At 65.0% G+C, this 53,690-nt stretch carries 60 protein-coding genes and 1 pseudogene (2 of these 61 cut by a window edge); 36 read left to right on the top strand and 25 right to left on the bottom strand.

The genetic code is table 11. The annotated features are described in order from the left end of the window. On the top strand, positions 1-491 hold the end of the coding sequence (locus DCM80_RS24780) for an RsmB/NOP family class I SAM-dependent RNA methyltransferase (protein WP_257194137.1). 808 nt of this gene lie to the left of the window's left edge; 491 of the gene's 1,299 nt are visible here — the last part of the coding sequence; its start codon lies beyond the left edge, outside the window; its stop codon occupies positions 489-491. 210 nt (positions 492-701) lie between these two features. Here the strand turns inward: DCM80_RS24780 and DCM80_RS24785 are convergent, their stop codons facing one another. The 4 genes from DCM80_RS24785 to DCM80_RS24800 all read right to left on the bottom strand — a co-directional run bounded on the left by DCM80_RS24785 (position 702) and on the right by DCM80_RS24800 (position 3,251). Further along, positions 702-911, bottom strand: coding sequence for a cold-shock protein (locus DCM80_RS24785; RefSeq protein ID WP_008141931.1), 210 nt, complete (start codon positions 909-911; stop codon positions 702-704). 265 nt (positions 912-1,176) lie between these two features. Then, positions 1,177-1,509 (bottom strand): DHCW motif cupin fold protein, encoded by a 333-nt coding sequence (locus tag DCM80_RS24790; RefSeq protein WP_028135824.1) that lies wholly within the window; start codon positions 1,507-1,509, stop codon positions 1,177-1,179. A gap of 107 nt (positions 1,510-1,616) precedes the next feature. Next, positions 1,617-2,726 (bottom strand): endonuclease/exonuclease/phosphatase family protein, encoded by a 1,110-nt coding sequence (locus DCM80_RS24795; RefSeq protein WP_257194138.1) that lies wholly within the window; start codon positions 2,724-2,726, stop codon positions 1,617-1,619. 153 nt (positions 2,727-2,879) lie between these two features. Then, positions 2,880-3,251: a nuclear transport factor 2 family protein gene (locus tag DCM80_RS24800; protein WP_257198038.1), complete on the bottom strand. Its 372-nt coding sequence runs from the start codon at positions 3,249-3,251 to the stop codon at positions 2,880-2,882. Positions 3,252-3,413: 162 nt separating this feature from the next. On the opposite strand from DCM80_RS24800, the gene guaA reads away from it, so the two are divergent. The 3 genes from guaA to DCM80_RS24815 all read left to right on the top strand — a co-directional run bounded on the left by guaA (position 3,414) and on the right by DCM80_RS24815 (position 6,891). Next, positions 3,414-5,012, top strand: coding sequence for a glutamine-hydrolyzing GMP synthase (guaA, locus tag DCM80_RS24805; RefSeq protein ID WP_257194139.1), 1,599 nt, complete (start codon positions 3,414-3,416; stop codon positions 5,010-5,012). A 21-nt stretch (positions 5,013-5,033) separates the two neighbouring features. Next, a complete protein-coding gene (locus DCM80_RS24810; RefSeq protein ID WP_257194140.1) occupies positions 5,034-5,402 on the top strand; it encodes a DUF2200 domain-containing protein in 369 nt (122 codons plus the stop codon). Between the two features lie 181 nt (positions 5,403-5,583). Continuing rightward, a complete protein-coding gene (locus tag DCM80_RS24815; protein WP_257194141.1) occupies positions 5,584-6,891 on the top strand; it encodes a sodium:proton antiporter in 1,308 nt (435 codons plus the stop codon). A 161-nt stretch (positions 6,892-7,052) separates the two neighbouring features. Here DCM80_RS24815 and DCM80_RS24820 read toward each other — a convergent pair whose 3' ends face one another. Beyond that, complete coding sequence (locus tag DCM80_RS24820) at positions 7,053-7,772, bottom strand: SDR family oxidoreductase (RefSeq protein WP_257194142.1); 720 nt, start codon at positions 7,770-7,772, stop codon at positions 7,053-7,055. Between the two features lie 113 nt (positions 7,773-7,885). Between DCM80_RS24820 and DCM80_RS24825 the strand changes: the two genes are divergently transcribed. From DCM80_RS24825 to DCM80_RS24840, 4 genes are all read left to right on the top strand, one after another. After that, a complete protein-coding gene (locus tag DCM80_RS24825) occupies positions 7,886-8,776 on the top strand; it encodes a LysR family transcriptional regulator (RefSeq protein WP_257194144.1) in 891 nt (296 codons plus the stop codon). Positions 8,777-9,085: 309 nt separating this feature from the next. Beyond that, positions 9,086-10,528, top strand: a complete 1,443-nt coding sequence (locus DCM80_RS24830; protein WP_257194145.1) for a cytochrome ubiquinol oxidase subunit I — start codon at positions 9,086-9,088, stop codon at positions 10,526-10,528. Next, positions 10,525-11,535, top strand: coding sequence for a cytochrome d ubiquinol oxidase subunit II (gene cydB / locus DCM80_RS24835; protein ID WP_257194146.1), 1,011 nt, complete (start codon positions 10,525-10,527; stop codon positions 11,533-11,535). The genes DCM80_RS24830 and cydB overlap by 4 nt, the downstream gene beginning before the upstream one ends. 317 nt (positions 11,536-11,852) lie before the next feature. Then, a complete protein-coding gene (locus DCM80_RS24840) occupies positions 11,853-13,109 on the top strand; it encodes a serine hydrolase (protein ID WP_257194147.1) in 1,257 nt (418 codons plus the stop codon). A gap of 19 nt (positions 13,110-13,128) precedes the next feature. Here DCM80_RS24840 and DCM80_RS24845 read toward each other — a convergent pair whose 3' ends face one another. Further along, positions 13,129-13,479 (bottom strand): AraC family ligand binding domain-containing protein, encoded by a 351-nt coding sequence (locus DCM80_RS24845; RefSeq protein WP_257194148.1) that lies wholly within the window; start codon positions 13,477-13,479, stop codon positions 13,129-13,131. Between the two features lie 182 nt (positions 13,480-13,661). On the opposite strand from DCM80_RS24845, the gene DCM80_RS24850 reads away from it, so the two are divergent. Both DCM80_RS24850 and DCM80_RS24855 read left to right on the top strand, forming a co-directional pair. Beyond that, positions 13,662-14,324, top strand: a complete 663-nt coding sequence (locus DCM80_RS24850) for an SRPBCC family protein (RefSeq protein WP_257194149.1) — start codon at positions 13,662-13,664, stop codon at positions 14,322-14,324. Next, positions 14,324-14,686 (top strand): helix-turn-helix transcriptional regulator, encoded by a 363-nt coding sequence (locus DCM80_RS24855; RefSeq protein ID WP_257194151.1) that lies wholly within the window; start codon positions 14,324-14,326, stop codon positions 14,684-14,686. The genes DCM80_RS24850 and DCM80_RS24855 overlap by 1 nt, the downstream gene beginning before the upstream one ends. Positions 14,687-14,801: 115 nt before the next feature. Here the strand turns inward: DCM80_RS24855 and DCM80_RS24860 are convergent, their stop codons facing one another. Next, entirely contained in the window at positions 14,802-15,299 is a 498-nt protein-coding gene (locus DCM80_RS24860; protein ID WP_257194152.1) for a peptide deformylase, read from the bottom strand. 11 nt (positions 15,300-15,310) lie between these two features. Next, positions 15,311-15,772 carry a cupin domain-containing protein gene (locus DCM80_RS24865; RefSeq protein ID WP_257194153.1) on the bottom strand — a complete coding sequence of 154 codons (462 nt, stop codon included), beginning with the start codon at positions 15,770-15,772 and terminating at the stop codon, positions 15,311-15,313. A gap of 107 nt (positions 15,773-15,879) precedes the next feature. Here DCM80_RS24865 and DCM80_RS24870 point away from each other — a divergent pair, with 107 nt between their 5' ends. Next, the gene (locus DCM80_RS24870) at positions 15,880-19,170 is read left to right on the top strand and encodes a DEAD/DEAH box helicase (protein ID WP_257194154.1); all 3,291 of its coding nucleotides are present in this window, start codon (positions 15,880-15,882) and stop codon (positions 19,168-19,170) included. A gap of 305 nt (positions 19,171-19,475) precedes the next feature. Next, positions 19,476-20,696 carry an MFS transporter gene (locus DCM80_RS24875; protein WP_257194155.1) on the top strand — a complete coding sequence of 407 codons (1,221 nt, stop codon included), beginning with the start codon at positions 19,476-19,478 and terminating at the stop codon, positions 20,694-20,696. Between the two features lie 22 nt (positions 20,697-20,718). On the opposite strand, the gene DCM80_RS24880 is transcribed toward DCM80_RS24875, so the two are convergent. Together DCM80_RS24880 and DCM80_RS24885 are read right to left on the bottom strand one after the other, a co-directional pair. After that, complete coding sequence (locus tag DCM80_RS24880) at positions 20,719-21,105, bottom strand: ester cyclase (protein ID WP_257194156.1); 387 nt, start codon at positions 21,103-21,105, stop codon at positions 20,719-20,721. Between the two features lie 55 nt (positions 21,106-21,160). Further along, a complete protein-coding gene (locus DCM80_RS24885) occupies positions 21,161-22,033 on the bottom strand; it encodes a bifunctional helix-turn-helix transcriptional regulator/GNAT family N-acetyltransferase (RefSeq protein ID WP_257194157.1) in 873 nt (290 codons plus the stop codon). Positions 22,034-22,240: 207 nt separating this feature from the next. Here DCM80_RS24885 and DCM80_RS24890 point away from each other — a divergent pair, with 207 nt between their 5' ends. From DCM80_RS24890 to DCM80_RS24905, 4 genes are all read left to right on the top strand, one after another. After that, on the top strand, positions 22,241-23,905 hold the full coding sequence (locus tag DCM80_RS24890) for an acetolactate synthase large subunit (protein WP_257194158.1): 1,665 nt from the start codon (positions 22,241-22,243) through the stop codon (positions 23,903-23,905). A gap of 258 nt (positions 23,906-24,163) precedes the next feature. Next, the gene (locus DCM80_RS24895) at positions 24,164-24,511 is read left to right on the top strand and encodes a Lin0512 family protein (RefSeq protein WP_028178016.1); all 348 of its coding nucleotides are present in this window, start codon (positions 24,164-24,166) and stop codon (positions 24,509-24,511) included. Between the two features lie 4 nt (positions 24,512-24,515). After that, entirely contained in the window at positions 24,516-25,208 is a 693-nt protein-coding gene (locus DCM80_RS24900; protein WP_257194159.1) for a GNAT family N-acetyltransferase, read from the top strand. Positions 25,209-25,270: 62 nt separating this feature from the next. Then, complete coding sequence (locus DCM80_RS24905; protein WP_257194160.1) at positions 25,271-26,455, top strand: serine hydrolase; 1,185 nt, start codon at positions 25,271-25,273, stop codon at positions 26,453-26,455. A gap of 74 nt (positions 26,456-26,529) precedes the next feature. On the opposite strand, the gene DCM80_RS24910 is transcribed toward DCM80_RS24905, so the two are convergent. Beyond that, positions 26,530-27,870, bottom strand: coding sequence for an RtcB family protein (locus DCM80_RS24910; protein ID WP_257194161.1), 1,341 nt, complete (start codon positions 27,868-27,870; stop codon positions 26,530-26,532). Positions 27,871-27,981: 111 nt separating this feature from the next. Then, entirely contained in the window at positions 27,982-29,307 is a 1,326-nt protein-coding gene (locus DCM80_RS24915) for a TROVE domain-containing protein (RefSeq protein ID WP_257194162.1), read from the bottom strand. 1,006 nt (positions 29,308-30,313) lie between these two features. Here DCM80_RS24915 and DCM80_RS24920 point away from each other — a divergent pair. Further along, positions 30,314-30,979, top strand: a complete 666-nt coding sequence (locus DCM80_RS24920; RefSeq protein WP_257198040.1) for a DUF429 domain-containing protein — start codon at positions 30,314-30,316, stop codon at positions 30,977-30,979. A 5-nt stretch (positions 30,980-30,984) separates the two neighbouring features. On the opposite strand, the gene DCM80_RS24925 is transcribed toward DCM80_RS24920, so the two are convergent. Continuing rightward, positions 30,985-31,197: a hypothetical protein gene (locus DCM80_RS24925; protein ID WP_257194163.1), complete on the bottom strand. Its 213-nt coding sequence runs from the start codon at positions 31,195-31,197 to the stop codon at positions 30,985-30,987. A 152-nt stretch (positions 31,198-31,349) separates the two neighbouring features. On the opposite strand from DCM80_RS24925, the gene DCM80_RS24930 reads away from it, so the two are divergent. From DCM80_RS24930 to DCM80_RS24940, 3 genes are all read left to right on the top strand, one after another. Then, positions 31,350-31,496: a hypothetical protein gene (locus DCM80_RS24930; protein ID WP_257194164.1), complete on the top strand. Its 147-nt coding sequence runs from the start codon at positions 31,350-31,352 to the stop codon at positions 31,494-31,496. A 114-nt stretch (positions 31,497-31,610) separates the two neighbouring features. Then, a complete protein-coding gene (locus DCM80_RS24935; protein WP_257194165.1) occupies positions 31,611-32,300 on the top strand; it encodes a glutathione S-transferase family protein in 690 nt (229 codons plus the stop codon). A 156-nt stretch (positions 32,301-32,456) separates the two neighbouring features. Beyond that, positions 32,457-33,065: a cysteine hydrolase family protein gene (locus DCM80_RS24940; protein WP_257194166.1), complete on the top strand. Its 609-nt coding sequence runs from the start codon at positions 32,457-32,459 to the stop codon at positions 33,063-33,065. Positions 33,066-33,076: 11 nt separating this feature from the next. Here DCM80_RS24940 and DCM80_RS24945 read toward each other — a convergent pair whose 3' ends face one another. From DCM80_RS24945 to DCM80_RS24965, 5 genes and pseudogenes are all read right to left on the bottom strand, one after another. Beyond that, complete coding sequence (locus DCM80_RS24945) at positions 33,077-34,249, bottom strand: DUF305 domain-containing protein (protein WP_257194167.1); 1,173 nt, start codon at positions 34,247-34,249, stop codon at positions 33,077-33,079. Then, a complete protein-coding gene (locus DCM80_RS24950) occupies positions 34,246-34,425 on the bottom strand; it encodes a CsbD family protein (protein WP_257194168.1) in 180 nt (59 codons plus the stop codon). The genes DCM80_RS24945 and DCM80_RS24950 overlap by 4 nt, the downstream gene beginning before the upstream one ends. Positions 34,426-34,605: 180 nt before the next feature. Next, on the bottom strand, positions 34,606-36,210 hold the full coding sequence (locus DCM80_RS24955) for an alpha-amylase family glycosyl hydrolase (protein ID WP_257194169.1): 1,605 nt from the start codon (positions 36,208-36,210) through the stop codon (positions 34,606-34,608). Further along, positions 36,191-36,759 (bottom strand): annotated as a pseudogene (locus tag DCM80_RS24960) (hypothetical protein). The gene DCM80_RS24955 and the pseudogene DCM80_RS24960 overlap by 20 nt, the downstream one beginning before the upstream one ends. A gap of 12 nt (positions 36,760-36,771) precedes the next feature. Next, entirely contained in the window at positions 36,772-37,947 is a 1,176-nt protein-coding gene (locus DCM80_RS24965; protein WP_257194170.1) for a zinc-dependent alcohol dehydrogenase, read from the bottom strand. Positions 37,948-38,099: 152 nt separating this feature from the next. Between DCM80_RS24965 and DCM80_RS24970 the strand changes: the two genes are divergently transcribed. Both DCM80_RS24970 and DCM80_RS24975 read left to right on the top strand, forming a co-directional pair. Then, the gene (locus DCM80_RS24970) at positions 38,100-38,882 is read left to right on the top strand and encodes an SDR family oxidoreductase (RefSeq protein ID WP_257194171.1); all 783 of its coding nucleotides are present in this window, start codon (positions 38,100-38,102) and stop codon (positions 38,880-38,882) included. A 39-nt stretch (positions 38,883-38,921) separates the two neighbouring features. Further along, positions 38,922-39,266, top strand: coding sequence for a hypothetical protein (locus DCM80_RS24975; RefSeq protein ID WP_257194172.1), 345 nt, complete (start codon positions 38,922-38,924; stop codon positions 39,264-39,266). A 91-nt stretch (positions 39,267-39,357) separates the two neighbouring features. On the opposite strand, the gene DCM80_RS24980 is transcribed toward DCM80_RS24975, so the two are convergent. Continuing rightward, a complete protein-coding gene (locus DCM80_RS24980; protein ID WP_257194173.1) occupies positions 39,358-39,765 on the bottom strand; it encodes a response regulator in 408 nt (135 codons plus the stop codon). An 85-nt stretch (positions 39,766-39,850) separates the two neighbouring features. On the opposite strand from DCM80_RS24980, the gene DCM80_RS24985 reads away from it, so the two are divergent. Then, entirely contained in the window at positions 39,851-40,858 is a 1,008-nt protein-coding gene (locus DCM80_RS24985) for a chemotaxis protein CheB (protein WP_257198041.1), read from the top strand. Positions 40,859-40,868: 10 nt separating this feature from the next. Continuing rightward, positions 40,869-41,135, top strand: coding sequence for a hypothetical protein (locus tag DCM80_RS24990; RefSeq protein WP_257194174.1), 267 nt, complete (start codon positions 40,869-40,871; stop codon positions 41,133-41,135). 61 nt (positions 41,136-41,196) lie between these two features. Here the strand turns inward: DCM80_RS24990 and DCM80_RS24995 are convergent, their stop codons facing one another. Further along, positions 41,197-41,430 carry a hypothetical protein gene (locus DCM80_RS24995; RefSeq protein WP_257194175.1) on the bottom strand — a complete coding sequence of 78 codons (234 nt, stop codon included), beginning with the start codon at positions 41,428-41,430 and terminating at the stop codon, positions 41,197-41,199. A 68-nt stretch (positions 41,431-41,498) separates the two neighbouring features. Here DCM80_RS24995 and DCM80_RS25000 point away from each other — a divergent pair, with 68 nt between their 5' ends. Both DCM80_RS25000 and DCM80_RS25005 read left to right on the top strand, forming a co-directional pair. Further along, entirely contained in the window at positions 41,499-44,669 is a 3,171-nt protein-coding gene (locus DCM80_RS25000) for a CheR family methyltransferase (protein WP_257194176.1), read from the top strand. Continuing rightward, positions 44,669-45,415 carry a Crp/Fnr family transcriptional regulator gene (locus DCM80_RS25005; RefSeq protein ID WP_257194177.1) on the top strand — a complete coding sequence of 249 codons (747 nt, stop codon included), beginning with the start codon at positions 44,669-44,671 and terminating at the stop codon, positions 45,413-45,415. The genes DCM80_RS25000 and DCM80_RS25005 overlap by 1 nt, the downstream gene beginning before the upstream one ends. A gap of 12 nt (positions 45,416-45,427) precedes the next feature. On the opposite strand, the gene DCM80_RS25010 is transcribed toward DCM80_RS25005, so the two are convergent. Then, positions 45,428-45,604: a hypothetical protein gene (locus DCM80_RS25010; protein ID WP_257194178.1), complete on the bottom strand. Its 177-nt coding sequence runs from the start codon at positions 45,602-45,604 to the stop codon at positions 45,428-45,430. Between the two features lie 273 nt (positions 45,605-45,877). Here DCM80_RS25010 and DCM80_RS25015 point away from each other — a divergent pair, with 273 nt between their 5' ends. Together DCM80_RS25015 and DCM80_RS25020 are read left to right on the top strand one after the other, a co-directional pair. Continuing rightward, positions 45,878-46,060 carry a hypothetical protein gene (locus tag DCM80_RS25015; RefSeq protein WP_257194179.1) on the top strand — a complete coding sequence of 61 codons (183 nt, stop codon included), beginning with the start codon at positions 45,878-45,880 and terminating at the stop codon, positions 46,058-46,060. A gap of 133 nt (positions 46,061-46,193) precedes the next feature. Continuing rightward, on the top strand, positions 46,194-46,394 hold the full coding sequence (locus DCM80_RS25020) for a hypothetical protein (protein WP_257194180.1): 201 nt from the start codon (positions 46,194-46,196) through the stop codon (positions 46,392-46,394). A 156-nt stretch (positions 46,395-46,550) separates the two neighbouring features. Here DCM80_RS25020 and DCM80_RS25025 read toward each other — a convergent pair whose 3' ends face one another. After that, on the bottom strand, positions 46,551-46,835 hold the full coding sequence (locus DCM80_RS25025; protein ID WP_257194181.1) for a hypothetical protein: 285 nt from the start codon (positions 46,833-46,835) through the stop codon (positions 46,551-46,553). Positions 46,836-47,096: 261 nt separating this feature from the next. On the opposite strand from DCM80_RS25025, the gene DCM80_RS25030 reads away from it, so the two are divergent. The 6 genes from DCM80_RS25030 to DCM80_RS25055 all read left to right on the top strand — a co-directional run bounded on the left by DCM80_RS25030 (position 47,097) and on the right by DCM80_RS25055 (position 50,155). Then, entirely contained in the window at positions 47,097-47,306 is a 210-nt protein-coding gene (locus tag DCM80_RS25030) for a hypothetical protein (RefSeq protein WP_028135861.1), read from the top strand. Then, a complete protein-coding gene (locus DCM80_RS25035; RefSeq protein ID WP_257194182.1) occupies positions 47,303-47,506 on the top strand; it encodes a hypothetical protein in 204 nt (67 codons plus the stop codon). The genes DCM80_RS25030 and DCM80_RS25035 overlap by 4 nt, the downstream gene beginning before the upstream one ends. 61 nt (positions 47,507-47,567) lie before the next feature. Beyond that, positions 47,568-48,644 carry a flavodoxin family protein gene (locus DCM80_RS25040; protein WP_257194183.1) on the top strand — a complete coding sequence of 359 codons (1,077 nt, stop codon included), beginning with the start codon at positions 47,568-47,570 and terminating at the stop codon, positions 48,642-48,644. Next, positions 48,641-49,540 carry an NAD(P)/FAD-dependent oxidoreductase gene (locus tag DCM80_RS25045; protein WP_257194184.1) on the top strand — a complete coding sequence of 300 codons (900 nt, stop codon included), beginning with the start codon at positions 48,641-48,643 and terminating at the stop codon, positions 49,538-49,540. Before DCM80_RS25040 ends, DCM80_RS25045 begins: the two co-directional genes overlap by 4 nt. 84 nt (positions 49,541-49,624) lie before the next feature. Continuing rightward, a complete protein-coding gene (locus tag DCM80_RS25050) occupies positions 49,625-49,954 on the top strand; it encodes a four-helix bundle copper-binding protein (RefSeq protein WP_257194185.1) in 330 nt (109 codons plus the stop codon). 12 nt (positions 49,955-49,966) lie between these two features. Further along, positions 49,967-50,155 carry a hypothetical protein gene (locus DCM80_RS25055; protein WP_028135865.1) on the top strand — a complete coding sequence of 63 codons (189 nt, stop codon included), beginning with the start codon at positions 49,967-49,969 and terminating at the stop codon, positions 50,153-50,155. Between the two features lie 9 nt (positions 50,156-50,164). Here DCM80_RS25055 and DCM80_RS25060 read toward each other — a convergent pair whose 3' ends face one another. Then, the gene (locus DCM80_RS25060; RefSeq protein WP_049820053.1) at positions 50,165-50,422 is read right to left on the bottom strand and encodes a hypothetical protein; all 258 of its coding nucleotides are present in this window, start codon (positions 50,420-50,422) and stop codon (positions 50,165-50,167) included. 289 nt (positions 50,423-50,711) lie between these two features. On the opposite strand from DCM80_RS25060, the gene DCM80_RS25065 reads away from it, so the two are divergent. Continuing rightward, on the top strand, positions 50,712-51,086 hold the full coding sequence (locus DCM80_RS25065) for a hypothetical protein (protein WP_028135867.1): 375 nt from the start codon (positions 50,712-50,714) through the stop codon (positions 51,084-51,086). A 3-nt stretch (positions 51,087-51,089) separates the two neighbouring features. Here DCM80_RS25065 and DCM80_RS25070 read toward each other — a convergent pair whose 3' ends face one another. Together DCM80_RS25070 and DCM80_RS25075 are read right to left on the bottom strand one after the other, a co-directional pair. Then, complete coding sequence (locus DCM80_RS25070) at positions 51,090-52,391, bottom strand: polysaccharide deacetylase family protein (RefSeq protein ID WP_257194186.1); 1,302 nt, start codon at positions 52,389-52,391, stop codon at positions 51,090-51,092. A 179-nt stretch (positions 52,392-52,570) separates the two neighbouring features. Continuing rightward, complete coding sequence (locus tag DCM80_RS25075) at positions 52,571-53,377, bottom strand: polysaccharide deacetylase family protein (protein WP_373569370.1); 807 nt, start codon at positions 53,375-53,377, stop codon at positions 52,571-52,573. Between the two features lie 83 nt (positions 53,378-53,460). Between DCM80_RS25075 and mgtE the strand changes: the two genes are divergently transcribed. Then, positions 53,461-53,690, top strand: partial view of a magnesium transporter gene (gene mgtE, locus DCM80_RS25080; protein WP_028135870.1) — the 5' end (the start) only. The gene runs 1,192 nt beyond the window's last position; 230 of the gene's 1,422 nt are visible here — the first part of the coding sequence; it begins with the start codon at positions 53,461-53,463; its stop codon lies off the right edge, out of view.

Below are 53,690 nucleotides of genomic sequence, written 5' to 3' on the forward strand. Positions count from 1 at the left end.
CGATCCACGAGCGGCTGTCGCGCGCCGGCGTGCACAATGCCGATGTGCGCACGCCCAAGGGCGAGGTCGATCCGTTGGCCGACATCCGTGCCTCGGCTGATCTGGTCGTGATCGATGCGCCCTGCACGGGAACTGGAACCTGGCGCCGTAACCCCGATGCGAAATGGCGCATGCGCCCCGGCGCGCTGGAGATTCGCCTGCGCGACCAGGCCGAGGTGCTGGCGCGGGCGGTTCCGCTGGTAAAGCCGGGCGGCCGTATCGCCTACATCACCTGCTCGGTGCTGGCGGAAGAGAACGGCGAGCAGGTGAGGGCGTTCGTCGCGCGCCATGGCGAGTTTGCGGTTCAACCGCCCGAGCAGACAGCAAGCGTGCTCTGGGACAAGGCCGACGCTTTTGCGCAAGCCGCGCTGCGGTCGGAGGAAGGCTGGCTGATGACGCCGCGACGTACCGGCACGGACGGGTTTTTCGTGGCGGTGCTGAAAAAGACGTAGCTCCTGTCGGGTGGGCAAAGCGAAGCGTGCCCACGCTCTTGCCCATCGTTGAAAGGTGGTGGGCACGGCGCGAAGTGCGCGCCTTTGCCCACCCTACGACACCGCCCTTGACGCTCCCAAACAAAAGCCCCGCGAACCGGATCCCGGTCGCGGGGCCTTTTAACTCTGGCGTTCTGCCGGTACGTCCGCGGTCAGAACGTTGCGCGGGCGTTAGCCGACGCGGAGATTGTCAGCCGACGACTTGCCGCTGCGGCGGTCGGCGACGATGTCGAACGAGACCTTCTGACCCTCGTTGAGGGAGGAAAGGCCAGCGCGCTCGACGGCGCTGATGTGCACGAACACGTCCTTCTGGCCGTCGTCCGGCTGAATGAAACCATAACCCTTTTGGGTGTTGAACCACTTCACGGTGCCCATAGCCATGGGAATTTCCTTTAGTTAGTTAGAGAGAGTACGCACGTGGACCGGAACGCAGCATTGCGCCCATAGCCCTGTTCAGTCGATGTTTGGAGAAGTCATCTGAAGCGTGCGCGCCCGTTAGCAACGAGGCGAAGCGGCCCAGTCGTTCGGCCAAGTATCGATGATCACAATATAGCGAGAATTTGGGGCCAGTTCAAGGCACCACCCGTGGCTCGGAACGTCGCAGGACTTTGCTATTTTGCGGTGCAAATTAACCGCTCGCCGCAACTCAGTCCACGATGAAGAGCGTCGCTCCGGTTGCAGTCGAGGACCGGTGCGCGGCGTCGCCGAAATCCGAGACCTGGTAGCTCATCCCCGCCGTCAGCTTGAAGGTGCGCCCGTCGCGCAGCTCGGAATCGAGCTCGCCCTTCAACACGTAGAGGACGTGGCCGCGGTCGCACCAATGGTCGGCCAGGTAGCCCGGCGAATATTCCACCATCCGCACCCGGAGATCGCCGATATTGAGCGTACGCCACTTGGCCTCTCCCGTCTCACCAGGATGCGTGGTTGCCTCGACCTTGCTCCAGTCGGTGACGGTGAAGGGGGAGGTGGGGAGTTTCATGGGGAGAATCCGGTCAATGCGTTTGTGCGCTCTCCCTCATAGCTGCAAACGCGACCGTCGCAAGTCGTCGGCGGCACCGGAGAGGGCCGGCGACGACGGGCGGGCTGCTAAATATCGAGCTCGGCCCAGATCGCGGCATGGTCGGAGGCGGCCTCGACTTCCCTGGTGATCGTCGGAAAATGAGGGAAGAGGTCGCCGTTCTTGCCGCCCCAGACGCCCAGGCGGAAGATGCCGCCGGCGGTCGCCTTGTCGAACAGGGCCGGTGACAGCAGGACGTAGTCGATCTTGTTCGACGCGGTGCCGTTCTTGAAGGTGCCCGGTCGGCCGCCATCATCGAACCCGTCGAGCTCGCTGATGTCCTTCAGCCCGGTTTGATGAAACAGCGGGCTGAGCGGATCGCTGTCCGGCGTGTCGTTGAAGTCGCCGATCACCGCGATGAAGTCGTGCTTTTGGCGGAGCTGGCGATAGATGGTCGCGGTGCGTGCGGCCTGACGCTTGCGCTTGGCGTTGGACGTCGCCTGGGAGCCGAATCCCTTGCTCTTGAAGTGATTGGCGAGAACGACGAGCGAATTTCCCTCCGCCGTCTGAACCTCGAACTGCGCGCAATCCCGGCTGAAGATGACGCCATCCTCGTCTTCGTCATCGACGTGGCTCGCGATCGAGACGATCTCGAACTTCTTCTTGGTCATGAGCCCGACATCGATGCCGCGATCGTCATTGCCGTCGATCAGCATGATGTGGTCGTAGGGCGTTGCCTCGACGGAGGGCATCACGTCCTTGCAGAACCGGACGAGGGCGGGCCGGCTTTCCGCTTCCACCACGCCGAGCACGTCCGCATCGATCTCCTTCATGACCCGCGCGGTGTTCCGTGTCGCCTCTTCGTTGACCTGCTCCACCGTCAGATCGACCCATCCGATCCAGTCGCCCCGTCCGTCCGCAACGACCTGGATGGGTCCGCTTTGCGGCCGCTTGACGAGATGGCCGCGATTCTGGCGCAGGATCGCGTATTTGTTCTCGTCGGACTTCTTGAGGCCGAGCACATCCAGCAGCTCGACGATCTTCTTCTTGTCGTTCGCTGTGTATTTGTCCTTGCCGAGGATGGCGTTGATGTCGGCCTGCGCCTTCAGGATGGTCTTGCCTTCCTCCGAGAAGCCGGGGCCGCTGAGCGCCCGCGCACGCATGAAAAGATTTTCCACGTTGAAGGATGCGAGCTTCATGAAAATCTCCCAGGGATGAAAAATACAATTCAATCAATGGTAGAGATTATCAAAAAACTCGCATCAAGTCGAGGCGCTCGGATGCTCGCACGGCCGCGTGCGGCGAGCGGCGCCGGCCTTCGTCATATCGTCACAATCAGATGCGGAGAACCGTCACCCCACCAGATGGTTCGCCGAGCCCTGCACGATCAGGCCCGCATCGTTCACCCGCAGATATTCGCAGATCTTCATGCCGCGCTCGTTCGCGTAGAACACCACCACGCTGTCGGGACTGACGAACAGATCGATCAGCGAAAAATGCAGCTGCGGCACCAGGGAGAGCGCCTTGCCCCAATAGGCGCGCAAGGCATCCTTGCCCCGCACCGTGCCGCTGGCGTCGAATCCGAGCATCGGGATGCGGTCCGAGGTCATGACGGCGGCCTCGTCGTAGAGCGCGAGCACGCGCTCGAGATCGCGCGCGTTCCAGGCCTCGACCCAGCTTCGGCCGAGCGTGGCCAACGTTGATGGCTGATGCTGCGAAGACATCTGCTGCAAAGACATGGCGTTCTCCCTGATCGCCCCAGTTTGAGAGTGGGGCATAATAGGTCAATATTACGTACCTATATCAGTTTGTCCATGCCCAAAGAAGCATGTGGGCGCGCGGCCACCGCGGTTGCGGCGCGGGCGGCGCCAGCGTATCTGCTGGCCATGACAGCAGCACAGAACGACCGCTCCGCGTCGACGCCCTCCGTGGCCTCGGCGCATGACAAGATTCTCATCGTCGACTTCGGCAGTCAGGTGACGCAGCTGATCGCGCGCCGCGTGCGCGAGGACGGCGTCTATTGCGAGATCGTCCCGTTCAACAAGGCGGAAGCCGCCTTCGACGAGATGAAGCCGAAAGCGGTGATCCTCTCCGGCGGCCCTGAATCGGTGCACGAGGCCGGCTCGCCCCGCGCCCCGCAACGGATCTTCGAGTCCGGCGTGCCCGTGATGGGCATCTGCTACGGCCAGATGACCATGGCGGCGCAGTTAGGGGGCGAGGTCGAGGGCGGCCATCACCGCGAATTCGGCCGCGCCGATGTCGAGGTCAAAGCGCCGAGCAAGCTGTTCGAGGACGTCTGGTCACCCGGCGGCAAGAACCAGGTCTGGATGAGCCACGGCGACCGCATCACAAAGATGCCGCCGGGCTTCTCCGTCGCCGGCACCTCGCCGAACGCGCCGTTCGCGATCATCCAGGACGAGACGCGCAAATATTACGGCCTGATGTTCCACCCCGAAGTGGTGCACACGCCGGACGGCGCCAAGCTGATCCGCAACTTCGTCCGCAAGATCGCCGGCCTCACCGGCGACTGGACCATGCGCGCCTTCCGCGAGGAGGAGATCGCAAAGATCCGCCAGCAGGTCGGCAAGGGCAAGGTGATCTGCGGCCTTTCCGGCGGCGTCGATTCCGCGGTCGCGGCCGTCCTGATCCACGAGGCGATCGGCGACCAGCTCACTTGCGTCTTCGTCGATCACGGCCTGCTGCGTCTCGACGAAGCCAAGACCGTGGTCGACCTGTTCCGCCACCATTACAACATCCCGCTCGTGCACGTGGACGCCTCCAAGCAGTTCCTGGGCGAGCTCGAAGGCGTCACCGACCCCGAAACCAAGCGCAAGACCATCGGCCGCCTCTTCATCGAGGTGTTCGAGCAGGAGGCCAAGAAGATCGGCGGCGCCGACTTCCTGGCGCAAGGCACGCTCTATCCCGACGTGATCGAGAGCGTCTCCTTCACCGGCGGCCCCTCCGTCACCATCAAGTCGCACCACAATGTCGGCGGCCTGCCTGAACGCATGAACATGAAGCTCGTCGAGCCCCTGCGCGAGCTGTTCAAGGACGAGGTGCGCAAGCTCGGGCGCGAGCTCGGCCTCCCCGAAATCTTCGTCGGCCGCCACCCGTTCCCGGGCCCGGGCCTTGCCATCCGCTGCCCCGGCGAGATCACCAAGGACAAGCTCGACATCCTGCGCAAGGCCGATGCCGTCTACATCGATCAGATCCGCAAGCACGGCCTCTACGACGAGATCTGGCAGGCCTTCGCGGTGCTGCTCCCGGTCAAGACGGTCGGCGTCATGGGCGACGGCCGCACCTATGATTATGTGGTTGGCCTGCGCGCCGTGACCTCCACCGACGGCATGACCGCGGACTTCTACCAGTTCGACATGAAGTTTCTGGGCGAGACCGCGACGCGCATCATCAACGAGGTGAAGGGCGTGAACCGGGTGGTGTATGACGTCACCAGCAAGCCGCCGGGCACGATCGAATGGGAGTAGGGGCAAACACTTCGAGGACGGATGGCGCACAAGATCTACACGATGAGTTTTGCGAGCGCCTATCCGCACTACGTTGCGAAGGCGGAGAGGAAGGGCCGCACGAAGGCGGAGGTCGACGAGATCATCTGCTGGCTGACCGGACACACGCAGAGAACACTGGACAAGGAACTCGCGAAGAAAACCTCCTTTGAAGATTTCTTCGCTCACGCCCCCCGTATGAATACCTCGCGTTCGCTCATCACGGGCACGATCTGCGGCGTCCGCGTCGAGAACATCGAAGAACCGATCATGCGGGAAATCCGCTATCTCGATAAGCTGATCGATGAACTCGCCAAGGGCAGGGCGATGAAAACCATCCTGCGTGGGGAAGTGCCTGGCGGGTCGAACTGAGTGGTTGATCAAACATCGTCCGCACGCTGGAGCCGTCCGTATGGGGGCGATTTTTGGGCCGCTGCCAAGCCGGCCAGCCGGATGAGGGTCGAGATCGTCGTGTCGATCCGGAAGGTCTCGACAGCCCACAGAATCGTCGTCCGCGTGTGAACCGTTCTCAGCTTTGCGGCGTTGAAGCACAGTGCAGGACGCCTCCTTTGCCCCAGAACCATACATCCTGATCCTGACGGGAGCGGGTCTGCTGATCGCGCTCGTCGCGTGGCTGCCGCTCGCCCTGAAGCGGCTGCCGCTGTCTTTGCCGATCGTCTGCATCGGGATCGGTGCTGCGATCTTTTCGCTGCCGGCCGTCACGCTGCGGCCATTGCCGCTCGACTATCCCGAAATCACCGAGCGTTTCACCGAGTTCGTCGTGATCATCGCGCTGATGGGGGCCGGCCTGAAGCTCGATCGCCCGTTCAGTTGGCGAAAGTGGAGCGTTACCTGGCGGCTGCTGGCGATCACGATGCCGATCGGAATCCTGGCAATCACGGCATTGGGCGGGTGGACGCTGGGCCTGTCCTGGATCGCGGCGCTGCTGTTGGCGGCAAGCCTGGCGCCGACCGATCCGGTGCTGGCGTCCGACGTTCAGGTCGGGCCGCCAAAGACCGGGGAGGAGGATGAGGTTCGCTTCGGCCTCACATCCGAGGCCGGCTTGAACGACGGCTTCGCCTTTCCATTCGTGCATCTTGCGATCGCCCTCGGCTTGGCGGCGACGACGGGGGAGCCATGGGCGGGGAAGTGGCTGCTCCACAACGTGCTGTGGGAGATTGGCGCCGGCCTGATCGGTGGCTGGCTCATTGGCCGGCTGTTCGGCTGGCTCACGTTCCACGTCCCCGCCGACACGAAGCTGGCGAAGACGGGAGACGGTCTCATCGCGATCGCCGCCACATTCGTTTCTTACGGTGTCACCGAGCTGATCCACTGCTACGGTTTCCTCGCCGTCTTCGTCACCGCGCTGACGCTACGGCGATCGCACCGCGATCACGAATTCAACCGGCAAATGCACGACATCACCGAGCAGGTGGAGCGGCTGGCCATGATGGTCCTGCTGCTGTTGTTCGGCGGAGCGCTGGTCAGCGGTTTGCTCCGCCCGCTTCAGTTGGTGGACGTGGCGGCCGCGTTGGCGATCCTGCTCATCATCCGGCCGATCGGCGGGCTCGTCGCGCTGACTGGATTCAAGGCGCGCTTCTCGGAGAAGATGACGCTGGCCTTCTTCGGAATCCGAGGTGTGGGCTCGTTCTACTATCTGGCCTATGGGCTCAACCATATGGAGCTGACGGTCGGCGAGCGGCTGTGGGCGATCGTTGGCCTCGTCGCGCTGTTCTCGATTCTGCTTCACGGGCTGACGGTCACGCCTGTCATGCGACTGCTCGACAGGAGCCAGGGGCGCGATCCAGACGCCGACGAGGAAGCTCCGCCGCCAAGCCAGAAGAGACCGGCGTCGGCGTAGGAGGAGGGGAGCAGCATTCGGGCCGACATTGTTGTTCTTGCAAGAAGTCGGGATGCATCGGCGTCACCGCTCGATGCCCCTGATCATGCAGGCGGCGAGTGCGGCGAGGAACGACTCGGCCGGGATGACAGCAGCGAAGCCGGGTTCCCATCGCTCCCTTCTCAGACGCTTGCTGTCGGTCGGACGACGATCTCGCTGACGTCGACATCGTCTGGCTGCTCGATCGCGTAGTGCACGGCGCGGGCGATCGCGTCCGGCTTCAGGGCGATGGCGCGGTAGGTCACCATCGCTTCGGCGGCCACCGGGTCGGTGATCGTGTCGGCCAGCTCGCTTTCGACCACGCCTGGATGGATGCAGGTCACCCGGATCTTGTCGTTCTCCTGCCGCAGGCCATCCGAGATCGCCCGCACCGCATATTTGGTCGCGCAATAGACGGCGGCGGTGGGCGAGACGCTCAGCGCGCCGATCGAGGCGATGTTGATGATGTGGCCGGAGCCGCGCGCCGTCATCTCCGGGAGCACCGCGGCGATGCCGTAGAGCACGCCCTTGATGTTGACGTCGACCATCCGGTCCCATTCGTCGACCTTCAGCGAGGCCATGAGTGACAGCGGCATGACGCCGGCATTGTTGACGATGACGTCGACACGGCCGAACTCTCCGCGCGCGGTCTCGGCAAATGCCGCGACATCGGCGCGATCGGTCACGTCGAGGCGCCGGATGCGCACCGCGCCGTCCGCCAACCTTATTTCTTCGGCAAGCGCTTCAAGCCGGTCGGTGCGGCGGGCGCCGAGCATCAGCTTCGCGCCGGCGGCGCCGAGTTCGCGGGCAATGCCCGCACCGATACCGCTCGAGGCGCCGGTGACGAGGACCACCTTATCCATGCTGTGTCTCCTTTCCGTCGCAACACTCCGCTGCGATTGCGAGCAATATGAACTCGCCCTATTGTCGCGATAAGTCCTCCATTCATTGACAGCTTGGAAAGTCAATCTAACCAATGCAGCCCGATCTCAACGCTCTCGCTGTGTTCGCGCTGGTGGCCGAGGAGCGCAGCTTTCGCGCTGCCGCGGACCGGATGGGGGTGACGCGTTCCGCGGTCAGCCAAGCCATTCAGCGGCTCGAGGAGACGCTGGGCACTGCGCTCGTGCGGCGGACGACGCGCAGCGTCAGCCTGACCGAGGCGGGCGAGCACCTCTATGCGCAAACGGCGCCCGCGATCGCCGACATGCGCGCTGCCGTTGAGGCGGCAGGCAGCCTGGGCGGTCGCCCGCGCGGGCAGTTGCGGCTGGCCGTCTCGTCGATCGCCGAACGCTTCCTGGCGGGACCGTTCCTGGCGAGCTTCGCCGAAGCCAATCCTGAGATTCAGATCGACGTCACCGTGACCGGCGAGGACTTCGATATCTTTGCCCAGGGTTATGACGCGGGCGTGCGGCTGGGCGAAGCGATCGAGCAGGACATGATCGCGGTTTCGGTGGCGGGGGACGAGCGGCAGCTCGCGGTCTGCTCGCCGGGTTATCGCGACCGGTTCGGCACGCCCGTGCATCCGCGCGAACTGGCCGCGCACCGTTGCATCGGTTGGCGGCCCGCGCCGAAGGTGGCGCCCTATCGCTGGGAATTTTCGGAGCGGGGGCGTGAGTTCAGCGTCGATGTGGCACCGGAGATCACGACCAACGACATGGCGCTGATGATCAAGCTCGCCGTCGCGGGCGCCGGCATCACGTTCGGCATGGAGGAAAGCTTCCGCCCCTGGTTCGCCCGGGGCGAACTCGTACCGATCCTGGAAGACTATTGTCCCTACTTTGCCGGCTTTTATCTCTACTATCCGAGCCGGCGCAATCTTGCGCCCAAGCTGCGCGCGCTGGTCGAGCATCTGCGGCGTTCACGATGATATGCGTCGCATGGCACAGCTATCTGGCGCTACGCGCAGCGGGACCGAAGTTCGGTGCTGCCGTTTTGACCGCCTCCGCAGCATCCGCTGCGCCCCGAATGTCGAAGCGAGCTTCAATTGCTGCCCGCTGCAGACCGTGCGAGGGTAGGACATTCAGGCCTATTGAGACCGTAATGTGCCGACGATATCGTCCAGGAACAGTGCCTGCAGAATGCCTGAAGACCTCGACATCTGATGATCGAGGCAGCTGGAACCCGCGCAGGTTGAAAGCGTTGCCTGCAGGCCGCAATTGATGTCGGGGGCGGAGCTATGTCCGATTTACTGCCCAGCGCGTTGGATCTTGCGCGCTTCCAGTTCGCCTTCACGGTTGTCTGGCACTTCCTGTTTCCGGCCTTCACCATCGGATTGGCGAGCTATCTCGCCGTGCTCGAAGGCCTGTGGCTGTGGACGGACCGCGGCGCCTATCTCGATACCTATCGCTATTGGCTAAAGATCTTTGCTGTCGCCTTCGCCATGGGCGTCGTGTCGGGGATCGTCATGTCGTACCAGTTCGGCACCAACTGGTCGGTGTTTGCCGACAAGACATCGCCGGTGCTCGGACCGCTCCTTGGCTACGAAGTGCTGACGGCATTCTTTCTCGAGGCCGGCTTCCTCGGGGTGATGCTGTTTGGCCTTGGCCGCGTCGGCCCACGCCTGCATTTCGTTGCGACCTGCTTCGTCGCGGGCGGCACCTTGCTCTCGGCCTTCTGGATTCTGGCGGCGAATTCCTGGATGCAGACGCCGACGGGACATGGGACAGGACCGGACGGCCAGTTCATTCCCGAGAGCTGGCTCGCGATCATCTTCAATCCGTCGTTCCCCTACCGTTTCGCTCATACGGTGATGGCGGCTTACCTGACGACCGCGATGATCGTGGGCGCGGTGGGCGCCTGGCATCTCCTGCGGGACAGGATGAACGAGCGCGCCCGCATCATGTTTTCGATGGCAATGTGGATGGCTGCGATCGTGGCGCCGATGCAACTCCTGATCGGGGATTTGCACGGCGTGAATTCCTATCACCACCAGCCTACCAAGGTCGCCGCTATGGAGGGTCATTTCGAGACCGAGCGCCGCGCGCCGTCCATCCTGTTCGGCATGCCGGATGCCGATGCCGGCGTGACCCGCGGCCAGATCGCCATTCCCGGCTTCGCGAGTCTTTACCTCACGCACAGCCTCGATGGAGAGGTCAAGGGGCTGAAGGCGTTTCCGAAGGACACTTGGCCGACCAATATTCCGCTCGTGTTCTGGGCGTTCCGCATCATGGTCGGTCTGGGCATGCTGATGATCGCGCTGGGCGTGGCCTCGCTCATCCTGCGTTGGCGCGACAATCTCTATGACTCGCCGTGGCTGCACCGCTTTGCCGTGGCGATGGGACCGTCCGGGCTCGTCGCGGTGACCGCCGGATGGACCGTGACAGAGGCTGGCCGACAGCCTTTCACGGTTTATGGATTGCTGCGGACGGCCGATAGTGTCGCGCCGATCGCCGCGCCGGCGGTGGCCGCATCGCTCGCCGCATTCGTCGTGGTGTACTTCGTCGTGTTCGGCGCCGGCATTGCGTATCTGTTTCACCTCTTCCGCCAGACGCCTGAAGCCGGCGAGCACGGACCGCCGCAAGGCCAGCCGGTGCGCACGGCCGGCATCACGCCGGCGCCAGGGCTGGTCAATCGCGAGACGCACGGAGCAGAACCAAGGCAGGCGGGGATCAGGCCATGAGCATCGACCTCACACTGATTTGGGCGCTGTTGATCGCCACCGCGGTGTTGCTCTACGTGGTGATGGACGGCTTCGACCTTGGCGTCGGCATCCTGTTTCCGGCCGAGGCGGCAAGAGCCGAGCGCGACGTCATGGTCAATTCCGTGGCGCCGGTCTGGGACGGCAACGAAACCTGGCTCGTCCTTGGCGGCGGCGGATTGTTCGCGGTGTTTCCGCTGGCCTACGCCACGATCTTTCCCGCGCTTTACATGCCGCTCATTCTGATGCTGCTCGCCTTGGTGTTTCGCGGCGTCGCCTTCGAGATGCGGTTTCGGGCGCGGACATCCGCCGGTGAGATCTGGTGGGACCGCGCATTTTCGTGGGGCAGCTTTGCCGCGGCCTTCCTGCAGGGCGTCTGCCTCGGCGCCATCGTGCAGGGCATTCGCGTGGAGGGGCGGGCCTACGCCGGCGGCTGGTGGGATTGGCTGACTCCCTTCTCGGTGCTGACCGGAATTGCCCTGGTTGTCGGCTACGGCCTGCTCGGCGCGTGCTGGCTGATCTGGAAGACGGACGGCGCCCTTCAGGCACGCTGCCGGAACTATGCACGGGTTCTCGGCTTTGCGACGCTCGGCTTCATCGCGGTCATATCCTTGATGATGGTCATCCAAAGCGCGGCCTTTCGCGAGCGATGGCTGACGCTGCCGAACATGCTTTACGCAGCGCCTGTGCCGGTCCTCCTGGCTCTGCTGGCATGGCGCTTTCACCGCGCGCTCGCAAAGGGTGAGGACGGGATGCCGTTCCTGTGCGCGCTCGGCTTTTTCCTGCTGTCCTATGCCGGGCTGGGGATCAGCATGTGGCCGATGATCGTGCCGCCTTCCGTCACGATCTGGCAGGCGGCCACGCATCCCAGCAGCCAGTTGTTCCTGCTCGTCGGCGCAGCGGTGCTGGTGCCGGTGATCCTTGTCTACACCGGCTACGTCTACTGGATCTTCCGCGGCAAGGTCCGGCACGGCGAGGGATATCACTGATGCAGCGTGCATCCCGGACCTGGAGGCAACTGCTATGGTTAGTGACGCTGTGGGCCGCAGGTGTCACGACGCTCTTCGTGATCGCAATGCCGATCCGGTGGTTGCTTAGGACGGGATGAGGAGTCCGGAGTGCGCAGGATCGGCAGGACTGTCGCTCCTCTCGGCATAGCGCGGCGCCGCGAGGCCCTCGCGTGCGCGCTTGGCCAGTGATTGGCCACGTCATCCCGACTGTGCGTAGCTACCCGGCATAAACGTCGGATGCCCCGACCTGTGCTCCCGTGATACGACATCCGCATCGTCTTCAAGGAGCCCGCTTCATGTCCGTCGCGACTGCCGCCAGCCAGCAGCCCGCTGCCGCTGAAACCGATCCCGAAGCCCTCGGCTGGATGCGGGGCTTCCCGCCGTTGCCCGACCGCACCATCACCTTCCAGGACGGCTCATTCCGCAGCTTCCCCGAATTGCGCTGGGCCTGGAGCAACATCCGCCAGCTCGTGCCCACCGTGAATGTCTGGCGCGGGGCAGGACCTGCATCCGCGTTGCCACGCGAAGATCACGATATCGGCGCGGTGCCTTCCATCACGATGGACGGGCGGCCCATGACGTTCGCAAAAATGCTGGAGGAGACGTACACCGACGGCATCGCGGTGCTGCACAGGGGCAGGCTGATCTATGAGCGCTATTTCGGCGCCTTGAAGCCGCACAAGCCGCATATCGGAATGTCCGTGACGAAGTCGTTCACCGGCGTGCTCGCCGGCATTCTGGCCGCCGAGGGCAGGATCGATCCGCAGGCGCTCGTGACGGACTATGTGCCGGAGCTGAAGACAAGCGGGTTTGGGGATGCACGCGTGCACGAGGTCATGGATATGACCACCGGGCTCGCCTACACGGAAGTCTACACCGACAAGAGCTCGGACGTGTGGGGCCTTCGGCGCGCCAACGGCATGGCGCCGATCCCGCCGGGCTATGAAGGCCCGACCACCATTTTCGATTTCCTGATCGCGCAGAAGAAGCAGGGCGAGCACGGCAAGGCCTTCGCCTACAAGACCGTCAACACCGACGTGCTGGCGTGGATCATCAGGCGCGTCAGCGGCCTGACGCTGTCCGAGCTCTTGTCCGAGCGGATCTGGCAGCCGATGGGCGCGGAGGAGGACGCGCATTATCACGTCGACCGCATCGGCACCGAGAGCGGCGGCGGCGGTCTCTCCACGACCTTGCGCGACCTCGCCCGCTTCGGCGAGACCATGCGCAATCACGGCCGCTTCAACAGCCGCCAGATTGTGCCGTCGCAAGTGGTCGAGGACATCGCGCGCGGCGGCGATCCTGACAAATTCAAGCCGGCCGGCTACTCCACATTGCCGGGCGCGTCCTACCGCAACCAATGGTGGGTCACGCACAACGCGCACGGCGCTTACATGGCGCGCGGCGTCTACGGCCAGGGCATCTACATCGATCCCAAGGCCGAGATGGTGATCGCGCGCTACGCCTCGCATCCCATGGCCGGCAACGCCGCCAACGATCCGGTGACGCTGCCGGCCTACATGGCGCTGGCGAAGGCGCTGATGGCGCGCGGGTAGGGCGCCGCGCGCTCGCGCCTCACTCACGCGCCTCCTGCCAATGCGGGTAGGTGACGTAGGCGGTGAGGGCGCCTTGCTCGTGCGAGCGGATAGTGACCTTCTCGCCCTTCGGCATGTAGACGATCTCGCCGGGACCGGCGGTGACGGTGCTGCCATTGCTCGCAACCGAGAGCTTTCCTTCCAGGACGAGCATGACATCGTCGACCGCGAGCGTCTCGTCGAGGCTCTGGTTCGGGGCGTAGCGGCCGTAGCCGATCGTGATCGGTCCGCCGTGACGCTGGTCGATCACATTGCCGGCGAAGATTTCGCCGTCCTGTCCCGGCGAGCGTTCGAGCGGGGCATCGGTGATGGCAAATTTGCGAACTTTCATGAGTTCCGTCCGTTGCAGAGGGTTTGGTGGAGAGGGCATCGATAGACGCCCGGGCAGGTTGTTTGGTTTCGCGCCGGCTCGCGAGGCGGTTTGACGCAGCGGGTCGCGAAATATAAGAATTGACTTATATTAGTTCTGATTGATATTCCCTGCCTCGCAGGAAGCGAGACGGAGAAGCGCAGATGGAGATCGACGTCGCCAGAGTTCTGGGCCTTGTCACCCGTTCGGTGACGAATTTTGAGAAAGACGGGAGACCCGCGAGCGTCGTGACCCTGACGCGGCTTTACGACACCAGCGTCGACGATCTCTGGGACGCCGTGACCAGCAGGGAGCGGATCCCGCGCTGGTTCGCGCCGGTCGAGGGCGACCTCCGGCTCGGCGGACGCTATCAGGTCAAGGGCAATGCTGGCGGCACCATCACGTCCTGCACGCCGCCGACCCATTTCGCCGCGTCATGGGAGTTCGGCGGCGCGACGAGCTGGATCGACGTCAGGCTGGCGGCGGAGCGGCAGCAGGCGCGTTTGACGCTTGAGCACACCGCGATCATCGAGGATCATTGGAATCAGTTCGGCCCGGGTGCGGTCGGGGTCGGCTGGGATCTCGCGCTCGCGGGGCTCGAGCGATATCTTGCGACCGGGGCATCGGTCGATCATGAGACGGCAGAGGCGTGGATGGGCTCGCCGGAGGGCAAGGACTTCATGACGACCAGCGGCGAGGCCTGGCGTGCGGCGCATGTCGCAAGCGGCGTCGATCCGGACGAGGCGAAGCAGCGCTCGGACCGCACCATCGCGTTCTATCGCGGCGAGATGCCGCCGGACATCGCCCATCCCGGCACGGGAAGCTGATGCACGTCTTCGAGGTCCTCGCCGATCCCGTGCGCCGCCGCATCCTCGAGCTGCTCGGCCAAAACGAGATGGCGTCCGGCGAGGTCGTCGCAGTGATCGGCGCCGAGTTCGGCATCACCCAGGCGGCCGTCTCGCAGCACCTCAAGGTGCTGCGCGAAAGCGGCTTTGCAACCGTTCGCGCCGAGGCGCAACGGCGGCTCTACTCGGTCGACATTGCCGGGCTTCGCGCCGTGGATGCTTGGATCGGTCAGTTCCGGAATTTCTGGGAGCCGAAGCTCGACGCGCTGGCGACCGAGATCGCGCGCGGCAAACGCGAGCGCCGCAACGCGCCGGTGACCAAGCGGGGCGGGAAGAGGGCGTGAATGAATGCGTAGGGTGGATTAGCGGGCGGCTGCGCGAAGCGCAGTCGCCGGCGTAATCCACCATTCTCCCGCCAAGCCCTGCTAAAAGCGGCGAATTACGCTGCGCTAATCCGCCCTACGATCGCATGAGCTTCTCATACTTCTTCACCAGCCGCTCCCGCTTCAGCCGCGACAGCCGCTGGATCCAGAACATGCCGTCGAGCTGGTCGATCTCGTGCTGATGGCACACGGCGCGCAAGCCCTCGGAGTCCTCGGTTCGAGAGTTGCCGTCGACATCCTGATAGCTGATCCGCACCCGCGCGTGGCGCTGCACCTCGTCGTTGACGCCGGGCATCGAGACGCTGCCCTCGCGGTGCAGGATCATCTCGGGCGAGGCCCATTCGATGACCGGATTGACGTAGGCCTGCTGGTCCTCGCTGTCGCCGAGCTCGAGCACGACGAGCCGCAAGGGGACGCCGATATGGGGCGCGGTGATGCCGATGCCGGGCGCGGCGCGCATGGTTTCGAGCAGGTCCTGCGCGAGCGCGCGCAGCTCGTCGTCGAAAGTGGTGACGGGGCGGGCAGGCAGCGCGAGCCGGCGGTCGGGATAGCGGAGGATGGGGCGGATCGTCATGATGCGCCGCCTTACTGCCCGGGATACGGCGTGCCGTCCTTGCGCAGGAAGCGGCCGTCGGATGCCGGGCTCATCATATCGATGTCGGAGCAGGTGATGAGATCTTCCTGCGAGCGCGAGCCGATTTCGAGATAGACCGCCGTCGCATTCGACCTGTTGATCATGTGATGGCCGTTGCCGCTCGCCTTGGGGAAGGCCGCGCAATCGCCGGCGCGCAGCGGGGTTTCGCCCCCGTCCTCGATCAGCGTCACCTCGCCTTCGAGGATGTAGACGAACTCGTCCTCGTGCGAATGCCAGTGACGCTGGCTCGACCAGCCGCCGGGCGGCAGGCGCATCAGGTTGACCCCGAAATCCCTGAGGCCGCCGGCATCGCCGAGACGCTTGCGGATGCGTTCGGCGCAAGGTGCATCGAAGGGGGCGGGGTAGCCGGATCCCTTGCGGGCCGGCACCGTGGCGATGTCGATCTTTGGCATGGATGGTTCCTGCAATGGGAGGTGTTGTGGAGAACAATGCGGCCGCTACAATGATCCAGGGCCGAGCAGCTATGCTGAAGCCTGAAGCCAGACTGGAATCGTTGCAAGTGCTCTCGGACGTTCTCAAGCGAAAGTCGATCTACACCTACTTCAGCCGATCGGCGATGGACAAAGCAGTCGCCTATCAGGCGCAGGGCCGCGTTTCCAAGCTGAAGGTGAGCGGCGACCTGAAGCATGTCACCGCGGAGGTGCGGGGCAGCGGGTCCAACAGATATCAGGTCGACATCGCTCTGACATTCAACGGTGACGAGCTCACCAGCCTCGATGGCGATTGCGATTGTCCGATGGACTTCAATTGCAAGCACGTCGCCGCAACGCTTCTGGAGGCCTTGAGCGGGAAGGAGGTCGCGGCGCCGGCCTTGGCAGCCGCGCGCGAAGCACCCACGCCACCTCCTGCTCTCTCGTTAGAGCTCACCAACTGGATCGACAGCGTCGGCCGGGCAGCGCGGGGCGGCGTCGGGGAAGAGGGCCAGTGCTTGCTGTACTGTCTCGAGCCGTCAGAACACGCCATGCCGCAGCTGGAATTGTCCTTGCGGTCCGTTCGCGTGCTCAAGGCCGGCGGCTTCGCCGGCAATTATACCAGCCCCAGCCTGTACGAGTTCAAGCCCGAGCGGACCCCGAAATACTTTCGCGACGTCGACATCGAGATCGTGACGCAAGCGTCGGCCGCCACCCGCAGCTATTACGAGCAGGGACCCTATCCGGAGGAGTTGCTGAAACGGATCGTCGCGACCGGCCGGGCGTTCTGGCTCGATCACCAGGGCGCGCCGCTGAAGTGGGGGGACGCACGCGAGGGAAGGATCGAGTGGCAATCGGCGGGAAAGCGCGGGCTCACACCTCGTCTCCTGGTAGCCGGCGCAATTGCGCTCAATGCCGAGCCGCCGGTCTATGTCGATGAAGCCGCCGGGCTGATTGGACCGGCGCAACTGGGCCTGCCGCCACGTTTGGCTTTTCAACTCCTGTCCGCTCCGGCCATCCCGCGCGCGCAGGTGGAGGAAGTCTCGCGCCGCCTCGCTCAGAAGCTGCCCGAGCTTCATCATGGCATTTTGCCCGCGCCGCCGACCGTCGCGGTGACCATCGAAGAGGATCCTCGCCCGGTGCTGCGGCTCCGGCTCGGGCACCTCGTGAGCTTCTATTACTACCGCGACAAGAACGAAGAGCGCGGGCCGATGGCGGTCGCCAGCCTCGGATTCCGCTATGGCGGATTCGACATCGATCCGCACCAGCGGGCCAGCCGGGTGGAGTTGTTTCAGGCGGGACAGTTGTTCATCATCACGCGGCGCCAGGGCATGGAGAGGCAGGCGCGCAAACGTTTGGTCGACCTCGGTCTCGTCGACGCACGAACCGCTTTGCCGGCGCTGGACTTCCGCCATGCCATGGATCTTACGCTCCGCGATCAGGGCGACTGGTTCCAATTTCTCGCGCAGCAAGCCGAGCAGCTGCGATCGGAAGGCTTCGAGATTCTGGTCGACGACGATTTTCCGTTTCGGCTCGCAGACTCCTCGGGCGAGTTTGATGCCGCGCTGGAATCCAGCGGCATCGACTGGTTCGAGCTGGCGCTCGGCATCGACATCGACGGCGAGCGCCAGGACCTCGCCCCGCACGTCGCCGCGCTGGTCTCGGCGCCCGGCTTCACGCCGGACCGGCTGCGACAACTCGCAGAAAAGGGCGAGCGGTTCTATCTGCCGCTGACCGACGGCCGCAAGCTGGCACTGGCCGCCGATCGCTTCCTTCCCTTGGTGCTGGCGCTGCACAGCCTGCACCTGAACGGCGCTCTTGCCGATGGCTCGAAGAAGGTCAGGCTGTCGCAAGCCGACGTCCTTCCGCTGCTCGGACTGGAGAGCGAGAGTTTTGTCTTTCGCGGAGCCGATAACCTGCGTCGTCTCGCCAACCTGCTTCAGCTGCGGGGATTGGCGGTGCCCGAACTTCCGTCCGGCTTTCGCGCGACGCTGCGGCCCTATCAAGCCCTGGGCGTGGCCTGGCTCGACCTCCTCCGCGAGAGCGGCCTCGGCGGCGTGCTGGCCGACGACATGGGGCTTGGCAAGACGATCCAGATCCTGGCATTGATCGCTTTGGAAAAGCAACGGGGACGGCTCACCGACCCCGTGCTCGTGGTTGCGCCGACGAGCCTGATGACCAACTGGTCGGCCGAAGCGCAGAAATTCGTGCCGGAGCTGAAGGTGCTCGTCCTCCAGGGGCCGGACCGCAAGGAGAGGTTCGCGGCGATTGCCGAGCATGATCTCGTGCTGACGACCTATCCGTTGATCGCAAGGGACCGGGACGTGCTTCTGGCGCGGGATTGGCACATCGCCGTGCTGGACGAAGCGCAGACGATCAAGAATCCCGATGCCGCCACCACCCGCTGGCTGCGGGACATCAGGGCCGCGCATCGCTTCTGTCTCACCGGCACGCCGATGGAGAACCATCTCGGCGAGCTCTGGTCGATCATGAGCTTCGCAAATCCAGGTTATCTCGGCGACAAGGCGGCGTTCTCGCGCCAATGGCGCACGCCGATCGAGAAGCGCGGCGACAATATCCGCAGCGCAGCCCTGGCGCAGCGGATCAAGCCCTTCATGCTGCGCCGGACCAAGGCTGAAGTCGCCACCGAGCTGCCGGCCAAGAGCGAGATCCTGGAGACGATCGTGCTCGAAGGTGCGCAGCGCGATCTCTACGATTCGATCCGGCTGTCGATGTCGCGCAAGGTCCGCGAGGCCATTGCGGCTCGTGGTCTTGCCAAGAGCCACATCGTGGTCCTGGAAGCCCTGCTGAGAATGCGGCAGGCCTGTTGCGATCCTGCGCTGCTGAAGCTAGGGGACGGCGTCAACCGACCGTCGGGCAAGCTCGAACGCCTGATGGACATGGTATCGGAGCTGTTGAGCGAAGGGCGGAAGATCATCCTCTTCTCGCAGTTCACCTCCATGCTCGACCTGATCCGGCGGCGCTTCGACGCCAATGGGCTGCGCTACAGCCTGCTGACCGGCGACACCAAGGACCGCAAGTCGGCCATCGAAGCCTTTCAGAGCGGAGCGGCGGAGGTGTTCCTCGTCAGCCTGAAGGCGGGCGGGGTGGGCCTCAATCTCACCGCCGCCGACACCGTGATCATCTTCGATCCCTGGTGGAATCCCGCCGTCGAGGAACAGGCCATCGATCGCGCCTACCGGATCGGACAGGACAAGGCGGTGTTCGTTTACAGATTGGTCGCCGCCGGCACGATCGAGGAGAAGATGGACGAGCTCAAGGCCCGGAAGCGGGCTCTGGCCGACAGCCTGTTCGAGCGGGATGGACGGATCGCTTCGGCCCTCACCGAGGACGACGTCAAGGCTCTGTTCGAGGCTTGACCGAGCCCGATGGCCGTCGTGCCCACGAGGCCGTGAACCCTGGCCTCTTGCGCGCCGGCGGGACGATGCCGCGCCACCGCTGTTTTGCCCGACCAGTCAAATCGCGGACCGCCTCGCAAGGCCGCGGCGGCTCATCTCGGCGGCTCGCTAAGTGCTTGATCCCGCAGAGGCCGGCTACTGTGCATGGGGTTGTTTTTCAACTTTCTATTGGCAGGTGACAAAGGCCTCGGCAAAAATGTCGTTCCGTTGTCGGCCGACGTGGTTCCCATTCGTCTTCTCCCAGACAGATCCCACGGGAGACCCAAATGACCCAATCCCCCTATCGCTGGGTGATCGTCGCCGCGGGCGGCCTGCTCGGCTGCGTCGCGATCGGCGGCATGTTTTCGCTGCCGGTGTTCCTGCAGCCGATCGCCAAGGACACCGGCTGGTCGGTGACCGGCATCTCCAGCGCGATGACGATCGGCTTTCTGGCAATGGCGTTCACCAGCATGGCCTGGGGCACGCTGTCGGACCGGTTCGGTCCGCTGCCGGTGGTGCTGACGGGATCGACCGTGCTGACGCTGAGCCTGTTCGCCGCGAGCCAGGCGACCTCGCTTCTGGTGTTCCAGATCGTGTTCGGCCTTCTGACCGGCGCGTCCTGCGCGGCGATCTTCGCGCCGATGATGGCGGCTGTCACCGGCTGGTTCGACACAAATCGCAGCCTCGCGGTGTCGCTGGTCTCGGCCGGCATGGGCATGGCGCCGATGACGATGTCGCCGTTCGCGGCCTGGCTCATCTCCGGCCACGATTGGCGGACCTCGATGCAGATCGTGGCGCTGGTGGTCGGCGCCATCATGATCCCGGTCTCGTTTCTGGTGCGCCGTCCGCCGGCGCTCGCGCAAGGCCCGGCCGCGCCCGCCGGCGAAGCCGCCGGACAAAACGAGATGTCGGTGGGCGAGGCGCTGCGCTCGCCGCAATTCATGGTCCTGCTCGCGACCAATTTCTTCTGTTGCGCCACCCATTCCGGCCCGATCATCCACACCGTCAGCTACGCCGTGAGCTGCGGCATCCCGCTGATCGCCGCGGTGACGATCTACAGCATCGAGGGGTTCGCCGGCCTCGGCGGCCGCATCGCCTTCGGCCTGATGGGCGACCGCTTCGGCGCCAAGCGCGTGCTGGTGTCGGGCCTGCTGCTGCAGGCGTTCGGCGCGCTCGCCTATGTGTTCGCGAACCAGCTCACGACGTTCTATGCCGTCGGCGCCATCTTCGGCTTCATCTATGCCGGCACCATGCCGCTCTATGCCGTGCTCATCCGCGAGAACTTTCCGCTTCGGATGATGGGCACGGTGATCGGCGGCACGGCGATGGCCGGCAGCCTCGGCATGGCGACCGGCCCGCTCGCCGGCGGCCTGATCTATGACGCGTTCTCCAGCTACGCCTGGCTCTACATCGCCTCCTGGGCGATGGGACTCGGTGCCTTCCTGATGGCGATGACGTTCAGGCCGTTCCCCAAGCCGCAAGGGCAGGCGGCGCCGGCGGCGGCGTGAGGTTAGGTGTCGAGGCGCAGCGTCAGAGCTGCGCCTCGATCGCGGCCTTGTCGATCACCGACCAGACCTGCTGGATCCTGTCATTGCCGAATTCGTAGAACACATTCTCGCAGAACGAGACGCGCCGGCCATTGACGGCAAGTCCCAGGAACGTCCCGACCGGTGTGCAGTCGAACTGCAGCCGCGCTGCGATCCCCGGCGGGTCCGACATCAGCAGCGCGATGTTAAAACGCAAATCCGGAATCTCGCGAAAGTCCCGCTCCAGCATCGCGCGATAACCGGGCAGGCCGAGCGGCCGGCCGTTGTGAACGACATCGTCATGCACGAACCGGCCGAGCGAGGGCCAGTCCTGCCGATTCAGGCAGGCGATATAAGCGCGGTAGGTCTCGGCGAGGTCGTCTCGTGTCATATCGAAGCTCCGTGCGGCTTCGACCTTAACGCGCAGACGTCGCGACCGGTCCAGCTCAGAGCCGCTTTTCGAAGAACAGGTCCGGATAGGGATCGTCGTTGAAGCGGGGGATCTCGCGCCAGCCCGTGCTGCGGTAGAGCTGGCCGGCCTCGGGCAGCGCGCTGTTGGTGTCTAGCCGCAGCAACGTGATGCCGAGTTCGCGCGCAGTGCTCTCGATCGCCTCCATCAGCCGCTTGCCGAGCCGCAAGCCGCGCGCGGCGGGCGCGACCCACAGCCGCTTGATCTCGGCGTAACCGTGATCGGTTCCCTTCAGGCCGACGCAGCCGATCGGCAGCGTGTCCGACATCGCGACGATGAAGGTGCCGCGCGGTCGGCGCATGTCCTTGGCGTCGGGGTCGCGCGACTGTGAGACGTCAAAGCCGTGTTTGAAGCGGCGGCCGAGCTCGGCGTAATACTCGCCGAGGCAGTGGCGTGCTTGCTCGGATCGCGGATCCATCTCGTCCAGTGCGATCCGCTCGCGCGTCAGGGTGGAGGCGATCAGGTCCATCGCCGCCAGCAGCGCCTCGCGCTGCGAATGCTGCGCCAGGAAACCTTCGGCCTGCGCGTTCGACAGCGCCTCATAGGCCGCGAACTCGCGCCGGCCCGACCGCGTCAAGGTCGCGACGCGCCGCCGCGCATCGTCCTGATGCGCTTCGGTCTCGACCAGCCCTTCGTCCTCGAGGCTGCGCAGCAGGCGGCTCATCAATCCGGAATCGAGACCGAGATAGTCGCGGATCTCGGCCACGTCCGTACGCCCATGCCCGATCGCGTTGAGCACGCGCGCCGCACCGAGCGGCCGGCCGCGGCCCAGGAAGGAGGTGTCGAGCGCGCCGACCGCCGAGGTGACGGCGCGGTTGAAGCGGCGAACGCGCGAGATCGGGTCCAGCATGATGTCTGACTATAGTCAGACATCATGCTCTGTCAATCGCGACGATCGCGATGGAACATGGAGGAAGCCGCTGCTCCGTACCGTCGCCTTGCGGTCGCAATGATGAGGTTGATGTGCCGCGCCTTTCTTTGTGAGTTGTGCCGAAGCCGCGAGCCGCTACCATGTACCGGACTGCCGTGGAACGCGGGAGTGAGCACGGGAGGCGGCATGAGCGGGCAGGAACGCAAGGCGAAGGGATCGGACCTGTTTGTCGCGGCGCTGGAGAATGAGGGCGTCGATCGCATCTTCGGCGTCCCCGGCGAAGAGAATCTCGATCTGGTGGAATCGCTCCGCACCTCCAGAATCGAGTTGGTCCTGACCCGCCACGAGCAGGCCGCCGCCTTCATGGCCGCCACCTATGGCCGGTTGACCGGCAAGCCCGGCGTCTGTCTGTCGACGCTCGGCCCGGGTGCGCTCAACCTGTCCACCGGTGCGGCCTATGCGCATCTCGGCGCGATGCCGATGATCCTGATCACCGGCCAGAAGCCGATCATGAGCAGCCGGCAGGCGCGCTTCCAGATCGTGGACGTGGTCGCGACCATGAAGCCCCTGACCAAGCTGTCGCGGCAGATCGTCAGCGCCTCCAGCATTCCGACCGTGGTGCGGGACGCTTTTCGCGTCGCGATGGAGGAGCGGCCCGGACCGGTGCATCTCGAGCTGCCCGAGGACATCGCCGGCGACGAGGTGCCTGCCGTGCCCGTGATTCCCGTGCACCCGATCGAGATCCCCGTCGCCCATCGCGCCGCGCTCGATCGTGCGGCCGGGATGATCCTGGCCGCGAAGCGCCCGCTGGTGATGATGGGCGCGGCAACCAGCCGGCCGCGCTCGACCCACGGCATCGCGAGCTTCGTGCGGCGCACCGGCATTCCGTTCTTCACGACGCAGATGGGCAAGGGCACCGTGCCCGGCGGCACCAATCTCTACATGGGCACCGCCGCGCTGTCGGAGCGCGACTATGTGCATGATGCCATCGACGCCGCCGATTTGATCGTCGCGATCGGTCACGACCCCATCGAGAAGCCGCCCTTCATCATGGGCCCGTCGGGGCCGAAGGTCATTCACGTCAGCTACACCTCGGCCAGTGTCGAGCAGGTCTATTTTCCGGACGCCGAGGTCGTCGGCGATGTCGGCCCGAGCCTGGAGCTGCTCGCCGATCGGCTCGAAGGCAAGCTGCCGCAGGCTGCTGCGCTGCTGCCGTTGCGTGAAGAAATCCTGGGGCACATCACCGATCGTGCCACCGAGGCGCGCTGGCCGTTGACGCCGCAGCGCATCGTGCACGATATCCGCCAGGTGATGCCCGAGAACGGCATCGTCGCGCTCGACAACGGCATGTACAAGATCTGGTTCGCGCGGAACTACCGCACCCGTGTCGCGAATACGCTGCTGCTCGACAATGCCCTGGCGACCATGGGGGCCGGCCTGCCGTCGGCGATGATGGCCGCGATGCTCTATCCCGACCGCCGCGTGCTCGCGGTCGCCGGCGACGGCGGCTTCATGATGAACAGCCAGGAGATGGAGACCGCCGTCCGCCTCAAGCTCAATCTGGTCGTGCTGGTGCTGGAGGACAACGCCTACGGCATGATCCGCTGGAAACAGGCGGTCGATCATTTCGCCGATTACGGCATGACATTTGGCAACCCGGACTTTGCGCTTTACGCGAGAGCTTATGGGGCGAGGGGCCATCGCATCGAGAGCATCGACGGCTTTGGCCCGACTCTGGAGGCCGCATTCGAGGAGGGTGGCGTGCATCTGGTCGTGGTCCCGATCGACTATTCGGAGAACGTGCGGGTGTTGGTCGACGAGCTGCGCGCACATGAGAAATCGAAGGCGTGACGACAGCGGCCTCGTGCCCCGGACGCAGCGCAGCGCTCCTTCAGCGCTGCGCTGCAGAGCCGGGGCCCATGCATCAGCGAGCACCGTGGCCTCCTGGGTCCCGGCTCTGCGCAGCAACGCCATAGCGCGTCGAAGACGCGCGTGAACGCGCTTTTGAGCGTTGCAGCGCGTCCGGGACACGGGAGAAGCGGCAACACTTGTCTCGCGCGCCCCGATAACCGACACTCGCAATCACCACACCAACCACAGGAATATCAAATGACCCGCGTTCGTTGTGTCACCGAGATGGGCATGGGCGTCGACGTCCACGGCAGGGACGCCACCAAGGCGGCGAAGCGGGCGGTGTCGGATGCCATCCGGCATTCCAGCCTCGGATTCTTCCGGATGATCGGCAAGACCGCGAACGACATGTTCGTGGACGTCACGATCGGCGTGCCCAACCCGGAAGCCGTGGACAAGGAAGCCGTGGCCAGGGAGCTTCCTTACGGCACCGTGACCGTTACCGCGGTCAAGGGTGGGCTGGAGATCCCCTCGGCCACGGAAGTGGCCAACGATCCCATTCTCATCGCCAATGCCGCCGTCATCGTCAGCTTCGACAAGGATTAGACCGGTGTCCGACAGCGATGAGGTGCTGCTCGATCGTCCGATCTGGAGCGCGCTGACGACGAGCCAGAAGCACCTGGCCGAGGGTGGCCCGCTCGCGCGGCGCTATCCCGTCGACATGACGCCGTTCGCCGACATGGCCGACATGTCCGCGGCGAGCTTTGCCGCGCTCCGCGACCTCTTGTCGGGGACGCAGGTCGCCGCGCTGTTCACGCCGGAGCCGGTCGAAGTTCCCGGCGGCTTCAAGGTGGTGCTCGCCGATACGGGCGAGCAGATGATCGGCTCGCCCGCCGACAGCCCGCTGCGCGAGGCCGAGATCGTCGCGCTGGGAGCGGCCGACGTGCCCGCGATGATGGCACTGACGGAGCTGACCAAGCCCGGGCCGTTCGCGCTGCGCACCCACGAACTCGGCACGTTCCTCGGCATTCGCGCTGGCGGCGAGCTGGTCGCGATGACGGGCGAGCGGATGAAGCCGGGCAAGTTCGTCGAGATGACGGCCGTCTGCGTGCATCCCGACTATCGCGGGCGCGGCTATGCGCAGGCGTTGCTGGCGGCGGTCGCGCGGCGGATCGAGGCGCGCGGCGAGATTCCGTTCCTGCACGTGTTTTCGAGCAATACCTCCGCGATTGCGCTGTACCAGCGGCAGGGCATGCGGATCCGGCGTCGGCTGTACGTGACGGCGTTCATGAGAGAAGAATAAGCGCCCTTCATTTCCCTCGAATTTTCGCTATACCCGTCCCAACCACAAATTCGGGGAGACGCATGGACGCCAGAACGACCGATTTTTCCGCCGCGCGGACGGCGATGCAGCGCTACGTCGATCAGGAGATCATTCCGGGCGCGTCCTGGGCCGTGCTGCGCGGGCGCGAAGTGGTCGACCAGCAATGCGTCGGCTTTGCCGACCGCGAGGCGAGCACCGCGCTGCGGCCCGATCACATCTTCCGGGCGTTCTCCAATACCAAGATCTTCGTCACCTGCGCGATCATGCTGCTGGTCGAGGAAGGCCGCATCGGGCTCGATGATCCGATCGAGACCTTCCTGCCGCAGCTCGGCCATCGCAAGGTGCTCAAGCAGGACGCTTCGAGCCTTGCCGATGTCGAGCCAGCAAAGAACCCGATTACGATCCGCCAGCTCCTGACCCACACCGCGGGGCTCAGCTACGGCATCTTCGATCCCGGTACGGTGCTGTTCAAAGGCTACAACGAGGCGCGCGTGCTCAATCCGCTGACGCCGCTCTCCGACATGATCGACAAGCTGGCCGATATGCCGCTGTCCTATCATCCCGGCACGGCCTGGGAATATTCGGTTGCCACCGACGTGCTCGGCCGCGTCGTGGAGGTCGTCTCGGGTCAATCTCTCGATGCCTTCCTCAAGGCGCGCATCTTCGATGTCCTCGGCATGACCGATACCGGATTCCATGTGCCCGAGGCGCAGCAGGGCAGGCTGGTCGCGCTCTACAATGGCGCCGATGTGTTCGATCCCATGAAGCCGGGCCTCACCCGCGCCGACAACCTGCCGTTTCCGCAAGCCTATCGGCGGCCGTTCCCGCGGCTCTCGGGCGGCGGCGGTCTGGTCTCGACCCTGCCGGACATGCTCGCGCTGGTCCGCGCGCTGCTGCCGGGTTCGGATGCCCTGCTGAAGCCGGAGACGCTGCGGCAGATGATGTCGAACCAGCTGCCCGCAGGGCAGACCATCCGCTTCGCCAATCTCGGCCCGATGCCCGGCAAGGGGTTCGGCCTCGGCGGCGCCGTCACCTTCGCGCCGACGCCGTTCGATCCGCCGAACTCGACCGGTGAGTTCCAGTGGGGCGGCCTTGCCGGGACCCATTGGTGGATCTGCCCTGAGGCCAACACCGCCGGCGTGCTGATGACCCAGCGCTATATGGGCTTCTGGAATCCGTTCTTCTTCGAGTTCAAGCGCCTGGCCTATCAGGCCGCCGGAGGCTGACGCGGCTGCGGTCCCGCTTTCCAGGACGAAACGAAGACGGGCGGGAGGCATCACCTCCCGCCCGCGGTTTTGCATCAGTCCTTCCACGGATCGAATTCGCCTTCGCCGGCCATGGCGACGGCGAACGGCTGCAGGGTGTGCAGCACCTTCACCGTGCCGGCGTGCTGCGCCAGCACGTCGGGCAGGCGGCGATAGGCCATCGGACTCTCGTCGAGGTCGGCACCGATCAGGGTGACGCCGCGCTCGTTGAGCCACTGGTCCATCTGTTCGCGCGAGAAGCGCCGCTTCGCTTCCCGTCGTCCGAACAGGCGGCCGGCGCCGTGCACGGTCGAGTAGAGCGAGGCCTTGGCTTCCGGGCTGTCGACGCCTTCGAGGATGACGGCGTCGTCGCCCATCGAGCCGCCGACGAATCCCTTCTGGCCGGGAAACGCCGGTGTCGCGCCCTTGCGCACCACCCATAGATCCTTCCCGTCGTGGGTCTCACGCCAGGCATAGTTGTGGTGGTTGTGCACGCTCTCGGTGACGCTGCCGCCGACGATCCGGCGAACGCGCTCGACGACCCACTCGCGGCCCGCATAGGCATAACGCCCGGCGAGCTGCATCGCCGCGATGTAGCGGCGGCCGAGCTCGCTGTCCTCGTCGACCACGGCGGGCGGAACGTTCATGCCGTCCTTGCCGCCGGCGGCCTTGAGGTAGCGCGTCGCGGAGGTGTGTCCGAGGCCGCGACTGCCGAAGTGGACGCCGATCCAGACGAAACCGTCCTCGTCGCGCATGAGGTCGACATAATGGTTGCCCGAACCGACCGTGCCGAGCTGGCTCACCGCCTTGTTGCGGTAGGACTCCATGTCGCTCTCGCGCCAGGCATCGCCGTCGTCGAACAGGTCGTGCTCGGCCCGCTCGGCGTTGGCGCGGCCGACGCCGAACGAAATCGTCTTGGCGACGTCGCGGATGATCGTGGGCACGCGGCTTGCGATGTCGTCGAAGCGCGTGTCGAGCCGAGCCGCCATGTTGCCGCAACCGATGTCGAAGCCGACGCCGGAGATGCTGATCTGCTTCTCATAGGCGATGACGCCGCCGACCGGCTGCGCATAGCCGAGATGGCCGTCGGCGCAGATCACGCCGGAGACGACGTTGCCGACCGCCATGCAGTTGCGCATCTGCGCGATCGTCGCGTCCTCGTGCGGGCCGAACACCTTCAGCGGTGCATTCTGGAAGCGTGTATCCTGCATCCGGAACTCGGCGATCGAGCTCGCGGTCGCATTGGCCTCGCGGGCCAGATGCTCCTTGCGCGCGGCGTCCTTGTAGAGGCACCAGGCGGGCTGGCCGCGTCCTTCGCCGACACGCGAGTCGGGATCGACGCCGGCGGCGAGGCAGAGCTCGCGGGCGCGTTCCATGTAGGGGTCGGGTCGTCGCATGGTCGTAGGTCCTTGTCATTCCACCCGCACCCTAACCGGACCGGGTGGATCATTTAAGAATTTCGCAAGGCCCCGGGCGCGTCTTGCGTCCGGGGCCGCTGTCGTTGCGCATCAGTTCAACGCCGTTTCCGACGCCGCGATCCACGCGACCACGGCCTCGGAGAAGCCGTTGACGCGGGTCCAGGCGCCGTGACCGACCCCGTGCTGATACGAGGCCACGTTGACCATGGTGCCGCGTGCCTTGGGCTCGGGCACCTGGTCGTGGCTCTGCTCGTCGGTGAAGACGATCAGGCGATCGCCCTTGCGGTCGATCTCCGTCACGGCCTTGCCGAGATAGGTTCCGCCATGCGGCTGCGAGTTGATGATCGCGTCCCTGAGCGCGAAGCCGCGGCGGGGCGGGACCTTCACCACCTCATTGCTGAAGGTGAAGATCTCGACCTCGTCGCAGATCTCGCGCGCGAGGATGGCAAGGCCGCACGCCGCCTCCGCACGCGTCATTTCCGACTGCGCGGAGAGGGTCGCGAACATCGAGCCCGACACGTCGATCAGGAGCCGCGTCCGGCCCGGAAGCCGCACATGGTCCTTGACCGACTTGAGCATCGCAGCCTCGAGCTCGGGCTCGAAGTCCGGCGCATAGCGCGCCGCCGTGATGAAGCGATAGGGCAGGATGCGATCCGTCCGCATCGCCTCGATCGCGCCTGCGATGGTCTCGCGCGCGACCTGCGCAGTCTGCATCAGCCGCAGATTGCGCAGCAGCGCGAGGCCGCCGAGCTTGCGCTCGGCGATCAGCCGCTCGAAGGTCTCGCGCTTGCTCTTGCCGGCCGAGAGCGAAACCTCCCAGGTGTCGGGAGAAGCGAGCTCGCCATCGACGAGCTGCTTCCACACCTTCTCCTGCTCGGCATCCCTAGGCTTGGCGTGGACCAGGAACAGCACGTCCCTGATCCGCACCGCGCCGTCGCGGTCCCACTTGGCGAGCTGATAGGCGTCGAACTTGGTCAGCGCGCGGGCAAGGCCCTTCTTGACCTGGGCCGAGACCGGCTGACGCTTGCGCTGCTGCTGAGGGCCCAGCGCATCCGCCCAGTAGATCGCGAGCAGCTCCGTCATCTCGTCGGGACGCCGGATCACCTGGTGAAGCGTATCCGCCACGAGGGCGCGGTGCTTCTCGTTCCGCGCCATCTCGCGGATGACCAGCAGCGGCGCGTGCCGCAACTTCATCACCTCGCGTGCCTCGATCGCGAGCCTCGCGACCTTGGCGGGCGCGACCTTGGGCACGAGCGCCTTGATGCGATCGGCGATCGCAACGCCGTCCTCGTAGAACTGGTCCTCCCACAGGAGGCAGTTCATCAGCGCGCGCTTCAGCTCCATCTCGGGCGTGAAGCGCACCGCGCGCGCGCCCTCCCGCGTGAAGGCGCGAACGATCTTGTTGAGCCTGACCATGACGGCCTCCTCTTGGGTTGATGGGGATTGAAACGGGTGCCGGGGAACAGGCGAGGCTGTACTGCCCTTGCGGGCAAGTCACATGCTCTACCGCTGAGCTACGGACTTTCGTCCGGAAGGATTCGAACCTTCGACATTGCGATCCGAAGTAACAGCACTCTTCACCACCGGCGGTGGTTAGGGGACACGATCCGGGAACAGGCGATTGCTGTGACCCGACGAGCGAAGCTCGCCGGAAAGCGCTCTATCCTCTGAGCTACCGGTGCATGGGACACCGGGCGGGATTCGAACCCGCGACCTCTCGCGTTGCAGGCGAAGTAACAGAAATCTTCACCACGGACCGTGATGGGATTGGCGGGGAACGGGCGATGCTGTTGCTGCCCTTGCGGGCGAACCGCCTTTCGGCGCGCAGGGCTCGAACCTGCTCGGCGCTTTCGCGCCTTTACCACGAAGTAACAGACATCTTCACCACCGCCAGGCCGGTGCTTTCACACCCGCCGTTGGGGGTACGTACAAAATTCTATCGCGGCGCTGTCGACGCGCCGCACGTTGCGAACCCACTGGGGTCGCTCTGCCATCGGTGTCCGGCTCATCGCCTCGTTCCCTCCGGCAGGCCCCGCGCGCTTGGGCACGCGCCTCTCCAGCGCGAGCCCCGAGATCCGGGTCTCTCGTTCCGGCGATTGCCGGATTGTTCGGTGGGGCCGCGCGGCGGGCAACAAAAAACCCTCCGGAGCGGCTGGCTCGGGAGGGTCCGTGAGAAGCGGACGATCGGTCTTGCGGTCAGGCAAGATCGCTCCCATGAGCCGGGCATGCGACATCGAATAGCTTTGGGCTATTCGGCATGCGGACAATCCTTTCGTAGCGGTTCAGCATCGCTCGGTTCATGGTGTCTGTCGCAAACGGAAGTGCTTGCGAGGGCGCGGGACATACGCCCGCAACTTGCGGATGTCAAGCGAGGTGCGTGTGAAAATTGCAGGACGCCGACGACAAGACACGGACTCATGACGTGCCGAACTATCTCGGCCTCGATGGTTTTCGCTTCGGCTGGGTCGCGGCCTGGATCGACGCCCGCGGCGATCACGGCTTCGACTATTCGTCGGGTTTGACGCGCCTGCTCGCGCTGCCGCATGCGCGCGCGATGATCGACATGCCGATCGGACTAGATCCGAGCGGCTATCGCGCTTGCGATCTGCGCGCCCGCGAGCTGATTGGTCCCGCGGTGTTTCTCGGTGCGCGCCGCGACCTCTGGACGTTCTCGGACATGGCTGCGGCCAATCGGCATTACTGGGCGCACGAGGGCAAGGGCAGGGGCGTGTCGGCGCAGCTCTGGAATATCAGGGACAAGATCAGGGAGGTCGACGAGGTCATAACGCCGGCGCGGCAGGCGACGATCGGCGAGGCGCATCCGGAATTGGTGTTCTGGAATCTGGCAGGGCGCGTGCGGCTCGCGCCGAAGACGTCGCCACGGGGCCGCGCGCAGCGCGTTGCGCTGCTGAGAGACCGCGGCTTCACCAAGCTGGAGAGATGGCTGACGCTTCGCCATGGCACCGGCATCGGTCGCGATGATCTCATCGATGCCTGTGCCTGCGCGGTCGCAGCGCGCGACAGCTCCCAACGTGTAGGTGGCGAGGACCTCGATCCGCGCGGCTTGCGGATGGAGATCAACTATTGAACCGATCAATTCTGCCGATCGCCTGGATCGGCAAGGCGGCTGCGCTCGTGACGGTCGGGCTCTGGGGAGCCGTCCTCGTCGTCCAAGCTTGCTGCTCGCGCTTCGTAGACATCGGCCATTGCTCGTAGCCGCCGCGCGGCTTCGCGATGGGCGAGATCGTCCGCGACGCTGCGACAGTGTTGCGCGTGGTCGAGCAGGGCACGCTTCTCGATGTTCATCCTGTCACAACGCGCAGGGCTGATCGATGGTCCCTCGAAACAAAGCAATGTCTCGTCTGTGAGATCGGGAAAAACTGGCAAAATTTTCATAAGACGTCGGAACACGGCGCGTGAGCTTGGCGTTTAGCCGAAGGAGTTGAGGGACAAAGGCCATGTACGACGTCTGCCAATGGGCGACCGCGACGCTCGCGGCTGCCTTCACGGCCGCGCTGCTGATCACAGGAGATTGGTTCATCCAGTATCGACTGCAGCATGAAACCATGACCCCGATCGTCAGGATGGCAACGCTGCCGCGTTAGTCGCTTCAAGCACAGTGCGGCTGTTCTCCGCGATCTTCCATAAGATTGGCCGGTCTTGCGTCGTTCGTCCGCTCGCCTAGACTGCGCGGCATCCCACCAACAGTCGGAGTGCCGATGTCCGATCTATCCGCTTTTCCCATCACCAGGCGCTGGCCGGCCAGGCATCCCGAGCTGCTTCAGCTCTACTCCCTGCCGACGCCGAACGGCGTCAAGGTCTCGATCATGCTGGAGGAGATCGGACTTCCCTACGAGGCGCATCGGGTCGACTTCGGCAAGGACGAGCAGAAGACGCCTGAATTCCTCTCGCTCAATCCGAACGGCAAGATCCCGGCGATCCTCGATCCCAATGGTCCGGGCGGCAGGCCGCTGCCGCTGTTCGAGTCCGGGGCGATCCTGCAATACCTCGCGGAGAAGACCGGCAAGCTGCTGCCTGAGGATCCCGCCCGCCGCTACGAGACCATCCAGTGGCTGCATTTTCAGATGGGCGGCGTCGGGCCGATGTTCGGCCAGGTCGGCTTCTTCCACAAATTCGCCGGCAAGGATTTCGAGGACAAGCGGCCCCGGGACCGCTACGTCGCTGAGGCCAGGCGCCTGCTCGGCGTGATGGAGACGCATCTTTCCGGCCGGCAATGGTTCATGGATGACGACTACACCATTGCCGACATCTCCATGCTGGGCTGGGTGCGCAATCTCATCGGCTTCTATGATGCCGGCGATCTCGTCGGGTTCACAGAGTTCAAATCGGTCGGCGCGTGGCTCGAGCGGGGCCTCGCGCGTCCGGCGGTGCAGCGCGGGCTGGCCTGAGCCCGCGAACCTCAAAGACCTGCCGGCCTCGGGGCGAGGCCCCATCTGCCGGATCAGGGGCCGCACCGATGCGGAACGATGGCCGCCGCAGCCGCATTTTCTGTCGGTAAGCCCGCCGCGGACGTGCCGCGGCCACGCATTCGCCGGTGGAAGACCATGAGAGACAGCGCCTCGGATGTCGCCGAGATCAGGAACGCCGTTCACCTCTGCATCGACATGCAGAACATCTTCGCGCCCGGAGGTCTGTGGGCGACGCCCTGGATGGAGCGCGTGCTGCCGACGATCGCCGCGATCGTTGCGCGTTATCAGACCAGAACGATCTTCACCCGCTTCATCACACCGCAGGATCCGGAAGATCGTGCCGGGCAATGGCAGACCTATTTTCGCCGCTGGCAACAAGCCACCCGCAAGCATCTTCCGCCATCGGCGCTCGAGCTCGTGCCAGCCTTGAGCAAGTTCGTTCCGCCGGCTGCCATGATCGACAAGCCGGCCTATTCCGCCTTCAGCAATCCTGGCCTTGCGGGCCGGCTGGTCGACAAGAAGGTCGGCACGGTCGTGATCTCGGGCGCCGAGACCGATGTCTGCGTGCTTTCGACCGTCCTCAGCGCCGTCGATTTCGGCTTCAGGGTCGTGATCGTCGAGGACGCGCTGTGCAGCTCCTCCGACGTCGGTCACGACGCGCTCATGACGATGTACCGCACCCGCTTCCACGGTCAGGTCGACCTGGTGACCGCGGAGGAGCTGACCGAGTTCTGGCGAGAGTAGCTGCTGCGTGCTCAATTGACGTTGTCGCCGAACATGTTGCGAAACGCCGTGGCGACGGCTGCAACGCCGTCGACGCCCCGCATCAGCGCGATCTCGCCCTGCTGCCCGTGGCGAATGGCATGCGCCATGATGCGCAGCCGCAGATCGCCGCCGCTGTGCCACATCCGGTCGGCCATCCTGACCGCGCCGGAATGATGCCTGCTCATGGCCTCGATGAAGGCCGGGTCGAACTGGTCGGCCGGTGCGGCCTTGACCGCTCGCATCTCGGCCGGCGCCAGGTAGCCGGGCATGGCAGCGCGTTCCTCCGTGCTGCAATCGGACATCTCGGTGTCGAACCAGCTCAGCCACCAGTTCTCGAAGATCCTGATCTCGCCGGCCTGGCTCGCCACCATCAGCATCGCGAGCTTGCGCAGATGCGGGTCCTGGGCGCGCTCTGCGCCGATCCGCGCCAGCTCGACGCCCTGGGCGTGATGCGCGGTCATGTGACGGATATAGGCCTGGTCCGCATCCTTGTCGCGGCCCATCCATGCCGGCTCGTAGCCGTGGCTGCCGAACCATGCGATCGCGCCGAGCAGCACGACCACGGCAACCGCGCCGGTCGCCCAGGCATTGGTGAAGCGGATGTCGCGTGCCGGCGCCTGGCCGCGCGCCCAGCGCAGCCGGGCGAACAGGGGATACATCACGGCAGAGGCGCCATGGACCAGCAGACCGATCCAATAGGGCTGTTGCAGCGTGAACAGCGGCTGCCAGAACGGAAACAGCGGCACCAGCACGAACCATTCCAGGGTCGAGGAGAACACCGCCCACGGCAGCGCGAGCAGCAGGATCGTTCGCGGCCGCAAGTCCGCGGTCCAGCGCCCGAGCACGCCGAAGAACACCAGGGCCCAGGAGAAGTCCGCCCATTGATGAAAGGCGATGCCGGCGAGGATCGCGCTCCACGACGGCTCGGCACTGAGCGCCCAGTCGCGCGCGGGAATGGCGGCGACCGTCATCCAGTCGACCGCGGCGTCGCGGCCGATACGGGCGGCGAACAATTGGCTGACGAGGGTCGAGAACGTGCTGCTGATCAGGCCGAGCTCGGCGGCGGCGATCCAGCGCGAACGCCGTCGCCGCGCCAGCCGCGACGCGCCTCCGCCAGCGTACCGTGCCGTGTCGGAGAGCGTTGGTCGCGGCTGCGCGGTCACGTCAGCTGCTTGAGCTTCTTCAGCGGATTGAGCTCGCTCGGCTGGTCCTGTTCGTCGCGGCCGCGCTCGGCCTGCGCCTTGCCGTCGTCGTGGAGATCCTGGTCGCCGATGATCTCGCCGACGGCCTGCCTGGTCTTGCCGACGATGCGTTGCCGAAGACCCTTTGTCTTGCCCATGCTGCCTCCCTTGACGCCTCTCCCTTGACGCCTCTCCCTTGGCCTGCCGCCAAGCTTGGTGCCGCAGGCCCCGGCGCTTGAGGCGGCGAGCGCCGGGGCCGCGGTTCGCGCAGTCCGCCTCCGCAGGGGGGATGTCGGAGGCGTTGATCAGACGCGCTGGCGCGCCGATGGTTCCTGCCGTCACCGCGCCTCGATGGCGATGATCACGCCCTCATTGCCGCGGAGCAGGATGGTTGCGTCCGGCAATGGCTCCGGCGGCCTATCAAGGTGCGTGGACATCACAAGGCGGCCGCGGCCTTGCCAGTGGTATTTCCGCGGCTCGGCAGCGATGTTGAGCGCGATCAGGAATCCGTCGCCGCCGTCGGTGCGCTTGTAGGCGAGGACGTCGTTCTGCGAACGCAGCGGCTCGTAACCACCCCTTCGCAGGCAAGCCTGCTCGCGTCGCAGCGCCATCAGCGCACGAAACAGCGCCAGGATCGAGCGTTCGTCGCGCTGTTGCGCGGCGACGTTGGCCGCGCCATCGGGCCGCTCCAGCGGCAGCCATGGATCGCCGGTCGTGAAGCCGCCGTCGGGACTGTCGTCCCAGCGCATCGGCGCGCGCTCGGGATCGCGGCACAGGCCAAAGCCAGGCACCAGTTTCTCGAAGGGATCCTGGACGCGGTCGGACGGGATCGGTACGCGCTTGCGGCCGATCTCGTCGCCCATGAAGAAGAACGGCGTCCCCCGCAGCGTCAGCAGCAGCATCGCCAGCACGCGCATCTGGGCCTCGCCGATCTTGCTGGCGACCCGCTGCTTGTCGTGACCGCCGACCACCCAGACCGGCCAGGCGTGCTCCGGGATCGCGTTGAAATACGCATCGATGGTGGCTTGCAGCGACAGCGCGTCCCATTGCGAGTCCAGCAGCGCGAAATTGAGCGGCAGATGCAGACGCGGCTTGGCGTTGCCGTAGAAGTGGCCGATGCGGTCGGTCTTGCCCTGGACCTCGCCGCAGAGCATGCGCTGCGGATATTGGTCGATCACCTCGCGGATGAACTCGATGCAATCCATCGTCTCCGGCCGGTCGTCGGTGAAGACCGGTCTCTGACGCTGCGGCGGCGGCTTGCCCTTGGCGTCCGGATTGGCGGGATTGTCCCGCATCAGCGCGTCCTTGATCAGGACTGCGCTGGCGTCGACGCGAAAGCCGTCGACGCCGCGGTCGAGCCAGAAGCGCATGACGTCCGCGATCGCGGCGCGCACATGCCGGTTGCGCCAATTGAGGTCGGGCTGCTCGACCAGGAAAGAGTGATAGTAATATTGGCGCCGTGCCTCGCACCATTCCCAGCCGCTGCCGCCGAAACGGCTCAGCCAATTGTTGGGCGGCCCGCCGTTCTCGGCCGCGTCCGCCCAGATGTACCAATCGGCCTTGGCGCTGTTGCGCGAGCTCGAGCTCTCGACGAACCAGGAATGATCATTGGCGGTGTGATTGGGGACGAGGTCGAGGATGAGGCGGATGCCCTTGGCGTGCAGCGCCGCGAGCAGGCGGTCGAAATCCTCCAGGCTGCCGAAGGCGGGGTCGATCGCGCAATAATCGGAGATGTCGTAGCCGAGATCGCGGAACGGGCTCTTGTATATCGGCGTCAGCCACACCGCGTCGACGCCGAGCCATGTCAGGTAGTCGATGCGCGAGATCAGCCCGGCGAGGTCGCCCTTGCCGTCGCCGTTGGAGTCCTGGAAGGAGATCGGTGCGATCTCGTAGATGACGGCGGATTCCCACCACGCGGATTGCTCAGGGGATTCGGCGCTCATCAGCTTGCTTCACTTTATTTTGCCCGGCCTGCGCTGCGATCTGCCTTGCGGCAGTCCGGATGCTCTCGATGCCCTTCGGGAAACCACTGCGGTTCGGATAGAGCTTGCGCCGTGCATCGCGCGCCGGGCGGCGCGGCTTGGTGGCTTGCGCGGCCCGGTAGTCGAGCATGGCGATGCCGCCGACCATCAGCAGCGCCAGCGCGATGTTGCCCTTCCTGGGATTGTCAGGCGTCAGCCCCGACAGCAGCGCGGCGGCATCGAGGCCGTCGCCGCCGACGCGGGCCCACAGGCCGGCGTTCTTCTCGACCGACAGTGTCATGATCCCGGCCATGATCTCGCGGACGCCGAAGGCCCGCACCATCGTCTCATGACCTTCCATGCCCAGCGTTTCCGTGACGCGCCGTGGCGCGAACAGCTCGACGACGCCGAGGCCGATGCTGAACCAGCCGAGCGCGCGCGCGAGCTGGTCCACCGGCTGCTTCAGGCTCGCCCGCCTTCGACAATCTTCGGATCGCCCTTGGTGCGCACGATGTTGGAGAAATGAAACATGGGGTTGCTCCTTCAGGGCTTCAACACGACCTTGACGCAGGAATCGCGCTTGTCGCGAAACACCTGGTACATCTCCGGTCCCTGTTCGAGCGGGACGGTGTGGGTGATGACGAAGGACGGGTCGATCTCGCCGTCTTCGATGCGGCGCAGCAGATCGTCGGTCCAGCGGTTGACGTGGGTCTGGCCGGTCCGCATCGTCAGGCCCTTGTTCATGAACGCGCCCATCGGCAGCATGTCGGACAAGCCGCTGTACACGCCCGGCACCGAGATGATGCCGCCGGGACGGCAGACATAGATCATCTCGCGCAGCACGTGGGGCCGGTCGCTCTCCGCCATCACCATCTGCTTGGCGCGGTCGAGCAGGGTGTCGGGCAGCGATGCCATCACATGCGATTCCATGCCGACGCAATCGATGCATTTTTCCGGGCCCTTGCCGTCGGTCAGCTCCTGGAGCCGCTCCAGCACGCTCTCGGTCTCGAAATTGATCGTGGTGGCGCCGCCGGCCTCCGCCATGCTGAGTCGCTCGGGCAGGCAGTCGATCGCGATCACCTGGTTGGCGCCGAGCAGGATGGCGCTGCGGATCGCCATCTGTCCGACCGGACCGCAGCCCCAGATCGCGACCGTGTCGGTCGGCTCGATGTCGCACTGCACGGCGGCCTGCCAGCCGGTCGGGAAGATGTCGCTGAGGAACAGCAATTGCTCGTCGGGAATGCCGGCGGGCACCTTGATGTGAGTGGCGTCGGCATAGGGCACGCGCAGATATTCGGCCTGGCCGCCGGGATAGCCGCCGGTGAGGTGGGTGTAGCCGAACAGGCCGGCGGTGGCGTGTCCGAACACCTTGTCGGCGAGATGGCGCTTGCGGTTGGTGGTTTCACAGACGGAAAAGTTGCCGCGCTTGCACTGATCGCATTCGCCGCAAATGATCGTGAAGGGCACCACGATCCGGTCGCCCTTCTTCAGCTTTCCGTCGACGCCGGAGCCGACCTCGACCACTTCGCCCATGGTCTCGTGGCCCATGATGTCGCCGGGCAGCATGCCGGGAATGAAATTGTGGAACAGGTGCAGGTCGGAGCCGCAGATGGCGCAGCTCGTGACCTTGATGATGGCGTCGCGCGGGTCCTGGATCTCGGGGTCAGTGACCGTGTCGCAGCGAATGTCCTCCTTGCCGTGCCAAACCAGCGCCTTCATCTTCCGTCCTCTCGGCTGAACCAGTTGGCACTTAAGTCGAGGAATGAACGATGGTTGCTAGGCGTTGTGCATTTCTTCGCAAGCGCACCCGATAGGAACGAGATGGCGGCGGCGTGATTTGGCGTCATCATCCCCACTCAAGGACATATGCCATGCCCGCCAACCAACTCGCCGTCGTCACCGGCGCCTCCACCGGTATCGGCCTGGAACTCGCGCGCTGCTGCGCCCAGGACGGATTCAATCTCGTCATCGCCGCCGATGAGCCGCAGATCGACCGCGTCGCCGTCGATCTGCGCCGACTTGGCGTCAACGTCGAATCGGTCCAGGCCGATCTGTCCACCACCGAAGGCGTCGACAAGCTCTGCGCCGCGGTCGGCGACCGGCCGGTCGACGCGCTGCTCGCCAATGCCGGGATCGGCCTCGGCAAGGCCTTCCTCGACCAGGACTTCACCAGGGTGAAGCACCTGATCGACACCAACATCACCGGCACGCTGTACCTGATCCACCGCGTCGGCAACGAGATGCTCCGCCGCAACGCCGGGCGCATCCTCATCACCGGCTCGATCGCCGGCTTCACGCCCGGCAGCTTCCAGGCCGCCTATAATGGCAGCAAGGCGTTTCTGGACTCGTTCTCGTTCGCGCTGCGCGAGGAGCTGCGCGACAGCGGCGTCACCGTCACCTGCCTGATGCCGGGCGCCACCGACACCGAATTCTTCCGCCGCGCCGGCATGATGGACACCAAGGTCGGAACCGAGAAGAAGGACGGTGCCTACGACGTCGCCAAGGCCGGCTTCGACGCCATGCTGCGCGGGGAGGCCGACATCGTCACCGGGCTGAAGAACAAGATCCAGACCACGGTCGCCAATGTCACCCCGAACGAGATGCTGGCCAAGCAGCATCGCAAGATGGCCGAGCCAGGCACGGCGAAATCGTGACGACGACTCCATTGCAATCTGCGGACGCGCGAGACCGTCATGCCCGGGCCTGTCCCGCCTGCGCGGCCGAAGCCGCTTCGGCGCGGCGAAGGCCCGGGCATCCACGTTCTTCGTGCCGCGGGCGAGGCGTGGATGGCCGGGAAAGGCCCGGCCATGACGGTGTGGAGTCGTGGCCCGAATTGCTCGCCAAAAATGTGCCGCCTGACGCTAAAGGGAGACACCGATTCACATAGCCTAATGCGCGGCGGTTCCGAACCGGTCACATTTCCCGAGCTGGAAAGGGGCTGTGGTGGGATGGACCGTATCGAACAGGCCTTTATCGCGACTGCCGTCACGGGTTTTCTTGTCATGATGGCGGCGCTCGTCTGGATGATGATGACCTGACTCGAGGGAGCTGGCCGTCTTGCGCGTGGCGCTACCCTACGCTGCGGTTATCCTGTGCCTGGCGGTGACCGCTTGGCTCGCTTTCGCGCATCTATTCTGATCGTCGCTCGCCCACCAGCCTCGCCAGGCTCTGCGCCATAGCCCCGATGTCGATCGGTTTTTCCCAAAGCTGCACGTCATGGAATTCCGACTCGATGCTGACCTCGCCATAGCCGGTGGTGAACACGAACGGCACCTGCAGTGCCCTCAGCTCCCTGGCGATCGGGAAAATCATCTCGTTGCGGATGTTCACGTCGAGCACTGCAGCGTCCAGCACGCCGCCATTTTGCAAAATCTTCGCCGCATCCTCGATTTCGCCGACCGGGCCCGCAATTTCGGCTCCCAGCGCGCGCAAAGCGCTGCCGATGTCGTCGGCGAGAAAATATTCGTCCTCGATCACGAGGATCCGGCGGTCCAAGAGCGGCGCGCGTTGCTGGGACGAGGTGGACGCTACGGACATGATCCCTCCAGCAAGCCTTCCGGACCGACAGGAACGTAATCCCGGAAGACGTCTTGGTACAACGTTACAGCCGAAAGCGGGTTCCATGGTTAACCGCGACATCATCGTCATCGGCGGCTCGGCCGGGGCGACCGCGCCGCTGAAGCAGATCCTGAGCCGTCTGCCTCCGGATCTGCCGGCCGCGGTCTTGATCGTGCTGCACATTCCAGCCCAGGGCATCGGGATCCTGTCGACGGTTGCCAGCAGTGCCGGGCGGCTTCCGGTCCGGCAGGCCGAAAACGGCATGAAGATCGAACCGGGTCAGATCTATCTGGCCGCGCCGGACTACCATCTGCTGATGTCCGAAGATCGCATTGTCCTCGGGCGCGGTCCGCGCGAGAACATGGCCCGCCCGGCGATCGATGCCCTGTTTCGCTCGGCGGCGCTTCATCACGGGCCGCGCGTGATAGGCGTTCTCCTCAGCGGCCTGTTGTCGGATGGGGCGGCGGGTCTCAATGCCATCAAGCGCTGCGGCGGGATGGCCGTCGTGCAGGACCCTTCGGATGCGATGTCCGATGAGATGCCGTTGCGGGCCATGGAGGCCACCACGGTCGACCTCTGCGTGCCCGGCGCCAGCATGGGTGACGTACTGTCCGAGCTTGCCAGGGAGCCGGCGGGCGCCGCGCTGCCGATCCCGCCCGAGATCAGGCTCGAGGTCCAGATCGCGGCCGGCGAGCGCATTGGCAGCGACAATCTCGTCGCCGTCGCAAATCCGGTTGCGCTGACATGTCCCGCTTGCGGCGGGGTGATGTCCGAAGTCAAGGATTCGCGCCCGATGCGCTTCCGCTGCCAGGTCGGTCATGCCTACACGGCCGATGCCCTTGCCAAGGAGCAGGAGGGGCGTGTGGATGAAGCGCTACGGGTTGCGCTACGCATCATCGAGGAGCGGGCGGAGCTGGTCCATCGCATGGCCGCCGATGGCCGGCGCAGCGGCCGACCCGCCGTCGCCGAAATGTATGATGCACGGGCAACCGAGTACCGCGAGTATGCCGACATGATCCGGCGCGTCGTGCTAAAGTCGCTTGATCCTCCCGTAAGCAAGCGCGAGGGTTGAGGGTTCTGTCATGGCCGCCTCGCTCGCCGAACGGATCGCGCAGCTCCATGCCGAGCAACGTCTTTTGCTGAAGGCCGACCAGGATATCGAGGACGGCTGGCAACGCATCCGCGAGCAGGAAGATCGCGTCCGCGAGCTTGCGGCCGGGGGGCATAATGCGGAGCAGGCGGAACGGCTGGTCGACCTGCTCAGGCAGACCCTGGCCGAATGGGACCGCCATCGCACCCTGATCGAGCAGCGGGTCAGTTATCTTCGCCAGCAGGTGGAGTTGGGATAGCCTAGAGGTGGCTGACCGCCGGTCGCCTGAACTCCGCGCCGAGCTCGATTAGGTAGTCAAGCTACCGCTCCACGCTGCGGCGCCAGTGCTCATTTGCTCTGAGCAGGCGGCGCGCCGTCGTGGCCGCATCCTCGGCGCGCCGGATCAAGGCCGCGAGCTCCTCTGAGATTGGCATGGGGTGTTCCTGACCTTCCGGCTCAAGATGGGCCTTTGGCTCGGGGTCTTCAACACAGATGGGCCGGAAATAGAAAGTGGGCTTCGGGACATTTTTGCCTTTGATCTGTTGGGATAACATTGAATTCTGCTATCTGCAGGGGCCGGGGCCCGTTGCTCCGGCCCCGCGAATCGAAAGTTGCTGGAATCATGAACGAAGTCGGCGACCAGCCGGTCGATGGAGAGCGTCAGATCAAGGCTCCGCTGATCATTGGCGTCGGCGCCTCGCCCGGCGCGCTTGATAGCATCGAGCGCTTCTTCGCCAAGCTGACGGTGGGGGGCGACCAGGCCGTCGTCCTGGCACTCCAGCACCATGAGGCTTTCGACGGGGCGCGGCTGCGCAAGCTCGTGCAAGGCACGAATGGCAGCAAGGTGGCGGATATCGAGGACGGTCACCCGATCGCGGGTGGCACGATCTATCTATGTCCCCCGGCAATGATCACCACGATCCAGGGCGACCGGTTTGCGATCCGCAATGCCGAGCAGGCGCCCGGCGAGCGCGCGACCATCGACAGCTTCCTCGTGTCCCTGGCGGAAGAGCGCGCCGAACAATCTATCGGTGTGATCCTCGCCGGCACCGGCGGCGCCGGCACGCTTGGGTTCGCAACCCTCAAGGATCATGGCGGCCTCGCCATCGCCGAGAAGGTCGCGCATCAGGACGAGGCGGAGCATATGGCCGACGGCAACACGCCGGCGGCGATCGCCGATTACGTTCTGCCGCCGGAGGATATCTCCGAGCACATCCAGGTTTATGCCCGTCATCTCAGGCGCCTGGAAGAAAAGCAGGGTTTCGACGAGGTGCTCGCGGCCGCGGCCACCTCGCTGTCGCGCATCGCCGACATCCTGCGCAACAAGACCGGCAATGACTTTCACGGCTACAAGCAGAACACTTTCCTGCGCCGCGTGCAGCGTCGCATGCAGGTGGTCCAGATCGATGACATTCCCGCCTACGTCGACTTCCTGCGCAACGACAAGGACGAAGCCCAGAACCTCTTCAACGACCTGTTGATCGGCGTCACTGAATTCTTCCGCGACAAGCGCGAATTCGAGGTGCTGGAAACCCAGATCGTTCCGCAGATATTCGAAGGAAAAGGCGCGGGTCAGCAGGTGCGCATCTGGGTGCTGGGCTGCGCCACCGGCGAGGAGGCCTATTCGATCGGCATTCTGCTGCGCGAGCACATGGCGCGGATGGATTCGGCGCCGCAGGTCCAGATATTCGCCACCGACATCGACGGCCGGGCGCTTGCCACCGCGCGCGTCGGCCGCTATCGCACCAATATCGAAGGCGACATGACGAGCGAACGCCTGGCGCGCTGGTTCGTGCGCGAAGGCGACACCTATTGCGTGGTCAAGGAGCTGCGCGAGATGTGCATCTTCTCGCAGCACAACGTCATCAAGGACGCGCCGTTCTCCAAGCTCGACCTCGTCTCCTGCCGCAATCTGCTGATCTATCTCAATGCCGAGCTGCAGAACCGGGTGATCCCGCTGTTCCATTTCGCGCTGCTGCCGGAGCGATATCTCTTCCTCGGCAATTCCGAGAACGTGACGCGACATCCGAAATTGTTCGCGCCGATCGACCGCCGTGCGCGCATCTTCAAGAAGCTCGAGACCGGAACGCGGCTTCCGCCGGAATTTCCGATCACGACCGCGGCGGGCAGGGTGCCGGTGGAGGTGCCGCCGGTGCGCTCGTTCGGCCCCGATGTCGGGCTGGAGCGCCGCGCCCAGCGCATCGCGGAGCGTTATGCGCCGGCTTACGTCATCACCGACGACCGCTTCCAGGTGCTGCATTTCTCCGGGCGCACCGGCCGCTACATCGAGCCGACGGCGGGGGCTGCCACGCTCGATCTGCTTCAGCTCGTGCACCGCGATCTCCGGCTTGAACTGCGCACCGCACTCGGGCGCGCTGCCGAGTCGAACGACCCGGTCCATGCAGGCCAGGTACAGCTCGGTGTCAACGGTCACCGCGTCCTCGTCGACATCACGGTTGAGCCGATACAGGACGGGCCCGCCGGCCACCGGAACTTCGTTGTGTTGTTCAAGGACGGCCCGGTGCGAGCCGTCGAGGCCGACCAGAGCAATCCCAATGCGCTCGTCCGTACAGAGCATGTCGAGCGTCTCGAGAGCGAGCTCCGGGCCACCCGTGAACGCCTTCAGGCAACCATCGAGGAACTCGAAAGCACCAACGAGGAGCTGAAATCCTCCAATGAGGAATACCAGTCGCTCAACGAGGAGCTCCAGTCGGCCAACGAGGAGCTGGAGACCTCGCGAGAGGAATTGCAGTCGGTCAATGAGGAATTGACCACGGTCAACGGCGAGTTGGCGCACCGTGTCCAGGAACTGACGCGAGCCACCAGCGACCTCAAGAACTTCCTTGAGAGCACCCAGATCGCAACCGTGTTCCTCGACAACGATCTGCGGGTGATGAACTTCACGCCGGCGATCACACAGATTCTGCATCTCGTCGAGACCGATACGGGCAGGCCGATCGCTCATATCAAGGCGCGCGTCCCCATCGAGGAGCTCTATGAGGACGTCCGCCGCGTGCTGCGCACGCTCGCCAGCGTCGAGCGCGAGCTGAGTGCGCCGGACAGCGGCACGCGCTACATCGTCCGTATCCTGCCCTACCGCAGCATCGACAATTTCATCGCCGGCGTCGTCATCACCTTCATCGACGTCACCGCGATCACCCGCGCTGAGGAGCGGCAGCGCCTGCTGCTCGCCGAGCTTCAGCACCGCGTCCGCAACACGCTCGCGGTGGTGCGCTCGATCGCCCGCCGCTCGGCCGAGTCCAGCAGTACCGTCGAGGAATACGCCTCTCATCTTGATGGCAGGCTCAACGCCTTCGCCCGCACCCAGGCGCTGGTCACGCGCGACCCCGAGGGCGGCGTCGACCTCGAATATCTCGTGGTCGAGGAGCTGCTCGCCTACAATGCTCACGAGGGCGAGCAGATGCGGGTGTCCGGGCCCAAGGTGCGCTTCCAGCCCAAGGCAGCGGAGACGTTTGCGCTCGCACTGCACGAGCTTGCGACCAACGCGCTGAAATACGGCGCCTTGAGTCAGCCGGGTGGCCGGATCGAAATCTCATGGCGCGTCGATGAAACGAGCGCCCCCGCCGAGCTCATGTTCGAGTGGCGGGAGCGCGGCGGGCCGCCGGTCAAGCCGCCGACGCGCAAGGGCTTTGGCACCGAACTTTTGGAGCGTACGCTGACCTTCGAGTTCAAGGGAGAGACCACGATGGTCTTCGACCCTTCCGGTCTGCAATGCACCATTGCCATACCCGTAACCAAGCGCGCCTTCCACACGCCGGCAGTGACTGACTGATGCCCCTATCGACTCCCGATCGCAGCCTTGTCGAACCGGTCATTCGCCGGCTCAACGCGCTGCGGCCATTGTCGGCGGAGGCCCGGACTTCGCTGGAATATGCGACGCTCGAAGGTCTGCAGCGTGCCGGATCGGGCGAGGACCTGATCTCCGAGGGCGATCCAGTCGACAGCGTCCGCGTCATTCTCTCGGGCTGGCTCTGCCGCTACAAGATGCTGGAGGATGGCCGCCGTCAAATCGTGAATTTCATCTTTCCAGGCGAAAGCTGTGATGCGAACGCATTCCTGCTCGGGATGATGGACCATTCCATCGCGACCCTGACGCCCGCGGTCTACAGCGAGATCAGGCGGGCGCGCTTCGAGAGCCTGCTTGCCGGCGATCACTCGCTTTCCGAAGCATTCTGGCGCGAGACGCTCGTCAACTCCGCCGTCCAGCGCGAATGGGCCGTCAATCTCGGCCGCCGCGTGGCCCTGGAGCGGGTCGCACATTTGTTCTGCGAGATCATCGAGCGGCTTCGCCCGGTCGGTCTGGCAGACGGCAATTCCTGCCAGATGCCGGTCACGCAAATGGATCTCGCCGATGCGACTGGACTATCCGTGGTCCATCTCAATCGCACTCTTCAGGAACTGCGCGCATCCGGCCTGATCGTGCTGCGCGAGCGCACCTTGACGGTCCCCAATCTGGATGCGCTGAAGGATGCGGGATTGTACTCGCCGAGCTATCTGCAGCTCTACCGAGGCGATTGACGTGCGGGCGCCTTACTTGTCCTGCTCGTCGTCGCGTTGTTCGCTGGGGAACGGAGCGTGAGTTCGTCGGCCAAGAAACGTATCTGGCGGCGAAAGCTCCAGCGCTTTTCGCGCCTCGCGGATGCTGTTGCGAACCTGCTCGATGTGCAGCGCATCGGACGGCAATGGATGATGAGTCTGCTTCGCCATGAAGCGCTCCCCTGTTATGCAGGCGGGAGCGCGAGCGGTCTCTCAGCCACCAGCGCCTACGGCAAAGCCTCAGCCGGTGATAGCTGACTCTACGCCCGACAAGGGGAGCTGGCCAGCGAAATCGGGGGCTTGCCTGTCTTTTTCCCGATCACCCTGGATCGCAAGACTTGCGCAGATGTGATCCAGGTTAATCAACTGAGCCCTTTTAGACTTTGGCTCGGTTTGAGTAACCTATGCAAGTGCGCGCTCGGGAACTTCGTTGCATCATGACTGATGCCTGACGCTCTGTTTGCCCGCGCCACACATGCGATCGACGAGAGCCGCGCCCTTCGGCAGCAGCACAGACAGGTCGCGGGTCGCTATGACGAAGCGGTCGCCGATCTCCGTCTGGCGATCATGGACAGCGCCATGCTCCGTTCCGAGATCAAGGCGCGCCGGGACAACGAGGAGCCGTAACCCGGGTCTTTTGGCTTGAGAAGCACGAAACCGTTCCGTTTCCGGAACGTTGTAGAGGCATCGCCTGTGCGCGATCATCTCAATCGGTAAGGAGGCAACGGCGCGCTCCGACCATGATCAGGGAGAACGCCTGATGACGACGCGACATCGGTTCAAGCATGCTGAAACTCTGGAAACGCGGCTCGCCGCCGAAGCGGAGCGACTGCGCGAGGAGGCCAAATTGCTCCCGCCCGGCGCAGCCCGCGACGAGATGCTGCGCAAGGCGCGTCAGGCGGAGACCGGGTCTCAGATGAGCGAATGGCTGAGGTCGCCGGGCCTGCAGCCGCCAAGCTGAACGGTGCAGCGCGCGCAGCAATCAGGCTGCACGCGCCGGGAACGGGTTAGATGTCGGCGCGTACCGACGCGCTGATGTCGTGGGCAGAAACCGGAAAAATGAGCACCACGTCCATCATCCCCGTTGCGTCCGGTTGTCACCCGGCGGTGCGGATCGTCAACGCCGCTTCGCCGCTTTGGTTCGGCGGTTGTAGGGCGAGCGGTTGACGGGGCGCAGCGAGATGCCTTCGCGCTGCGCCTTGCTGCGGATGGCGGCGACCGGGCGCTGAAGCTTGATGCTCATCACGCCGGTGGGCGTGTTGCCCTTCGCAAGCTGCTTCAGCTTGCTCACGTCCGCGGCCGTCCAGGGCTGCCGCGCGCGGCGCTTGTAGGCGGGATTGGCCTTGCGCGGTCCCTTGCGGCCGATCGGTGAGCCCGGCCGCTTCCATGTTGCTTTCGCCATGATGATCCTCCTTCGGGTCATCCTTGAACATACGAATCAGCATTTCGGTTCCGGCGCATTGCACGGCGAGACGTCCGCAAAATCACGCGGCGTTAACTTATTGAAATGCTGGAACCGACGGTTGCGGCGGAAGCTGCGATGGTTGCCGGTGTGGGCCGCCCCAACCGGCAAGCGATTTGAGTGACAAGAGACCTTGGGCCCCGGCGCCCGACCTCCCGCCGGGGCCATTTCCCTCCATCCGAAATTCGCTGTGAAAGTCCGATGACCGCCAAACGTAACCGCAGGAAACAGACCCAGTCGCTCCAGGAGCGGCTCGCCGCCTTCGCCGAAAAGGCCCGTGAGCGCGCAAGCAGCCTGCCGCCCGGCAGGGAACGGGAGATTCTGCTGCAACGCGCCAAGCAGAACGAAATGACGTCGAACCTGACGGACTGGTTGAGTGCGCCCGTGTTGCCAAGACGAGGACCATCATGATGGGCAGCCTCAAGCACTACCGCGCCTTCCAGATCGATCCGGACGGGCACGTGTTCGGCTGCATCAATCTCGTCTGCGACGACGACGAGCAGGCCAAGCGCGAGGCCGCCGCGCTCGTGCTGGTGCATCGCATCGAGCTGTGGCGGCTGGACCAGCGCATCGCCAAGTTCGATGCGCCACGGGACATCGTTCGCCAGTAGCGCTTGGGAACCGTGCGCAGTGCGCCGGGTTGGTCGGACAGCCGACTTTGCCGGAGCACGCATGAGCGACGCCGAAATTCGCAAGGGGATGCCGCCCGTCAAGCTGTCGCGCGACGAGTTCGAGCGGCGTTACAAGGGCCAGTTCGTCGATCCAGCCTTTGCGCCGCTCGGGCGCGAGCTCGATGACGTCACCGCGGCGGCCTGGGACGCCTACAGCCATTCCCGCAAGGCGCCGCTGACGCGGAAGGCGGGTCCAGGCTTCTCCGATCCCGACTATGACATCGCCGTCGACTGGCTCGATGCGCGCGCAAAAATCCTGGAAGCGCAGCGACGGCACGACGACGCGGACGAGACGCCGCGCATTCTCGTCATCAACGGCTCGGCGCGCAGCGAGCACACCTGTCCCGGCGAGATGTCCAAGACTTGGCGGCTGGTCAAGCTGGCCGAGCCTGTCTTTACCGGGATGGGGTTTGCCGTCGACATTCTCGATCTGTCGCGCCTCGCCTCGGAATACGGCAAGACGATTCATCCCTGCAAATCCTGCGTCTCGACCGCGATGCCGCTCTGCCACTGGCCGTGCAGCTGCTATCCGAATTATTCGCTGGGGCAGACCCGGGACTGGATGAACGAGATCTATCCGCTGTGGGCGGCCGCTCACGGCATCCTGATCGTGACGCCGGTGAACTGGTATCACGTGCCCTCCGGCCTCAAGGCGATGATGGACCGCCTGGTCTGCGCCGACGGCGGCAATCCCGATCCGACCTCGACGCATGGCAAGAAGGCCGATGAGGCCAAGGCGATCGAGCTGAAGGGCTGGCCCTATCCGCGCCATCTCGCGGGCCGTCATTTCGGCATCGTCGTACACGGCGATGCCGTCGGTGCGGAGAATGTGCGCCGCGTCCTGTCGGACTGGCTGACCGACATGCAGCTGATCTCGGCGGGCCGCTTCGCCGAGCTCGACGGCTATGTCGGTTACATGGAGCCATACGCCACCTCGCACCACGAGCTCGATGAAGACCAGGAATTCCAGCAGGAAGTGCGCAACGCGGCGCAGGCGCTCGGCAACGCCGTCCATCTGGCAAGGAGCGGCCGCCTTCAGGATCCCGGCGCCGGTCTTGCGGATCCGAACCCCAAATGAAGCCGGCGCAGCTTGATTGCCTGATCGTCGGCGGCGGCCCCGCGGGATTGATGGCCGCGATCTATCTGGCGCGCTTCCGCCGCAACGTCTGCGTCGTCGATGCCGGCGCGAGCCGGGCCGCGCTGATCCCGCGCAGCCACAACGTTCCGGGCTTCGTTCACGGCCTGTCAGGCGCGGAGCTGATCGAGAGGATGTCGGCGCAGCTGGACGAGCTCGCGGTCACGCGCGTTGCGGCCGAGGTCACGGCGTTGCGGCGGCACGATCATGGTTTTGAGGCGAGCTGGAACGGCGAAGCGCACGTCGCCGCCACCGTCATTCTTGCCAGCGGCATCGTCGACACCCATCCGCCCTTCGAGGAGTGGCGCGCTGCGGTCGCGGACGGGGTGCTGCGCTATTGTCCGGTCTGCGACGCCTTCGAGGCGATCGGCCGCCGCATCGGAGTGGTCGGTCCGATTCAGAAAGCCGCCGGCAAGGCGCTGTTCCTGCGCGGCTATTCGCGCGACGTGACGCTGCTCGCAGCCGGAGACGATGACGAGCACGGCGCGACCGCTGAGCTGCTCGATGCCGGCGTCGAGGTCATCGCCGCGCCCGACCTGCATTTGCGGCGGAGCGGCGAGGGCATCGCGGCCGTCTTCGCCGACGGCCGCACGCTGCAATTCGACACGATCTATCCCGCGATGGGGGCCGAGGTGCGTTCTCAGCTCGCGGTGGCGCTCGGCGCCGCACATGTCGAGGAGGGCTGTCTGAAGGTCGACGACCATCAGCGCACCTCCGTCCGCGGGCTCTACGGCATCGGCGATGTCGTCACCGATCTGCACCAGATCTCGGTCGCGTTCGGCCACGCCGCGGTCGCCGCCTGCAACATCCATCACAGCCTGCCGCGGCGGCTTGCGTGAGCTCACATTTGCCTGGGAACCGGGAACGAACAGCGGCGCCTTGCCTTGGTTGAGCGGGACAGGTGAGCGCAAGAGGAGATTGAGATGGCGCAATCAGAAGACATGACCCGCTGCATCGCGCTCTGCCTGAGCTGCTACCAGACCTGCCTCGGCACGGCGATGAACCATTGCCTCGAAACCGGCGGCAAGCACGTCGAGCCGAAGCACTTCCGCCTGATGATGGCCTGCGCCGAGATGTGCCGGACGGCCGCGCATTTCATGCTGATCAATACCCCGCATCACCGGCATACCTGCGGCGAGTGCGCCGAGATCTGCACCGAATGCGCCGCGGATTGCGAGCGGGTCGGCGGCATGGACGAATGCGTCGCCATGTGCCGCTCCTGCGCCGAATCCTGCCGCGCGATGGCGGCCTGAGGGACCAAGCCCATGCTGGAAGAAAAGCTCAAGGACGCCATCATCGGCGAGCTGCAACGGCAGGCCGCCAACCGGCCGCAGGCGCTGACCATCGCGGGCGCCAAGGACGCGAAAGGCTCGGAAGAGCTGACCGTCAACGGCAGCATCGATCTCGGCGCGCTGGTCATGGCGATCGCGGGATCGGTGGCGGGCGGGCCTTAAGCCGCCGTCTCAGCCGTATTCATCGCCGATGCCGTATTCCCGGTAGATCTCCAGCGGATCGAGCTCGGGAAACAGGCGGCATTTGGCCTGGGCCAGGTGCAGGCTCACCGCCGCCGGCTCCTTGCCGCTCGAGAGCATCTTGCGGATGTCGTCCATATGGGCGTTCGGCTGGTGCTTCGGCTCGAGCTGCTCCAGCGCGACCAGGGCGGTCGCGAGGGCCTCGGTCAGAACCCAGTCGTCGTGGCCGGTGATTCCCTTCTTCGACATCGGCAGACCCCGGATGTGGCAGCGCCGGCCCAGTCTATCGTGACTTCCGCCAAATCGCCATCGAGCCGCTGCGGCTGTCCTTGCGGGGCTGCGCCACCGGGCCACGCTCCAGCTTGCCTTATGTCCGGGGCAGGCTAAAAGGCGGCGAGGTGCGGGGCGACAGTATTCTTGTTGAAACGAACTTGGCGTAGACGGGCCGCTACCGCATCCAGGCTGGCCGTTCCGGTCTGGGTCCCCGATCCCGAATTTGCAGCACGATTTGCTTGCACTCCTCAAGGTTCGAGCCAGCATGGGCATTCTCAGCTTCGTCTACCGCTTCCTGACAAATTTTGCCTTCATGGCGGTGGTCTATTTCAGCCTGAACTTCATGGAGAAATATCCGAACCGGGCGACACTGGCGATCCTGGTGCTGGTTTATGCCGCCATGCGCGGGGCCTCGACGCTGCGCGCGTTCTACTTCTTCCAGAAGATCGAGAGACTGGAAGCCGAGACACGGCGCCTTCAAGGCCCGATCAACGACGGCTCCGGAGGGACGAACACGCGCAGGCAAGTCGTCACCGACGTGGCCCGGCTGCGGCGCGACGGCGAGCTCAAGTCCTACATGGACCTGTTCTTCCTGGCGCTGATCGTGCTGCTCTGCGTCGCCGCCATTCTGCGGCCGTAGAGCTCAGGCGCGTTTCTTCAGACTGGCGACGCGGGTCGGGCGCGGCGTGGCGCTCTTGACCTGGGCGCCATGGTTCGGAGCGGCCGGTGCTGCATGCGCGGTGTGCCGGGCCTGGGGCTTGGCGGCCTTGCCCTTTGCGACCTTGTCTTTTGCGACCTTGCCCCTGGCCGCATGCGGCGTCTGGGCCGCCATTGCCAGCCGCGTCGCGGCACGCCGCGACAATGTCGTCGACAGCAGCACCTCGACCGAGCCTTCCGGAATCGCGAAGAGTGCACGGCCGGGCACGGGCAGGGTGGATGCAATATCGATCTGTCCCTTGGTCCGGCGCGGCAGGAGCGGCTGATGCTCGGTCTGAGCGTTGAGGTCGGCGAGCGAGGGCGCCGGAAGCGTCCTGGTCTCGGCGAACACGAAGTGCGGGACAGCCGGCCAGCGCGCGATCGGCACGGTCTCGGTCGGCGGATGCAGCAGCCACTCCACCGCCTGGGTCGGCGTTGCCGGCCGCTCGGCAGTCGCCGGCACCACATGCACGATGCGATAGCCGCGCGCCTTGAGGTCGCGGATGATCTTCGGCAGCGCCGCCACCGTGCGCGCCTGGATGTCGTGCAGCAGCAGAATGCCCTTGCCCTTGGCCTCCAGCCGCTGCATCGCGAGCTGATAGACGCGGTCGGACGAGACATGGCGCCAGTCGTCGGCCGGGAAGTCGGCGCTCCAGATCTGGATGCCGCGCGAGATCAGGTAATTCTCGACGCCGTCGGCGCGCATCAGGCCGGGAATGCGGAAGAACGGGGCGAGCTGGGACGGATCGGTCATCGCGGCCGAGGTCCACTCGATGCCGCCGTTGATCTCCGGCTCGAACTTCTCGATTCCCATCCGGTCGAACGTCAGCGGATGGTCCATGCTGTGGGTGCCGACGGTATGGCCCGCCGCGACCAGCTTGCGGACGCCTTCGGGGTTCGCCTTGGCCTGGTTGCCGACGATGAAGAAGGTCGCCTTGATGCACTCGTCGGCGAGGATCTTGAGCACCTGGTTGGAATATTTCGGTATCGGACCGTCGTCGAAGGTCAGGACGACCTCATGGTCCTTCAGCGGCAGCGTCTCGCGGTACTGCATGGTGCCGATGCGCGGATGCTCGCGCGGATCGACCACGAGGGTGCGGGAGGTCCCGAGCGCGTCCGGATGGCCCGGACACTCGGCTGCGAGCGCCGGCGATCCGACGGCCGAACAGCCAAGGAAACCGCTGAGGAAACCACCGAGGCAAAGGACGATCCACGATCGCGTCCGCACAACAACGCTACTTCCGATCATGAACCCCGTCTGCCCTCATCCGCGTTGGCCGCCATAATAGGTCGGAGACGGCAGGAAACGGTTCAGGCGCGAAGAACCCTTCCCATGGCGACGTCCCCATCCATTTTCAGGGGGTAGCATGAACAGAGTGTTAATAGGACCCAAATCACCCCATTTTGCGCCGGCGTGACATTCCGGCATCAGCGCGCATCGGCGCTCTTCTGTGACTTGCCCGATGGTACGATATGCACGATCCGGTAGCCGTTCTCGCGCAGATATCGCAGGAAGGCCGGCATCATTGCGGCCGTGCGGGCCTTGTTGTCATGGAACAGGATGATGCCCTTGCCGCTCGCCGCCAGACGTTCGGTGACGAGCTTCAATTGCTGCTCCGGCGTCATCTCCTCCCAGTCGCTGGCCCATAGATCGGCCCCGAACACGACGATCCCGCGCGACTGGAGCAGATCGAGCTGTGCCTGGGTCGACTCGAAATAGGGAAAGCGGAAGAACGGCGTCGAAGGTGTGGTCGTCGAAACTCCGCGCAGCGCCATTTCGTCTGCGGCGATGCCTCGGTCGATGTCAGCCACGGCCTTCTCGAACGGAATATGCCCCATGAATGGATGAGAGAAGGAGTGATGGCCGACGGTGTGGCCCTCGCGGGCGATGCGCTTGACCATGTCGGGATATTCGGCGGCGTGCTGGCCGATCAGGAAGAAGGTTGCGCGCACGCACTCCTGCGCCAGGGCCGCCAGCACTTTCGACGTCGTCGGCGGGAACGGTCCGTCGTCGAAGGTCAGCACGACCTCGCGATCGGCCAGCTGCAGCGTCTGCGGAAAGCTCTTCAGGCCCACGCGCGGCGTCGTCCTGGCATCGACGCTCAGCACGCGGGAGGTGCCGAGCGCATCCTTGCGCGGGCACTCGGCGGCATCCGCCGCGGCGATGCCGGCGAGCGCCGCAACGGCCGCGCCGAGCGACATCGAAGTCCATCTCAGTCGAAGCATCTTTGTCATTGCGCTCCGAGTTGCCTTGTGGGTATTGCCTGAACCATCAGCTCAGACCACTGGTTCCAACCTGTCAACCGGCGAGGCGCGCCATGGATGAACATATGGACGTTGCCCCGCCCGCTGCGGATTCGGTACTCGACCACGTGCCGATGCGCAATGAAGACGGCGATATCAGGCACGAATTCGTCGAAGAAATTGCCCGGGCGATCGAGGCCGGCGACAGCGCGTCGCTGCGCGCCTGCGTCGCCGAGCTGCACGAGGCCGATCTCGGCGATCTCATTGGCGCCCTGGAGCCCGACGACCGTGTCCGCCTGGTCGA

It is taken from the genome of Bradyrhizobium sp. WBOS08, assembly GCF_024585125.1.
GTDB lineage: Bacteria > Pseudomonadota > Alphaproteobacteria > Rhizobiales > Xanthobacteraceae > Bradyrhizobium > Bradyrhizobium japonicum_B.

Excerpts from the sequence above, each read along its gene's own strand:
- DCM80_RS24785 (WP_008141931.1), bottom strand. The coding sequence starts at position 911 with ATGGCTATGGGCACCGTGAAGTGGTTCAACACCCAAAAGGGTTATGGT.
- DCM80_RS24790 (WP_028135824.1), bottom strand. The coding sequence starts at position 1,509 with ATGAAACTCCCCACCTCCCCCTTCACCGTCACCGACTGGAGCAAGGTC.
- DCM80_RS24795 (WP_257194138.1), bottom strand. The coding sequence starts at position 2,726 with ATGAAGCTCGCATCCTTCAACGTGGAAAATCTTTTCATGCGTGCGCGG.
- DCM80_RS24800 (WP_257198038.1), bottom strand. The coding sequence starts at position 3,251 with ATGTCTTCGCAGCATCAGCCATCAACGTTGGCCACGCTCGGCCGAAGC.
- guaA (WP_257194139.1), top strand. The coding sequence starts at position 3,414 with ATGACAGCAGCACAGAACGACCGCTCCGCGTCGACGCCCTCCGTGGCC.
- DCM80_RS24810 (WP_257194140.1), top strand. The coding sequence starts at position 5,034 with ATGGCGCACAAGATCTACACGATGAGTTTTGCGAGCGCCTATCCGCAC.
- DCM80_RS24820 (WP_257194142.1), bottom strand. The coding sequence starts at position 7,772 with ATGGATAAGGTGGTCCTCGTCACCGGCGCCTCGAGCGGTATCGGTGCG.
- DCM80_RS24825 (WP_257194144.1), top strand. The coding sequence starts at position 7,886 with ATGCAGCCCGATCTCAACGCTCTCGCTGTGTTCGCGCTGGTGGCCGAG.
- DCM80_RS24830 (WP_257194145.1), top strand. The coding sequence starts at position 9,086 with ATGTCCGATTTACTGCCCAGCGCGTTGGATCTTGCGCGCTTCCAGTTC.
- cydB (WP_257194146.1), top strand. The coding sequence starts at position 10,525 with ATGAGCATCGACCTCACACTGATTTGGGCGCTGTTGATCGCCACCGCG.
- DCM80_RS24840 (WP_257194147.1), top strand. The coding sequence starts at position 11,853 with ATGTCCGTCGCGACTGCCGCCAGCCAGCAGCCCGCTGCCGCTGAAACC.
- DCM80_RS24845 (WP_257194148.1), bottom strand. The coding sequence starts at position 13,479 with ATGAAAGTTCGCAAATTTGCCATCACCGATGCCCCGCTCGAACGCTCG.
- DCM80_RS24850 (WP_257194149.1), top strand. The coding sequence starts at position 13,662 with ATGGAGATCGACGTCGCCAGAGTTCTGGGCCTTGTCACCCGTTCGGTG.
- DCM80_RS24855 (WP_257194151.1), top strand. The coding sequence starts at position 14,324 with ATGCACGTCTTCGAGGTCCTCGCCGATCCCGTGCGCCGCCGCATCCTC.
- DCM80_RS24860 (WP_257194152.1), bottom strand. The coding sequence starts at position 15,299 with ATGACGATCCGCCCCATCCTCCGCTATCCCGACCGCCGGCTCGCGCTG.
- DCM80_RS24865 (WP_257194153.1), bottom strand. The coding sequence starts at position 15,772 with ATGCCAAAGATCGACATCGCCACGGTGCCGGCCCGCAAGGGATCCGGC.
- DCM80_RS24875 (WP_257194155.1), top strand. The coding sequence starts at position 19,476 with ATGACCCAATCCCCCTATCGCTGGGTGATCGTCGCCGCGGGCGGCCTG.
- DCM80_RS24880 (WP_257194156.1), bottom strand. The coding sequence starts at position 21,105 with ATGACACGAGACGACCTCGCCGAGACCTACCGCGCTTATATCGCCTGC.
- DCM80_RS24885 (WP_257194157.1), bottom strand. The coding sequence starts at position 22,033 with ATGCTGGACCCGATCTCGCGCGTTCGCCGCTTCAACCGCGCCGTCACC.
- DCM80_RS24890 (WP_257194158.1), top strand. The coding sequence starts at position 22,241 with ATGAGCGGGCAGGAACGCAAGGCGAAGGGATCGGACCTGTTTGTCGCG.
- DCM80_RS24895 (WP_028178016.1), top strand. The coding sequence starts at position 24,164 with ATGACCCGCGTTCGTTGTGTCACCGAGATGGGCATGGGCGTCGACGTC.
- DCM80_RS24905 (WP_257194160.1), top strand. The coding sequence starts at position 25,271 with ATGGACGCCAGAACGACCGATTTTTCCGCCGCGCGGACGGCGATGCAG.
- DCM80_RS24910 (WP_257194161.1), bottom strand. The coding sequence starts at position 27,870 with ATGCGACGACCCGACCCCTACATGGAACGCGCCCGCGAGCTCTGCCTC.
- DCM80_RS24915 (WP_257194162.1), bottom strand. The coding sequence starts at position 29,307 with ATGGTCAGGCTCAACAAGATCGTTCGCGCCTTCACGCGGGAGGGCGCG.
- DCM80_RS24925 (WP_257194163.1), bottom strand. The coding sequence starts at position 31,197 with ATGAACATCGAGAAGCGTGCCCTGCTCGACCACGCGCAACACTGTCGC.
- DCM80_RS24930 (WP_257194164.1), top strand. The coding sequence starts at position 31,350 with ATGTACGACGTCTGCCAATGGGCGACCGCGACGCTCGCGGCTGCCTTC.
- DCM80_RS24935 (WP_257194165.1), top strand. The coding sequence starts at position 31,611 with ATGTCCGATCTATCCGCTTTTCCCATCACCAGGCGCTGGCCGGCCAGG.
- DCM80_RS24940 (WP_257194166.1), top strand. The coding sequence starts at position 32,457 with ATGAGAGACAGCGCCTCGGATGTCGCCGAGATCAGGAACGCCGTTCAC.
- DCM80_RS24950 (WP_257194168.1), bottom strand. The coding sequence starts at position 34,425 with ATGGGCAAGACAAAGGGTCTTCGGCAACGCATCGTCGGCAAGACCAGG.
- DCM80_RS24955 (WP_257194169.1), bottom strand. The coding sequence starts at position 36,210 with ATGAGCGCCGAATCCCCTGAGCAATCCGCGTGGTGGGAATCCGCCGTC.
- DCM80_RS24965 (WP_257194170.1), bottom strand. The coding sequence starts at position 37,947 with ATGAAGGCGCTGGTTTGGCACGGCAAGGAGGACATTCGCTGCGACACG.
- DCM80_RS24970 (WP_257194171.1), top strand. The coding sequence starts at position 38,100 with ATGCCCGCCAACCAACTCGCCGTCGTCACCGGCGCCTCCACCGGTATC.
- DCM80_RS24975 (WP_257194172.1), top strand. The coding sequence starts at position 38,922 with ATGCCCGGGCCTGTCCCGCCTGCGCGGCCGAAGCCGCTTCGGCGCGGC.
- DCM80_RS24980 (WP_257194173.1), bottom strand. The coding sequence starts at position 39,765 with ATGTCCGTAGCGTCCACCTCGTCCCAGCAACGCGCGCCGCTCTTGGAC.
- DCM80_RS24985 (WP_257198041.1), top strand. The coding sequence starts at position 39,851 with ATGGTTAACCGCGACATCATCGTCATCGGCGGCTCGGCCGGGGCGACC.
- DCM80_RS24990 (WP_257194174.1), top strand. The coding sequence starts at position 40,869 with ATGGCCGCCTCGCTCGCCGAACGGATCGCGCAGCTCCATGCCGAGCAA.
- DCM80_RS24995 (WP_257194175.1), bottom strand. The coding sequence starts at position 41,430 with ATGTTATCCCAACAGATCAAAGGCAAAAATGTCCCGAAGCCCACTTTC.
- DCM80_RS25000 (WP_257194176.1), top strand. The coding sequence starts at position 41,499 with ATGAACGAAGTCGGCGACCAGCCGGTCGATGGAGAGCGTCAGATCAAG.
- DCM80_RS25005 (WP_257194177.1), top strand. The coding sequence starts at position 44,669 with ATGCCCCTATCGACTCCCGATCGCAGCCTTGTCGAACCGGTCATTCGC.
- DCM80_RS25010 (WP_257194178.1), bottom strand. The coding sequence starts at position 45,604 with ATGGCGAAGCAGACTCATCATCCATTGCCGTCCGATGCGCTGCACATC.
- DCM80_RS25015 (WP_257194179.1), top strand. The coding sequence starts at position 45,878 with ATGCCTGACGCTCTGTTTGCCCGCGCCACACATGCGATCGACGAGAGC.
- DCM80_RS25020 (WP_257194180.1), top strand. The coding sequence starts at position 46,194 with ATGACGACGCGACATCGGTTCAAGCATGCTGAAACTCTGGAAACGCGG.
- DCM80_RS25025 (WP_257194181.1), bottom strand. The coding sequence starts at position 46,835 with ATGGCGAAAGCAACATGGAAGCGGCCGGGCTCACCGATCGGCCGCAAG.
- DCM80_RS25030 (WP_028135861.1), top strand. The coding sequence starts at position 47,097 with ATGACCGCCAAACGTAACCGCAGGAAACAGACCCAGTCGCTCCAGGAG.
- DCM80_RS25035 (WP_257194182.1), top strand. The coding sequence starts at position 47,303 with ATGATGGGCAGCCTCAAGCACTACCGCGCCTTCCAGATCGATCCGGAC.
- DCM80_RS25040 (WP_257194183.1), top strand. The coding sequence starts at position 47,568 with ATGAGCGACGCCGAAATTCGCAAGGGGATGCCGCCCGTCAAGCTGTCG.
- DCM80_RS25045 (WP_257194184.1), top strand. The coding sequence starts at position 48,641 with ATGAAGCCGGCGCAGCTTGATTGCCTGATCGTCGGCGGCGGCCCCGCG.
- DCM80_RS25050 (WP_257194185.1), top strand. The coding sequence starts at position 49,625 with ATGGCGCAATCAGAAGACATGACCCGCTGCATCGCGCTCTGCCTGAGC.
- DCM80_RS25055 (WP_028135865.1), top strand. The coding sequence starts at position 49,967 with ATGCTGGAAGAAAAGCTCAAGGACGCCATCATCGGCGAGCTGCAACGG.
- DCM80_RS25060 (WP_049820053.1), bottom strand. The coding sequence starts at position 50,422 with ATGTCGAAGAAGGGAATCACCGGCCACGACGACTGGGTTCTGACCGAG.
- DCM80_RS25065 (WP_028135867.1), top strand. The coding sequence starts at position 50,712 with ATGGGCATTCTCAGCTTCGTCTACCGCTTCCTGACAAATTTTGCCTTC.
- DCM80_RS25070 (WP_257194186.1), bottom strand. The coding sequence starts at position 52,391 with ATGATCGGAAGTAGCGTTGTTGTGCGGACGCGATCGTGGATCGTCCTT.
- DCM80_RS25075 (WP_373569370.1), bottom strand. The coding sequence starts at position 53,377 with ATGACAAAGATGCTTCGACTGAGATGGACTTCGATGTCGCTCGGCGCG.